General features: G+C 52.0%; 41 protein-coding genes. 17 read left to right on the top strand and 24 right to left on the bottom strand.

What is annotated here, in order from left to right; all coding sequences use genetic code 11:
* Positions 1-504 precede the first annotated feature (504 nt).
* From ACYVIY_RS28170 to ACYVIY_RS28180, 3 genes are read right to left on the bottom strand one after another with little or no spacing between them, the layout of a single operon-like run.
* Positions 505-1,644, bottom strand: coding sequence for an efflux RND transporter periplasmic adaptor subunit (locus tag ACYVIY_RS28170; protein WP_460980001.1), 1,140 nt, complete (start codon positions 1,642-1,644; stop codon positions 505-507).
* Between the two features lie 50 nt (positions 1,645-1,694).
* Positions 1,695-4,958: an efflux RND transporter permease subunit gene (locus tag ACYVIY_RS28175; protein ID WP_460980002.1), complete on the bottom strand. Its 3,264-nt coding sequence runs from the start codon at positions 4,956-4,958 to the stop codon at positions 1,695-1,697.
* A 24-nt stretch (positions 4,959-4,982) separates the two neighbouring features.
* Entirely contained in the window at positions 4,983-6,392 is a 1,410-nt protein-coding gene (locus ACYVIY_RS28180) for a TolC family protein (RefSeq protein WP_460980003.1), read from the bottom strand.
* 249 nt (positions 6,393-6,641) lie between these two features.
* Between ACYVIY_RS28180 and ACYVIY_RS28185 the strand changes: the two genes are divergently transcribed.
* Positions 6,642-7,229 carry a hypothetical protein gene (locus ACYVIY_RS28185; RefSeq protein WP_460980005.1) on the top strand — a complete coding sequence of 196 codons (588 nt, stop codon included), beginning with the start codon at positions 6,642-6,644 and terminating at the stop codon, positions 7,227-7,229.
* Between the two features lie 6 nt (positions 7,230-7,235).
* Here the strand turns inward: ACYVIY_RS28185 and ACYVIY_RS28190 are convergent, their stop codons facing one another.
* Positions 7,236-8,705, bottom strand: coding sequence for a glycosyltransferase family protein (locus ACYVIY_RS28190; RefSeq protein ID WP_460980006.1), 1,470 nt, complete (start codon positions 8,703-8,705; stop codon positions 7,236-7,238).
* Positions 8,706-8,978: 273 nt separating this feature from the next.
* Here ACYVIY_RS28190 and ACYVIY_RS28195 point away from each other — a divergent pair, with 273 nt between their 5' ends.
* The 3 genes from ACYVIY_RS28195 (at position 8,979) to ACYVIY_RS28205 (ending at position 10,600) form a co-directional block, all read left to right on the top strand.
* On the top strand, positions 8,979-9,431 hold the full coding sequence (locus tag ACYVIY_RS28195) for a GNAT family N-acetyltransferase (protein WP_460980007.1): 453 nt from the start codon (positions 8,979-8,981) through the stop codon (positions 9,429-9,431).
* A 23-nt stretch (positions 9,432-9,454) separates the two neighbouring features.
* Complete coding sequence (locus ACYVIY_RS28200) at positions 9,455-10,201, top strand: SDR family oxidoreductase (protein WP_460980008.1); 747 nt, start codon at positions 9,455-9,457, stop codon at positions 10,199-10,201.
* A gap of 90 nt (positions 10,202-10,291) precedes the next feature.
* A complete protein-coding gene (locus ACYVIY_RS28205) occupies positions 10,292-10,600 on the top strand; it encodes a hypothetical protein (RefSeq protein ID WP_460980009.1) in 309 nt (102 codons plus the stop codon).
* 13 nt (positions 10,601-10,613) lie between these two features.
* Here ACYVIY_RS28205 and ACYVIY_RS28210 read toward each other — a convergent pair whose 3' ends face one another.
* Complete coding sequence (locus ACYVIY_RS28210; RefSeq protein WP_460980010.1) at positions 10,614-11,207, bottom strand: Crp/Fnr family transcriptional regulator; 594 nt, start codon at positions 11,205-11,207, stop codon at positions 10,614-10,616.
* Positions 11,208-11,398: 191 nt separating this feature from the next.
* On the opposite strand from ACYVIY_RS28210, the gene ACYVIY_RS28215 reads away from it, so the two are divergent.
* The 4 genes from ACYVIY_RS28215 (at position 11,399) to ACYVIY_RS28230 (ending at position 14,979) form a co-directional block, all read left to right on the top strand.
* Positions 11,399-11,815 (top strand): OsmC family protein, encoded by a 417-nt coding sequence (locus tag ACYVIY_RS28215; protein ID WP_460980011.1) that lies wholly within the window; start codon positions 11,399-11,401, stop codon positions 11,813-11,815.
* Between the two features lie 167 nt (positions 11,816-11,982).
* Positions 11,983-12,936 carry an N-acetylmuramoyl-L-alanine amidase family protein gene (locus ACYVIY_RS28220; RefSeq protein WP_460980012.1) on the top strand — a complete coding sequence of 318 codons (954 nt, stop codon included), beginning with the start codon at positions 11,983-11,985 and terminating at the stop codon, positions 12,934-12,936.
* Positions 12,937-13,015: 79 nt separating this feature from the next.
* Entirely contained in the window at positions 13,016-13,693 is a 678-nt protein-coding gene (locus tag ACYVIY_RS28225; protein WP_460980013.1) for a response regulator transcription factor, read from the top strand.
* Positions 13,690-14,979 (top strand): sensor histidine kinase, encoded by a 1,290-nt coding sequence (locus ACYVIY_RS28230; RefSeq protein ID WP_460980014.1) that lies wholly within the window; start codon positions 13,690-13,692, stop codon positions 14,977-14,979. The genes ACYVIY_RS28225 and ACYVIY_RS28230 overlap by 4 nt, the downstream gene beginning before the upstream one ends.
* Positions 14,980-15,178: 199 nt before the next feature.
* On the opposite strand, the gene ACYVIY_RS28235 is transcribed toward ACYVIY_RS28230, so the two are convergent.
* Both ACYVIY_RS28235 and ACYVIY_RS28240 read right to left on the bottom strand, forming a co-directional pair.
* On the bottom strand, positions 15,179-17,410 hold the full coding sequence (locus ACYVIY_RS28235; protein WP_460980015.1) for a TonB-dependent receptor family protein: 2,232 nt from the start codon (positions 17,408-17,410) through the stop codon (positions 15,179-15,181).
* Between the two features lie 156 nt (positions 17,411-17,566).
* Positions 17,567-18,130, bottom strand: coding sequence for a hypothetical protein (locus tag ACYVIY_RS28240; protein WP_460980016.1), 564 nt, complete (start codon positions 18,128-18,130; stop codon positions 17,567-17,569).
* A 163-nt stretch (positions 18,131-18,293) separates the two neighbouring features.
* Between ACYVIY_RS28240 and ACYVIY_RS28245 the strand changes: the two genes are divergently transcribed.
* Complete coding sequence (locus ACYVIY_RS28245) at positions 18,294-18,776, top strand: hypothetical protein (RefSeq protein ID WP_460980017.1); 483 nt, start codon at positions 18,294-18,296, stop codon at positions 18,774-18,776.
* Positions 18,777-18,782: 6 nt separating this feature from the next.
* On the opposite strand, the gene ACYVIY_RS28250 is transcribed toward ACYVIY_RS28245, so the two are convergent.
* Together ACYVIY_RS28250 and ACYVIY_RS28255 are read right to left on the bottom strand one after the other, a co-directional pair.
* Positions 18,783-20,447 (bottom strand): S8 family serine peptidase, encoded by a 1,665-nt coding sequence (locus ACYVIY_RS28250; protein ID WP_460980018.1) that lies wholly within the window; start codon positions 20,445-20,447, stop codon positions 18,783-18,785.
* Positions 20,401-21,096, bottom strand: coding sequence for a hypothetical protein (locus ACYVIY_RS28255; RefSeq protein WP_460980019.1), 696 nt, complete (start codon positions 21,094-21,096; stop codon positions 20,401-20,403). Before ACYVIY_RS28255 ends, ACYVIY_RS28250 begins: the two co-directional genes overlap by 47 nt.
* Positions 21,097-21,223: 127 nt before the next feature.
* On the opposite strand from ACYVIY_RS28255, the gene ACYVIY_RS28260 reads away from it, so the two are divergent.
* Positions 21,224-21,604: a glyoxalase gene (locus ACYVIY_RS28260; protein WP_460980021.1), complete on the top strand. Its 381-nt coding sequence runs from the start codon at positions 21,224-21,226 to the stop codon at positions 21,602-21,604.
* Between the two features lie 8 nt (positions 21,605-21,612).
* On the opposite strand, the gene ACYVIY_RS28265 is transcribed toward ACYVIY_RS28260, so the two are convergent.
* The 5 genes from ACYVIY_RS28265 to msrA all read right to left on the bottom strand — a co-directional run bounded on the left by ACYVIY_RS28265 (position 21,613) and on the right by msrA (position 26,109).
* Complete coding sequence (locus ACYVIY_RS28265) at positions 21,613-22,116, bottom strand: hypothetical protein (protein WP_460980023.1); 504 nt, start codon at positions 22,114-22,116, stop codon at positions 21,613-21,615.
* Between the two features lie 67 nt (positions 22,117-22,183).
* Entirely contained in the window at positions 22,184-23,245 is a 1,062-nt protein-coding gene (locus ACYVIY_RS28270) for a hypothetical protein (RefSeq protein ID WP_460980024.1), read from the bottom strand.
* Positions 23,246-23,342: 97 nt separating this feature from the next.
* Entirely contained in the window at positions 23,343-24,371 is a 1,029-nt protein-coding gene (locus ACYVIY_RS28275) for a hypothetical protein (RefSeq protein ID WP_460980025.1), read from the bottom strand.
* A gap of 119 nt (positions 24,372-24,490) precedes the next feature.
* Complete coding sequence (locus tag ACYVIY_RS28280) at positions 24,491-25,201, bottom strand: hypothetical protein (RefSeq protein ID WP_460980026.1); 711 nt, start codon at positions 25,199-25,201, stop codon at positions 24,491-24,493.
* A 227-nt stretch (positions 25,202-25,428) separates the two neighbouring features.
* A complete protein-coding gene (gene msrA, locus ACYVIY_RS28285; protein WP_460980027.1) occupies positions 25,429-26,109 on the bottom strand; it encodes a peptide-methionine (S)-S-oxide reductase MsrA in 681 nt (226 codons plus the stop codon).
* A 161-nt stretch (positions 26,110-26,270) separates the two neighbouring features.
* Here msrA and ACYVIY_RS28290 point away from each other — a divergent pair, with 161 nt between their 5' ends.
* Both ACYVIY_RS28290 and ACYVIY_RS28295 read left to right on the top strand, forming a co-directional pair.
* The gene (locus ACYVIY_RS28290; protein ID WP_460980028.1) at positions 26,271-27,365 is read left to right on the top strand and encodes an SMP-30/gluconolactonase/LRE family protein; all 1,095 of its coding nucleotides are present in this window, start codon (positions 26,271-26,273) and stop codon (positions 27,363-27,365) included.
* A 444-nt stretch (positions 27,366-27,809) separates the two neighbouring features.
* Positions 27,810-28,856: a sensor histidine kinase gene (locus ACYVIY_RS28295; protein WP_460980029.1), complete on the top strand. Its 1,047-nt coding sequence runs from the start codon at positions 27,810-27,812 to the stop codon at positions 28,854-28,856.
* 82 nt (positions 28,857-28,938) lie between these two features.
* Here ACYVIY_RS28295 and ACYVIY_RS28300 read toward each other — a convergent pair whose 3' ends face one another.
* Together ACYVIY_RS28300 and ACYVIY_RS28305 are read right to left on the bottom strand one after the other, a co-directional pair.
* Entirely contained in the window at positions 28,939-29,352 is a 414-nt protein-coding gene (locus ACYVIY_RS28300) for a PH domain-containing protein (RefSeq protein ID WP_460980030.1), read from the bottom strand.
* Positions 29,353-29,407: 55 nt separating this feature from the next.
* Complete coding sequence (locus tag ACYVIY_RS28305) at positions 29,408-29,887, bottom strand: GNAT family N-acetyltransferase (RefSeq protein ID WP_460980031.1); 480 nt, start codon at positions 29,885-29,887, stop codon at positions 29,408-29,410.
* 215 nt (positions 29,888-30,102) lie between these two features.
* On the opposite strand from ACYVIY_RS28305, the gene ACYVIY_RS28310 reads away from it, so the two are divergent.
* Complete coding sequence (locus tag ACYVIY_RS28310) at positions 30,103-30,699, top strand: MiaE family protein (protein ID WP_460980032.1); 597 nt, start codon at positions 30,103-30,105, stop codon at positions 30,697-30,699.
* A 98-nt stretch (positions 30,700-30,797) separates the two neighbouring features.
* The gene (locus tag ACYVIY_RS28315) at positions 30,798-33,839 is read left to right on the top strand and encodes a PD-(D/E)XK nuclease family protein (RefSeq protein ID WP_460980033.1); all 3,042 of its coding nucleotides are present in this window, start codon (positions 30,798-30,800) and stop codon (positions 33,837-33,839) included.
* Between the two features lie 294 nt (positions 33,840-34,133).
* Here ACYVIY_RS28315 and ACYVIY_RS28320 read toward each other — a convergent pair whose 3' ends face one another.
* The 8 genes from ACYVIY_RS28320 to ACYVIY_RS28355 all read right to left on the bottom strand — a co-directional run bounded on the left by ACYVIY_RS28320 (position 34,134) and on the right by ACYVIY_RS28355 (position 43,498).
* Positions 34,134-36,818 (bottom strand): TonB-dependent receptor, encoded by a 2,685-nt coding sequence (locus ACYVIY_RS28320; RefSeq protein ID WP_460980034.1) that lies wholly within the window; start codon positions 36,816-36,818, stop codon positions 34,134-34,136.
* Positions 36,819-37,492: 674 nt separating this feature from the next.
* Positions 37,493-37,894 (bottom strand): hypothetical protein, encoded by a 402-nt coding sequence (locus ACYVIY_RS28325; protein WP_460980035.1) that lies wholly within the window; start codon positions 37,892-37,894, stop codon positions 37,493-37,495.
* Positions 37,895-37,937: 43 nt separating this feature from the next.
* Complete coding sequence (locus ACYVIY_RS28330) at positions 37,938-38,957, bottom strand: AI-2E family transporter (protein WP_460980036.1); 1,020 nt, start codon at positions 38,955-38,957, stop codon at positions 37,938-37,940.
* A gap of 26 nt (positions 38,958-38,983) precedes the next feature.
* Positions 38,984-39,535: a DUF421 domain-containing protein gene (locus ACYVIY_RS28335; RefSeq protein ID WP_460980037.1), complete on the bottom strand. Its 552-nt coding sequence runs from the start codon at positions 39,533-39,535 to the stop codon at positions 38,984-38,986.
* Positions 39,532-40,506, bottom strand: a complete 975-nt coding sequence (locus ACYVIY_RS28340) for a mechanosensitive ion channel family protein (RefSeq protein ID WP_460980038.1) — start codon at positions 40,504-40,506, stop codon at positions 39,532-39,534. Before ACYVIY_RS28340 ends, ACYVIY_RS28335 begins: the two co-directional genes overlap by 4 nt.
* 353 nt (positions 40,507-40,859) lie before the next feature.
* Positions 40,860-41,414 carry a hypothetical protein gene (locus tag ACYVIY_RS28345; protein WP_460980039.1) on the bottom strand — a complete coding sequence of 185 codons (555 nt, stop codon included), beginning with the start codon at positions 41,412-41,414 and terminating at the stop codon, positions 40,860-40,862.
* Between the two features lie 151 nt (positions 41,415-41,565).
* Positions 41,566-42,897: a DUF2254 domain-containing protein gene (locus ACYVIY_RS28350; RefSeq protein WP_460980040.1), complete on the bottom strand. Its 1,332-nt coding sequence runs from the start codon at positions 42,895-42,897 to the stop codon at positions 41,566-41,568.
* A gap of 25 nt (positions 42,898-42,922) precedes the next feature.
* The gene (locus ACYVIY_RS28355; protein ID WP_460980042.1) at positions 42,923-43,498 is read right to left on the bottom strand and encodes a fasciclin domain-containing protein; all 576 of its coding nucleotides are present in this window, start codon (positions 43,496-43,498) and stop codon (positions 42,923-42,925) included.
* Positions 43,499-43,730: 232 nt separating this feature from the next.
* Between ACYVIY_RS28355 and ACYVIY_RS28360 the strand changes: the two genes are divergently transcribed.
* The 3 genes from ACYVIY_RS28360 to ACYVIY_RS28370 are packed head-to-tail and all read left to right on the top strand — an operon-like array spanning position 43,731 to position 44,967.
* A complete protein-coding gene (locus tag ACYVIY_RS28360) occupies positions 43,731-44,438 on the top strand; it encodes a universal stress protein (protein WP_460980044.1) in 708 nt (235 codons plus the stop codon).
* Entirely contained in the window at positions 44,420-44,650 is a 231-nt protein-coding gene (locus ACYVIY_RS28365; RefSeq protein ID WP_460980045.1) for an adenine nucleotide alpha hydrolase family protein, read from the top strand. Before ACYVIY_RS28360 ends, ACYVIY_RS28365 begins: the two co-directional genes overlap by 19 nt.
* Before the next feature lie 35 nt (positions 44,651-44,685).
* Entirely contained in the window at positions 44,686-44,967 is a 282-nt protein-coding gene (locus tag ACYVIY_RS28370) for a hypothetical protein (protein WP_460980046.1), read from the top strand.
* The last annotated feature ends 83 nt before the right edge of the window (positions 44,968-45,050 follow it).

Raw genomic sequence — 45,050 nt, forward strand, 5'->3', positions numbered from 1 at the left:
CTAATTTTTAGTTGAGATACTGTAAATGGATAGTAGGACTATAAGCATGAACTAATAAATTCACTTCAAAAATGTAAACTTATTTTAGGACGCTACATTTTCTTGAGATGACTACGTAATGAGACGAAACACGCGAACTACTTAAGATTTCAAAGAAGTGATTAGTACTATAGGCGTAACTAGACTAGTGGATTAACGTGAATCATGGATGTTAGCTACTGTAAATCAAAAAGATAACTAGGAGCTCTTGTCGTCCCGACGCAAGGAGGGATCTTCGGGAGAGGCTGATATTTACTCCAGCGACAGAAGATCCCTCCTTGCGTCGGGATGGCAAAAGTCGTTCATTTGAGGTCAGAGGATAATCCATAATTCACGTTACATTAACAGTATTTTGCTGACGCGTAGCCCCGCCATTTTATCTGTAATTTCAAGAAGGTCAGTTTCCTTATTCCAACCCGACATTTCGATTGGAATAAGGAAAGTCATAAAAGGAACGTGTACGTGTTATTTGCGGCTGGTCACCACCGCCTGTCCGTCGCGAATTTCTTCGGAGGCTGTCCGCACAATGGCTATGCCGGGTTGCAGATCGCCGAATACTTCAACCAGGGTATCGACAACGTTCCCTTTTTGCACGGGTACCCACTGCGCCCGATTGTCGCGAACGCGGATTACAAACATCTTCTCGCTCGAACTGACGACCGAGGTCGTAGGCACAAACAGCGTTTTGGCCGAACGCTCAACGGGTAAGGTTACTTCGGCGTACATCCCCGCTTTCAACTCATGGCCCGCATTATTCACATCGAACTCGGCCATCATGGCTCGATTCGCTTCGATCAGGCTCTCGGCTGAGCGAGCCAGTTGGGCGTTGAAACGACGCTCCGGAATGGCGTTGACCGTAAAGGAAACCGCGCTTTTGGCGGGTAGCTGGTTGGCAAAGCTCTCCGGAATCGCCACCGTCAGGCGTAGCGTTCGGCTGTCTTCGAGTACAAACAGCGGTTTGCCGCTATCGCCTGCGCCGACCAGCGCGCCAGGACTGATGTTCCGCTCAATCACGACACCATCGAAGGGGGCGGTGATGGTGAGGTATTGCCGCAGTTCAGTTTTGGCCTGGTAGTTCGACCGGGCGGCCTGTACGGTTCCCCGCGCTACGGCCACCATCGCGCTATCGGCCTGCATCCGCGCGTGCGCCTGGTCGAGTTCATTAAGCGAAACAGCCCCTTCCATCTTAGCGGTTTGCACGAGTCGCTGGTACGTTAGCCGACTGGCACGGGCGCGGGTTGTTTGCTCAACCAGCGTTGCTTCCTGCGCCTGCATCTGGGCCTGCGCCTGGCTCAGTTCAGCGATTACTTCGGGTGCTTCGAGCCTGGCCAATACTTGCCCTTTGCGAACAGATGTGCCGCGATCCACCGCGATGTCGCGGACGTAACCCTTCACTTTGGCGTAGATGTTTACCCGGTTCCAGGGCTTCAACTCGCCGGGCAGAGTCACCCGTTTGCTGGGTTGCATCGACTGAACCGTGGTCACCGCGACCGACTGCACTTCGGGTTCTTTCTTGGCTGGTTTATCGTCGCTCACGGCCGACGAGCAGGACGCCAGCCCAACAGCAAGGGATGCAGGGCCGAGCAGTTTCAGATATGATTTCATAGAAAATTCAAAGAGTGAAAGAGTGCCACAATAGATTAGGGAAGTGTGAGTTATGGGTGGCCGACTAGTTCAGCTTGCACATCAGGGGTCTCCTTTTTAAAGAACTTGCTTTCCGGATCTTCGGGGTCTAGGGATACGGATTGCAGGGCGGCTTTGGTCTGGAACTGTGTAAATACACACGGCAGAATCAACAGGGCCGCCAGGGTAGAGGCAATCAATCCGCCAATTACGGCCTGGCCAAGTGGGGCAATCTGGTCTCCACCTTCTCCCATTCCGGACGCCATTGGCACCATCCCGGCAATCATGGCAATACTGGTCATCAGAATCGGGCGAATCCGGCTATTGGCCGCCATAACCACCGCCCGGCGCGTATCGCCTAGTTCCAAGCGTAGGTTCTCGGCATTGGTCACCATGAGAATGGCGTTCGCCACCGATACGCCGACCGACATAATCAGCCCCATGTACGATTGCAGATTGAGCGTAGCGCCACAGGCCAGCAGCATCAGCAATGCACCCGCTACCACCGCCGGAATCGCGGCCAAAATCACCAGCGACAGTTTGAAGGATTGGTAGTTAGCCGCCAGTAGCAGGAAGATGATCACAATGGCCACCATCAGACCCGTTTGTAAGCTGCTCAGTGTATCGGTGAGCAGGTTCGTCTGCCCGCCCATTTCCACGAGTACACCACGGGGAGGCTCACCGGCTTCTTTAATGGCCTGTTCCACCGCTTTGCGCGCGGAGCCGAGGTCTTTCTTTTGCAGATTGGCGGTGATCGTTACTAGCCGGTTTGGGCCGGCCCGGTCGTATTCACCGGGGGCTTTGCCCTCCGAAAACGTAGCCACGTCCGATAGTAACGGGCGCGTTTCACCACTTTTGAGTGGAATGTTGCCAATGTCGTTGGCGCTGCTCATCTGGTATTCCGGGATCTGCACCTGCACCTGATACGCCAGGCCTTTCGACTCATCGAGCCAAAGGTTTTTGTCCGTGAACCGACTCGACGACGTAGCGGCTACCAGGGAACGAGCTACCTGAGTAGACGTAACACCGAGTTGCCCGGCCCGTTCACGGTTCATCGTTACGTTGAGAACGGGATACGCCAGCGGTTGGGCGATCTGCACATCGCGCAGGAAATCGATCTTCGTCATCTGGTCCCGAATCTTATTTGCAAATTGCCCGGCTTCGGCTAAATTTTTGGCGGCCACCGTTACCTCAATAGGGGTTGAGGCTCCCTGGCTCATGATTTTTTCGGTCAGCTCAATGGGCTCGAACGAGATGCTGGCAGTCGGTAAGGCTTTAGCAATACGTGTCCGCAGCTCTTCTTTCAGGTCATCCATTTTTACCGGATGTTCTTCGTTCAGCGACACCTGCAACACAGCCTCATGCGGGCCGCTGTTGAACACGAATATGTTGGACGTACCGTAGCTGGACGGTACTGTGCCGACATAGGCCGATGAGATTTCTACATTCTCGGCCCCTACGGACTCCTTGATGATATCCAGCACTTTAAGCGTCGCTAGTTCGGTACGTTCCACCCGTGTGCCGTCGGGGATACGTAGCCGCATCTGGAACTGATGGCTATTGCCATGCGGGAGAATGTCCGTGCCGATGAACATAAAGCACAGCACAATGATCGCCAGGGTACCCACAAGATAACCACCCACAACCAGGCCGCGACGGTTCAGCACCTTTTCGAGCGCTGCCGAGTAACGTTGTTTAAACTTCTCAAATCCTTTTGCGTTTTCGGCCGGATGAGCGGCTTCATCCTCGATTATGTGCCGCTCCCGGCTGTCAAGGGCTAGCGTCGGTGCTTCGTGTTCCGCCCTTTCGTGGGCCGGGTGGCTTTTCAGCAGCCAGTTCGCCAACACCGGCACAAACGTCTGCGAGAGCAGGAACGACGCGATCATGGCAAAGCCCACGGACAACGACAGCGGCAGGAACATCGAACGGGGTACCCCACTCATCACAAAAGCTGGGGCGAATACGGCCAGAATGGCCAGTAGAATCAGAAATTCCGGGAAGACAATCTCTTTACAGGCATCCCAGATCGCTATGGGTTTCGGTTTGCCCATTTCCAGGTGCTGGTGAATGTTTTCGATGGATACCGTCGCCTGGTCGACCAGAATCCCGATTGCCAGCGCCAGCCCCGACAAGGTCATGATGTTGATGGTTTGCCCGAACAGATTGAGCAAAATCACCGCCGACAGAATCGAGATCGGGATGGTCAACACCACAATGATTACACTACGCCAGTCGCGCAGGAAGAGCAAGACCATCAAACCGGTCAGTACGGCACCCAGAATTCCTTCCGTCACCAGGCTTTTCAGCGAGTTGGTTACGTAAACGGACTGGTCGAACTCGTATGAGATCTTTACGTCCTCCGGCACGGCATTTTGCAGCTCCGGCATCGCCTTGCGAATGTTGTTCACGACGTCCAGCGTCGACGCGTCCGACTTCTTGACGACGGGGATATATACCGCCCGGCGACCGTTGACGAGGGCATAACTCACCGTTACGTCGGCGGCATCTTCTACCGTGCCGATGTCACGCACGAAGACCGTCGGTCCGGAACCCACGCGGATGGGTATGTTCAGAAAATCTTCCGGCTTCTTCACCAGCGAGTTCACCGGCGTCATCAGCGTCTTATCGCCAATCCGAATGTTTCCGGCGGGGGAGGGCTGGTTGTTCGTAACAATCGCTTTAATAACTTCCTCGGGCGTGAGCTGGTAGCTGCGCACGAGTTGCGGATTGACGCGAACAACGATCGTGCGCTGGTTACCGCCGAAGGGTGGAGGGCTGGATACGCCTTCGATACGAGAGAACATTGGCCGCACCCGCGACGAAGCGTAATCCTGGATTTCGTTCAGCGAACGGGTCGGGCTTTCGAATACCAACTGCCCAACCGGCACTGAACTGGCATCGAATCGAACGACCTGGGGCGGCACCGTACCTTCGGGCATATACGCCTTCGCCCGCGATACGTTGTTGGCGACTTCGGCGGCTGCCTGTGCCATATCAGTGCCCGGATAGAATTGCAGCTTGATGAGCGACAATCCCTGAATAGTTTTCACGTCAATATCGCGAATGCCCGATACGTACAGAAAGTGGTCCTGGTAGCGCGTAGCGATAAAACCGTCCATCTGATCGGGAGCCATCCCACCATAAGGCTGTACTACGTAGATCGTTGGTAAGTCGAGGTTCGGGAAAATATCGACCGGAATTGTGAACAGCGACATCACCGAAAAAAACAGGATAGCCACTACGCCAACGACAACCGAAATGGGTTTTCGTAAGGCAGAACGAATAATTTGTTGCATGACAAATAAGGAGTCAGGTTGTCATTACTTTATCTGATTCAGGAATAAAGACAAGTCGCCTTCAGCGGCCGCTTTTAGCAGCAGATACCGCCAGACGTTGCTGGTCGCTACGTAGCCGTCTACTTCGGCGCGGTTGAGTGTCACCACGCTTTGTAGCAGGGTCGGCAGGTCGGTCAGGCCATTCTGATAGCGCGTTCGAGCCTGGTTATAGGCCTGCCGGGCTGCTCGTAGCTGAACCGGAGCCTGCCGGGCCTGTTCCAGTGCGACCTGATACTGGGTTTCGGCTTCCTGATATTGCCGGGTGATTTGCAGGCGTTGCGTGTTAAACAACTGCCGCGACCGCTCGACCAGAAACTGATCGGCGTGGTAATCATGACGAGCGCGTAGCAGGTTTGTCAGATTCCAGCGGGCTACTATACCAACGAGGTAGTTGCCTACCTGATAGCCGAAGCCGCTAAGTTGATTGTTCAGGAACATATCCCCCTGATTGGAAAAACCCGATCCCCGAGCATTACCTACACCCACCAGCGAAATGATGGGCATGCCCGATCGCTGCGTCGCCAGGCTGCGAGCCGCCGACAGGGTAATCTGCGATTGGAATAACCGTAATGTTGGGTTATTGGGCGACAGCGAATCGGCCCGAACGTCGCCGTTGGGTAGCGAGGTGTAAAAACCCAGGCTATCAACCTGTATGTTGTTCTGAAGCTGACCCGCCAACTCCGACAGACGCAGGCGCTGAACCTGCTCCCGCTGCTGACTTTCGAGCAGCAGTAGCCGGGCCCGAACCGCTTCGGCCGTAGCCAGCGCACTATCGACGCCCGCCCGCATGCCGGATCGGACGCCCGAGTCAACCACGCGCTTGAAGGTTTCGGCCCGTTCCAGGTTGCTCTGCTGAATCTGAACCAATTTCTGGTTGATGAGCAAAAGCAGGTACGCATCAATCGTGCGAACCTGATGCTGAAACAGCTCATTCTCGTAGTCGACCTGACTACGCTGGAGTTCGGCTTTGGCTATGCCAACGTTGGCTTTTACCCGTCCGAACGTAATGGCCCGCCACTCGATGGAGGCACTGGTAAAGCTGCCGAAACTGGCCTGTGAAACCGCCACGGGTCTCACACCGCCCGAAGTTGAAATATTGATCGCTTCGTTCGGGAAAAACGAGCCGTTCAGGCTATTGCTGGTAGCGTAGTTGTACTGATCCTGCACCTGCACAATAGGCAGTAACTCGGTCTGGCTGGCCTGTAGCCGCCGTTGGGCGCTGCTGATTTCGGCCTGCTTGGCGCGCAGAAAGGGGTACTGCCGAATGCTCTGCTCTACTACCTGATTTAGCGTCAGAGTCTGCGCTGATGCTTCCGTCAGCAAGCCGAGTCCCAGGGCCAGCAAACCAGCGGCCGGTTGCCAGCGTACTCGGTGTACGTATCGTAAGTGCTTCATCCATACAACGTATCCGGACTTGATCTGACTCACGGATACGGCTGCAAAACACTACGTCAATTCTGGAAACATTTGGGAAAAATGTACGCTAGCCGAATAATCTAGGTTTTAATGGGCCGTCAGGTTGGGTAAACGAACAGGATAAACCATTGACGGCTTTGTTTTGGCCACTGGTAAAAGTAAGGTTGACAATAATTGGCCAAATGGGCAGGTTTATATAAGTAAGCTATTCTAAATCAATCTTATATCATGAATCGACTATCGACCCGGCTCATCAAGTCTCTGGATTGGACAGTGTATACCATCGCCTTTTTCAGGAATCATTTTCTGGTCATTTTCGGCCTTGGATTTATCGCTGCTGTTGGCCGGGCGATCCAGCTTAACGCATTCGGACCGATCAGTTCCGAATTGAACATCGGTTTGGAAATAATCGTCGAGTCGGCCCGCATCCTCCTTTTCGTTTATGCATTAGGGTTGACCAATATCAGGGCAGGAATTGCCCGTTTGGTTCGGTTTGTGACCAACCGACAACGCCGTAAGCAGAGCTGGCGTTTAAGCCTGCAAACCATGCGCAAAAACTGGCTGGCGATATTGGTCAATCTCTGCGTGTTCTCGGTCCTTGCTTTCCTGATGAATGCGTTTATTGATCACATTGCGTACGAGACCTGTTTGTACATCACGCTTAAGGCGCGTCAGCTTATCTCCGCTCAGGCTTCTGAATGGGTATTGATTCTGTTCTTCAAAAATCTGTCTGTAATTCCGTTCACCCTACTCTTTAATGCGGTGTTCTGTCTTTGGCTGGTCAATCGATTACCCAAACCAGTAGCCTACAGCTAACACAGGTTACTCTTCTTTTCGGTACAGCACCCAGATTTCGTTGATGGTGTTTATGTTCTGTTTTTGAAGAAATTCATTGAGCTTCCACAACGTAGTGGACGAATATAACTGGGGTTTGAAACCCAGACTATCGAGCAGCGGCAGCTTATCTTTCGCGTCGTTATACGTAGTAGCGAGCCAGGCCTTTTTCAGATAGCGGGCCGAGTCAGCTTCGTGAAATTTAGTGAGCTTGATATTCGGCGCGTTCCGGCGATAGAACGTTAACGGGAGTCCGCTTTCGGTTTCGAAGGGCGTCCGTTTCAGGCAGTAAACCGTCGACGAGGTATCCCTGAACGTGTTCGTCACCTTGCGCGAAAACTCAATGGATTGCGAATACGGATTCAGGGCTAAAAAAGCCAGCGCCAGTACGTTGAGGCCCACGCTAAAGTAAACCACTCCGTTTAACAGACTGCGAATCCGGGCGATTGCCTGTTGATAATACCGGAGGAAAGACGGCAAGCCCCAGCCGGCTAGAATTGGTAGGACGTTCACGATCGGAAACAGGAACCGCTCTTCTTTATGACCAACCAGGCAGTGACCGACAATAAAGACTAATACGGCCAATACCAGCGGCTGGCGATACTCTTTAATGGCTCCTTTTACAGCGTAGTAGAAGAGAAAAATACTGAGCGGGGGGGCACCAATAACCAGCGCGAGCATAAAGACGTAGTTCAGGAAGCTCGATGTGCCAAATTCCGCGGCTTTGCCTTCGGTGATGTTGACCCGGTAATATTCATACGGGGTAAAAACGAATTGGTGATAGAAAAGATAATCTAAGAAAATATTAAGGCCTATTCCCAATCCAAAACCGATGGCCATCGGTAGCAGGCGGGTGTATTTTTTCTCGATCAATAGCATCCATAGCCCAAAACCAACCAGCCCAAACGCGATCTGGAACCGGAAATAAAAGGCAAGGCTGAACAGAAAGCCTGTCAACAGGACGGCCCAAAACGTTTCTTTCCTTAGCTCGTACAGAAAAATGCCGCCGAAAAACACGATAGATGAAGCCAGCTCGGAACTGAACAAGGTACGGACGTAGGGTAGCGACCAGGATACGTTCAACAAGAGCAGGACCAGATACAGCCGCTTTCTGTCAGACTTAAAATAATACAGAGCGAGTGCGTTAAACAGGGTAAAACTGAACAGGCCGGTCAGGATACGTACTATCGTCAACTGCGTGTAGGCATCATATACGTAACAAAAGTGGCAAAGCTTAATAAATCCTGAGAACAGATACACTTGCAGCGTCGGCCGGATGTGGCTGTTCAGTTCCCAGACGCTGGTGGCACCACTGGGCTCGCCCAACTGCCAGGACGAGAACTCGATGAGTTGAAAATGCTGGTCGGGGTGAAGATAACCGACCTGAGTAATGCAGAAAAGAAGTTGAACAAGTAACGAAAACAGAAACAGGTATCGCAATCGCGGACTTATTGCCATCGGTGTGAGCTTGGGTGAGACGTAAGGCAGTGCATGGCAAAAGTAGCTAATTCAGGACGGTTCCCGGCTTTCCTCCGCTTAAGGGCCTGCCACAATGTTTGCTGGCCGAACGGGCTATTCATGCCACAGGGCTTGATTGTAAGTAGATTAAGTGCCTTCTTTAACGTTTCGAGCGAGCGGCTTTCGGTAGAAACGGTTTATTTGATTACTTCATACGTAAGGCCGCCAGTTCGCTAATTAGCTGTTACGTAATTACTTTACTGGCCAATCTGTATGGTTAAACTTATACGTACTACGCCGGACGATAATCGGTTCACGACCTTGATTCAGGAATTAAATGCGGACTTACGGAATCGGTATGGTCAACAGCAGGCGCAATTCGATCCGCACAACATCGTCCCGGCTGATGCCCAGGTTGTGCTGGCGCTCGATGGCGAAACGCCGGTTGGCTGCGGCTGCTATAAAGTGCTGGATGAAGTCGGACGCGTCGAAATAAAGCGCATGTATGTGCGACCCGAAAGCCGGAGGCTGGGCGTTGCCCGGCTTATGCTTACCGAGTTGGAAACCTGGGCCGCCGAAAACGGATATTTGTTCGCCCGGCTGGAACTGGCCGATAAACAACCCGAAGCCATCGCCCTGTATCAACGGCTGGGCTACCAGCGTATCGCCAACTACGGCCCGTACGTTACGATCGCCGAAAGCATCTGTATGGAGAAATCCCTTTGACGAAATGACTTTCACCAACATATATGACCAAAACGATACTGATCACCGGCGCCAGTCGTGGCATTGGCGCAGCTACGTCGTTGCTGGCCGCCCAAAAAGGCTATCAGGTTGCCGTAAACTACCTGCACAATGAAGCAGCCGCCCTACGTATTGTCGATACCATCAATCAACAGGGTGGTAAAGCCGCTGCGTTTGCCGCCGACGTCGCCGTAGAAACCGAAGTCGTTACGTTGTTTGAAGCTGTTGAGCAGGAATTCGGTCTGTTGCAGGCGCTGGTCAACAATGTCGGGGTGCTCGAAACGCAGATGCGTGTGGAGGCCATGAGCGCCGACCGGCTGCTGCGGATACTGACAACCAACGTAGTGAGCTGCTTTCTGTGCTCCCGGGAAGCCATTAAACGCATGTCGACCAGACACGGTGGTACGGGCGGAGCTATTGTGAATGTCTCTTCCATTGCTGCCCGAACCGGCTCGCCGGGCGAGTATGTCGACTATGCCGCTTCCAAAGGCGCAATGGACGCCTTCACGCTGGGTCTTTCCAAAGAGGTAGCCGACGAGGGCATCCGGGTCAACGCCGTTCGGCCGGGCTTTATCTACACCGATATTCACGCCAGCGGTGGCGAACCGGGCCGGGTCGACCGAATCAAAGAAACCGTACCGATGAAACGCGGTGGGTATCCCGACGAAGTGGCCCAGGCCATTCTCTGGCTGCTCTCCGACGAAGCTTCGTTCTCGACGGGCACCTTCATCGACATAACCGGTGGTCGGTGATCGGTTCGGGCAGACACTCTGTATGTTCTGAAATAGACGATCAAAATGGCTCAAAAACGGTTAACTACAGACACGAACCGGTTTTAACTGATGACCATTGAGCTATATGCGGCCCCGGCGACTGCCGCGGAAGGTGCTGTTGATTCCCCAATTTCGAATGTAGTCGGCACACTGCCTGAGCAGGAGCCTGACTTCAACCAGAGCGATCTGCTGGGCAGCTTCGATTCCAAAGAAGAAGCGATCGCCTTTGCCCGGCAGCAACTGGAAGCTGACCAGCAGGTGGTTACAGACTGCCAGGTCGTACCGTTCAACGTATATACGCACGTCGAATGGCTGACCCTCACAACAGCAGATGCCGGGTCTAAAAACTATTACCTCGTTACGGACGAAGGGTATTGATCGGCCCTATTCGTTACCGATGCGCTACCTGGGCTCTGATGCGGCTCAACGATGGCCCTTTTATACCCAGGTAGGACGCGATATGACCCAGCGAAACACGATTCAGTATATCGGGCGACCGCTCCAGCAGATCCACGTATCGTTCTTCGGCGGTTTGTGTCAGTAAACTTTCTGACCGCGTCTGGTTGAAAAGAAAATACTGTTCGGCTAATAGGCGACCGAACCGTTCCCAGCCGTGCGATTGTTCGTACAACTGCTGTAGCCGGTCGTGCTCGATCACCAGCAGTTCGGCATCTTCCAGGGCTTCGATCAGGTACGGGCAGGTGGTACGTGTCAATAAACTTTTTAAAGATGTCAGAAAGGTATGTTCGGTAATAAAATACAGGTTGTGTTCCCGTTCCGTTCGAGGATCTACGTAATACACCCGAAAGATTCCGCTCAGGATAAAACCAACGTGCCGACAGACGGAATTGCTGAAGTTGAACAGGTCGTGTTTAGGAATGGCCCGGGTCTGCCAGAATTCATCGGCTACCTGAAGGTCGTTGTCTGACAGTTGGGCAAACTGCTTCAACTGGTGGTGTAAGATCAGATGGGCGGGCGAACTCATACGCTAAATTGACTCGATAAAAGGGCGACTTGAAACAGGGAACGTTCAGCAGGCGGGTTGATGGTCAGTATCCTATTACATAAAATACCGGTTAAACAGTATACAAACGCTTTTTAACATAGGTGAAAACCAGAAAGCGATGCTCAGCCTATCTTTGACCCGTTCTTAAAAACAAATCTAAAATAAACGTCATGAAAATTACACGCACTGCCTCGGCCCATTGGGCTGGAACCGGTAAAGATGGTAAAGGAACGGTATCGACCGCCAGCACGGTCCTCAACGAAACGCAATACTCCTTTAACACCCGCTTTGCCGATGGCGTTGGAACAAACCCCGAAGAGCTGGTAGCGGCTGCCCACGCGGGTTGTTTTGCCATGCAATTGGCGTTCAATATTCAGCAGGCCGGTTTTGCCGCCGATACGCTGGACGTTAAATGTGCCATTACGCTGGAAGACAGCGGTATTACCAGTTCTAAACTGACGCTCAATGCCAGCGTACCGGGCCTCGATAAAGCGAAGTTTGACGAACTGGTTGATCATGCGGAACACAACTGTCCCATCTCGAAGCTGTTCAACACGACCATCAGCGTGGAGGCTACGTTAGCGTAACGTAGATGCACTCCTGCAAGGACGAGCCAATCGGTGTTTGCTGCATCGGCTGGCTCGTTTGCTTTAGCGAATGGAGCATAAGCTTAGGCATCGGCTTGATGGCTTTTGCATTCACCCGTACTTTTGCGGGCTGTTAACGTTCGTTTTTTGTACCAAAAGGCCAGCCTTTGCAAACGCTTCTTTTTTCGTTTATCTGCCTGATTCTGTATGCAAATACAGCCCGTGCACTCGTGGAAACTGGTTCGCTGCCGAATCGACCTCTCCATTTTTCCCGCCCTTCATCGCTAAAATCTGCGGTCAAGACCCCCGATAAACGGCGCAAGAAAGGTAAGAAACCGGTAAAGGCGTCAGCCCGAAAGGCAGCGGCAAAGCGGACGAATAAAGCAGAGAAAAAAAGTCGACCCGCAAAAGCTGGTGCGGCCGTAGCCCGGTCATCCCGCAAAGCGCTGAGCGGTACCGTTTTTTACCTTGCATCGGGGCATGGTGGTCCCGATCCTGGAGCACTTGGGCGGTATGGACGCCACATCTTGCCCGAAGACGAATACGCGTATGACGTAACGATCCGACTGGCTGAACTCCTGAAACAGCAGGGAGCGAGCGTCTACATGATTGTGCAGGATCGGAACGACGGTATCCGGAACGAGGCCGTACTGAAGTTAGACCGTGACGAGGTCGCTTACCCCCGACAGCCCATTCCGCTTGATCAGAACGCCCGCCTGAAACAGACAACTACAGCGGTTAATCAGCTCAACGCCCGCCATAAAGCGGCTTATCGTCGGTTCGTGACGATTCACGTCGATAGCCGGACAAAAGGGGAGAAGATCGACGTTTTCTTCTACCACCACAGTGGCAGTAAAGTAGGCAAACGACTGGCAAAACACATTCACCAGCGGTTTAAATCGAACTACAAACGTTTCCGGCCCGATCGGCCCTACTCGGGGAACGTCAAAACCCGCAACTCGCTGTACGTGGTCAAAAACAGCCACCCGCCCACGGTTTTTATCGAGTTGGGCAACATCCAGAATAGTCTGGATCAACGCCGGTTTCTGATCGCATCGAACCGACAGGCGCTGGCTAACTGGCTCATGCAGGGTATTATTGACGATTACCGGTCTCGTTAAGCGCCTGATAACTCAGGGGTAAACCTCCCAAATATTTCCAAGATTAGGCGCTACTTTCGTGTTCATTTGACCGTACGTTATGAAGATATTGGTCGTAGAAGATGAACTCGGACTGGCCGAAAGCATTACTGAATACCTGAGTAAAGAAGGGTACGTCTGCGAAACCGCCCTAACCTTTCGGGAAGCCGACGAGCGCATTTACCTGTACACGTATGACTGCGTGATTGTCGATCTGACCTTGCCCGATGGCGACGGGCTGCACCTGATTCAGAATCTGAAACAACTGATCGCGACCACGGGGGTCATCATTATTTCAGCTCGCAACGCCCTGGAAGATAAGCTGAAAGGTTTGGAGATTGGCTCTGACGACTACCTCACGAAACCGTTTCATCTCTCGGAGCTAAACGCGCGGGTGAAGTCGCTGTTACGTCGTCGGCAGTTCGGTGGCCATACCGAGATTAACTTTCGCGAAATCACCGTGGCCCCCCACGCCCGCAAGGTTTTCGTAAACGGCGAACTGACCACGCTCTCGCGGAAGGAATACGACCTGCTGCTTTATTTTCTGTCGAATGTAGACGTAGCGTTAACGAAAGCGTCTATTGCTGAGCACCTGTGGGGCGACAACATCGACTCGGCCGATTCGTTCGATATGGTGTATTCGCACATCAAAAACCTGCGCCGGAAGCTGATCGAAAAAGGAGCGGCCGATTACGTGCAATCAATTTATGGCATCGGGTATAAATTCGGTCCGCTTTGAAACTGCTCAATAAAACCAATCGAATCTATCTGGCCTTCTCGCTGGTCGTTTACGTGCTGACGGCAATGGCCTTTTATCAGATCAGTCGATTGCTGATCTACGACGAGGTGGAAACCCGCCTGCGCATCGAAAAGCGCGATTTTGAAGCCTACGTACGGGTCCATAATACGTGGTCGAGCAGTCCGTATTTCGTTGAAAATAAGATAGAGGTGGTACCGGTGGGCAAGCGGGCTTCGACGGGAGAGACCTTTACCGATACGCTTATTCGCAATCGCTACGACGACAATGTAATTCCGTTTCGGCAACTGACGTTTTACGTACCTATCCAGGGCACGATGCACCGGGTCGCCATTCGTAAGTCGCTGATTCAGACGTATCGGCTGATTGAGGTAATTACCATTACCATGATTTTCTTTCTGGGTCTGCTGCTGCTGGGCACGTTCTGGTTCCAGAGCCGCCTGTCGGGACGTATCTGGCAACCTTTCTACGGTACGCTGACCCGCATCAAAGGGTTCGACCTGCGCGAGAGCAGACCGTTGCAGCTGGAAAACTCGGAAATCACCGAGTTCAGCGAGTTGAACGAAGTGCTGCAAAAGATGGCCGATAAAATGCAGCAGGATTACCGGAGCCTGAAAGAGTTCACCGAAAATGCTTCCCACGAAATGCAGACGCCCCTGGCCTTAATCAACGCCAAAGTCGAGCAACTCATTCAGTCTGAGCAGTTAAGTACGGCGCAAATGCACTGGATTGATGGGATCTACCAAGCGTCGCGCCGGATGGCCCGCCTGAACCAGGGGTTGTTGTTACTGGCCAAAATCGAGAATCGCCAGTTTGTCGACACGCAACGGGTTGATCTGCGGGCAGAGTTGATTCAGCGACTGGCCGATATGGATGAGGTCCTGCTCCATAAGCAGATTACTGTTACGGTCATGCCCGGAGAAGCGTTTCTGGTCCAGTTACCGCCGTTCCTGGCGGAGAGCCTGCTGACGAATCTGGTTAGTAACGCGATTCGTCATAATCGGCCGGAGGGGGCCATTAAACTTGAGTCGTCGGCCGATCAGCTACGGCTGAGCAACACCGGCCCCGAACTCGCCACCGACCCGATGAATCTGTTCCAGCGATTCCGGAAAGAAGCGAACGGGAATGAGTCGGTTGGCTTAGGGCTGGCCATTGTCAAACAGATTTGTGATACGTATCAACTGGCTGTTTCGTATCACTACGCCGATGGCTGGCATACGTTGTCATTAACAACCGGATCAATAAAATCTCCCGTACAACCTGGCTAAGTCTGCCAGATTATACGGGAGATTTATACTAAAGCAGATACTGGGACTTTCTCTGCCCTTTTCTCAAACGCTACCTCTTGTACCCCTCCCAACCTCCCCTCGAAGGGGAGGAGCAGAACTTGCCGGCCAAAACTCCTCTCCTTCGAGGAGAGGTTGGGTGAGGTAATTAAGCGTAATAGAAATCAATTTTTAACATTGATCAGATGGTTAACCCAACCGTTAGCACGGCACTACGTCCGTCGGAAGGCCATACGCCGGGACCGGGGTAAAACGTGGGCCGTTTGGTGAAGTATTGCTCGTTGAGCAGGTTGTTAATACTGCCGCGCAGGGTCAGGCCACGCCGGATGCGCCAGGTGCCATTCAAATCCCACAAGCCGTACGCAGGCACCGGACCGACCGCCCCGTTCGCTGAGGGAACCGGCGTATTCAGAGCATCGGAGAACGTTTGCGCTACGTAGCTGTATTGCAGCGTCAGGCTCGCCGTTCGGTAGCGGGCCGTCAGGCCATTGCGGGTGGTCCAGCGCGGAGCCGACTCGACCTGATTCCCTGTTACCGTTCGGTTTTCGGAGCCGGCCGAGACGCGACCGTTCAGGTAGCGGGCATCGTTGAAGGCCGTCGATGTAAAGCCGCTGAGCAGAAACTGCTGCGTACGAACGAGTTGTCCTTCTATAAGCGCTTCCACACCCCGGCTTCGGGTATCTCCGATATTGGTTCGGAAGATGTAATTGCTGCCATCCGCATTACTCAGCAGCAACGTACCTAACCGGTTTCTGTACAGCAGATCGAAGGCCGTAATGTTCAGGTGCAACGTTGCCCAGTGCGCATCCAGGCCAATTTCGGCGTTATAGCCAAACGCATCTTTTAGGTTTTTGTCGATCCGCTCGTACAGGGAAGTCGGGATGATGTCCTTGAAAACCACCGGGCGGTACGCCTGCGACCAGCCCCCGTAGATTTTTACGGCATCGTTGAGTCGGTACTGGGCGTTAATCCCCAACAAGGCAAACTGATGGCTGATGTCTGTGGGTAAATTCAGCGGATCGTAATAGCTGATGGTGCCGCGCATTTCGGTTTTTCCGCTTTCGATACGTATCCCCGGCGCAATCATCAGGCGATTTGTCAGATTGAACTGGTTTTCGGCGAAAACCGCCAGATTTTTGGTTCGAAAGTGCAAATCCCGTTTAAAGGGGTCAGTCAGTGTAAGGTCAAAATCACTGGCGGTGGTGCCTACGCCCAACTGACGCCGATGCAAATCCGTACTCATCAACTGCACGCCCCCGGCCAGATTGGACCGTACAGAGCCCAACTGGTACGTATGCAGCATACGCAGTTCGGTCGTGTAGCTGTTGAAGTTGTCGATGTCGACTTGCCGGGGCCGGTACTGGCCGGTTATCCGGCTGATGGTATCGGGTACCGTGGCTAAAGCATCTAGCTGAACGCTGTTGCGGGCACCGAGCACCGCCGACGTCGTCCACAACAGCCGGGTGCGGTCGGAAAGCTGCCAGTTCAATTTAAACGACGGAACGTAGATGTCGGGGTTGAAGTAGTTACGGCTGCGCGTCGATTGGCGCGGATTCTGCGCAAACAAGGCATCCGTCAACGGCCCCGGAATCTGGTAGGTATACGTAGAGCGGCCCAGTTCGGCGGTGAGACCCAGACGGGGTGTGGCCTGGTAGTGCAGCGTACCGAATTGCGCTTCGGCGTTCGAGCGGCTATTCTGGCGGTATCCTTCTGAGTGGCGCCGGTAATAATACGCGTAGTACGTCCATTTACCGACTCGTCCGCCGATTGCATTGTAGCTGCTCAAAAGCCCGTAGGAGCCAATGGAGTTGACCGTCTCGAAACCAAACCGGCGGGTCGTGTCGGCTCGTTTTGTTACGTAGTTGAGCATGCCGCCGAACTGAGCCCCGTATTGCAGCGAAGCCGTTCCGCGGACCAGCTCAATCCGGTCGATACTTTCCATTGGGGGCGAGTAATGACTGGCGGGATACCCGTACATATCGGAGTTCGTGATCACGCCATTCTGCCGGATGTTATTTTCCCAGGAACGGTGCGGATCGAGTCCGCGGGTGGCAATGTTGATCTGGTTGCCCGTGCCATCCATGTCATAGACAAACACGCCGGGAATACGGGCAAACACCTGACGGGGTGTTTTCTCCGCTACGTTCGCGTCGATGTTCGACAACGGAATGACTTCGCTCCGTTTACCGCCCATCAGGTACGTGCCATGAACGGTGGGGAGTGATTCAACAACGGTTGCCCGCTCGCCTTTCACCGTAACGGGGGCCAACAGCCGGGCCCGGAGCGAATCGGTGGCCGGGTTGCTTTGCCCGCTGGCAATTGTCGGAATCAACGTAATGAACAAGCCCGCTGACCAGCCGCAGAGCCGTCGGCCAATGGGATACACTATATAAACAAGACTTATTTTTTTCATTCCAAAATCGAAATAACTGCCAATGAATCTGAACGTTACGCGTTGAACGTAGGGAATGCATCCATACCGGAAAGCATAGATAAAAGACAGGCCCGCACACAGCTCAACTGACCTGAGCAGACAGACGTATCAACTACCCAAAAAAGGATGGGACGATTACCCCGCGCAGTTTGATTGCAGTTGCGATTGAGGAGGGGGGGAGGGAACCTGCTGGGTGAAAGCAAGCGAAACAACTGGTCGCTCCGGAATGCAAACCGTTTCGTGCCAGATTGAGAAGGCAAACCGAAAGACGAGCTGCGGATTAGGTGAATACTCTTTCTGGAGGAGTTTCAGAAATTGAAGCGCCTTGTGCTGGGTGTCCGTAGCGCCTGACAGGTGATCGTTGAGAAACGACAGCAGATCGCTTTGCCAGAACGCATGACTTTTCATCTCTAAACCGGCAATGTGAACCGTATCGCCCCGCACCTCAAAATTCACGACGCTGTAAAAGCGGCCGTGGTACGCGAATCCGTCGTTCGGGCTGTCAATCAGCGTGTAGGTTTGACCAGTAGCCTTCAGGGGGAGTTTGAATTCAACCAGACTGTCTACCGTCCGGTACACCAGCAAGCGTTCGGAAAGGTCGATTTCAGCCTGCCACCACGAGCTGAGACATACCAGAACGTGAAGTAACGCATGGTACAGAATCAGCGAGAATAGGCCAACTGAAACGACTTTTTTCATTTAGAATTTGTATAAATAAGCCCAAAGGTAGGACTTTTGCTGATACAATACAGCCTAAACAGGGGAAATACGTACAGAAAACGCACTGGCATCAAAGTTGCCGGGGGCTAAACTGATTCAAGACATCAAGTTTTACTCCGTCCCATACTCCTCTTCAAAAACCATGCGTAAATTATTTTTGATCGCTGGGCTGTACGTAGTTACGTTTCCCGTTTTTGCCCAACAGGTTAAATTGGCCGATCTGCTGCACTACCTGCAATCGCCGGTCGATGAGTTCGAATTGCGGATGCTGCAAAAAGGCTTCGTGTGTTATCAGAACAAAGGAAACGTATGGGGATGGACGTGTTTGTTTGCTTACCAGCCTATTCCGCTGTTTACCCCGCCCGATCGGGCCTTAGCAATTATTCAATACGACCGGAATAACGGGTCCGACATTATCGTCTATCAGGTACAGTCGAGCGAGCAGTACAGGCAGTTGCGAAACGACTTGCTTCGATCAGGGTACCGAACGGAGCCGTCGCCCAGTGATCGCTGCGTATTCAGTCGAAAGAATATCGTGATTACCTGTCAGCAGACGAATCAATACACGGGCATATCGGGGAATTATACCGGCCATAGCGTTACGTTGGTCCGCCGTCGTTCGTAAAAAGCGCTATTGCTTAATAACCTTCAGGCTGCGCTTTTTGTCGCCCGCCACCAGCGTCATGATATACATACCCGCCGACAGATTCAGGTTGGGCAACACGAAGGCTGCCAGGCTTGACGACGTTAACCGATTTTGCCAGATGATCCGTCCAGCCAGGTCGGTTAACATAGCATCCAGCGGGACATTTGGCGCGACCTCACCCCATTGTACAGAAAGCGGCTGGGCGTCGCTGAACGGATTCGGAAAAACCAGCAGTTGATTGTACGAATCGGCCAGCACCGATGCCCGCTCGAAATGAGGAATGCCGTAGCCCAACTGATCGTCGGGGGCACCATACTGACTGCCCGACCGGCGTAAACTTTCGATTACCTGCGCGGCAGTCAGGCGCGGGTGCGCCTGCCAGAATCCCGCGGCCAGACCTGCCACCAAGGGTGTCGCAAATGAGGTCCCATTGCCCATCTGGATCTGACCATTGGGGAGACCAATACTTGTTCCCTGTCCACGAGCGGCTACATCCGGTTTTACGCGCCCATCGGCCGAAGGGCCGAATGAACTGAATGATGCGCGCTGGCCGGTTTGCGTTACGGCCCCAATCGCCAGCACGGACGCTGCATCGGACGGGGCTGACAGATATCGCCAGGCATTATTGCCATCATTGCCAGCCGCTACCACAACCACCATACCGGTTTCGGCGGCAATCTGGGCCGCGCGGGTCGAGAGGGCTGTTTTGCCATCCATCTGCTGATACGTATAGCTGGATGCGGGGTCGTCGAACTGGGTGTAGCCCAGCGACGAACTGAGCACATCGACTCCCGCGCTGTCGGCGTATTCGGCCCCGAATAGCCAGTTGGCTTCTTCAACGCGGCTCTCGCTGGCAGCATCTTCGGTACGTAACAGCACAAACGAGGCTTTGTAGGCCGTGCCATACAGTTGATTGTCGGCGGTGGCGGCAATGACCGATAAGCAGGATAAGCCGTGCGAATCGTCTTCGTATACACTGGTTTCTTTTCGGACGAAATCGTACGTAGCAACTACGCGTTTTTCGTCGAAAAGGGGTTTTAAGAACCCGGCCTGGTTCGCATTCAGAAAACCGGAATCCAGAACGCCGATCAGAATACCTTCCCCGTGGTAACCGCGCTGGTGCATAACGTCGGCCCCGATCTGGGTCACCTGTGCCTGTGAGGTGCCATAGGTCAACGGTTCCACGTCGCCGAATTTTGTGTATACGCGCTCGGTACTGCCAACCCGCGCTCCCTGGCGGGCATTCGATAACGTTCGGCCGAATTCCAACCCCTTCACAAAGGGAAGCCCCTGAACGGCGGTGAGGGTCGCGTCGGTGGCTTCGATCAGAACGGCGTTGAGCCAGCGCGACGTAAACCAGATTTTAGCACCCGCCTGGCTGAGCTGCGTTACGTAAGCGGGATTAACGGGCAGGTCGCGTTCCAGAATCGCGATGTTTTGTTTCTGCCGTCTTTGAATCGACCGCTGCGACAGAAACTGCTCGGGTCGGCTAACACTGTAGGGTGTGTTGGCTTTGTCGCGCAGGAGTACCAGATACTTGCGCGAAGGCTGGCCGTACGTACTGAACTGAACAAGGGCCAGGAAGACGAACAACCAGCTTTTTTTAATCCCGCCCGTAGGCGTTGATGCGGTAAACTTGTCGAATCCCATAATCAATCTGGTAAGTACCAATGCAAGCGGGTGTTGACGAACAGAACTGGAGTTGGGTGCGCTCTTTATAGATCAGACCTACGGTTTTGGCGTACACCGCCAGCCGTTTATCCTGCGAAACCAATGTTGAATCGTTCTGTTCAAGTACAGTCGCTGTTTGGTCAAATTGTTTATCGGAAACGCGGTAAGGCTGGTTGCTATTGCGAATGATGTAATCATCCGGTTCACGGGTCGTATGTCGATTCCCGTTCCAGCTGAGCTGGTCACTTACCGGAAACACGAGCTTAACCAAATCCTGACCATTTTCGGTACGTATCGCTTCGTTATTGACCAAACGGGCCGACCAGATCGAATCAGCCTGCCAGGGCTCTGATGCCGACGAACGGCGGTAGCGCGTCAGTTGAAAGGCCGTCTGGCCGGTCACATCCGAATAGGCCGGGCCGGTCACTTCTTTAAGCTGGTAAGATCGCTGGATGGGAGCGGAGTTTAAGGCGTAGTACTGTTCCTGAACATCATAAACAACGTATCGACCGGCGTCGAGCGGGAAATACTCAAACCCCGGTGAGCGGGCTGGGGAAGTCGGTTCACAACCCGTCAGCAGAACAAGAAAGGCAACCGAAGTACAGAGCGTGTAAAGCCGACGGGACATAAACGGGGCATAAAGAACCGTCGAAGATAAGCGGTTGTGCGTTAGAAACGTAACAAAAGAAAGGCCTGGCTTGTCTTGACTCGTACGGTGCCAGTAACGTACCGATCAGCTAAAAACACGAGTCGAAATGACGGATCGAACTATGCCTTTGCGGCCCACGATAGAAACCGAGTCCACCGCCGTAAGCCCGGCCGAACAGTTTCAGAATCAAACGCTACGTCCCATCCTGAAGCTGTTGGATAGCAGCCTCCAGACGATGTGGCTGCATCACGTACCGAAGCGAAAAACGCCGTACGAGCGATTTAACCAAAAAGAGAAGCTGGCTCACATTGAGCAGGCCGTGCGGCAGGATACTAAGCTGCGCTTAACCTTGATTGGGATGGTGCTGGGGCAGTTCACCGCCGACGAATGGCAGGAATTTATAGCGGAGGAAGCCGAACTGACGCGTCGCCTGATTGCCTTACTTATTCAGCGACTGCAAAGCCATGTTGTTTCGGGCCATGCCTGACCGGGCGGCTAAAAAATGCGTTTCCAGGCGAAGCGTATGACGAGCAGGAGAATAACAAAGCCAATTACTACGTACACAAACGGAATATAGGTGATGGCTATAATGCGCGTCCGATCTACAATCCACAGCAGCCCCATCAGGGCGGCAATCAGGAGTAGTGAATTTGATAGTTTGCCGAAACCGGGAATGTACTCGAAGGGAAGTTTGCGCCGGATGAGCAGCAACGTAACGACCATGGTCAAGATAGGAAATACCTGCGCGGCCAGGTTCGCGTCCCAGATGCTTTGTCGCTCGAACAGAAACAGATACGTATTTAACGTAAGGGCGAAGATGCCCGGAATACAGGCCAGATACGCTAAAACGGCGTAGACGTACCGCCATTTCCAGATCTCTTCCGCCGTTTCGCCCGACCACAAATTCACCAGAAACGCAGCGGTTGGTATCGCCGATAACAGCAGAAATAGCAGGGCGGGCTGGCTCGAAATAGCCTCAAAAACGTCGCGGAGGGTCATGGGAGAGGAGAAAGAGTGAATGAGCGAATGACCGGGCCGCTGGCCCGGTCATTCGCTCATTCACTCTTTATTTTAACGTCAGCAGATAACCGATGGTAAAGTTGGCGTCCCAGTCGAAGACGAACTGGTCGCAGCCGGTAGCCTCGGCGATGGCTTTGTAAACGGTCAGCCCCGCTTTCGATTTCGCATTTTCGAGCTTGTAGGCCGATGGAGCGTTCAGTACGGTATAGCGTTCTTTTCCGTTGCGAACCTCTTTGGCCAGTTCAAAGGGTACACCACCGATGATGAAACAGGTTTTGCGGTGATTCGACGGCACCTGCTTGGCTTTAGCCGTTACCTCCGAAATAACCGTTTCGTCGCTCGTGCCATTCTGGTAATATTTAGCCCCGTAAGTTTCCAGCGCTTTGGTCGAGCCGCCTTCTTTCCACGAGATCTTTGTGTTGCCCGAACCAATGTCGACCACAAATGAATTGTCGGCATAGTCGGCGGGCAGCACCGAACGTAGCGCCAGCGAACCTTCCTGCTCGGCCGTAACGGTGTTCACAAAATAATTCAGCGATTTCAGGGCTTTGATGATCTTCTGCGTGCCTTCGGCCTTTACCGCTCCCGAACTCACCACGAAGTGAATATCGCGACCGCTGACCCCGAAATCGAGCATTTTGCCAATGTAGCTCTTCAACCCGGACCGGACGTCTTCATCGGTGGCCATGTTTTCCAGCACCAGGCTATTGCCAAATTCCGCTTTTTCGAGTTTCCAGTTTTTCTGATCGTCGATCCGGATGATGAACGAGTTGAAGCCGCTGGCTCCTAACTCGACAACTCCTTTCAGCTTGCCGTTCTGCGGAGCGGGGGGCGTGTAGGTAAATGAACGCCGGGCACCACCGCTGGTTGCTTCGTCAGACGAACCCGATTTGCTGTCGGAGGCTGTCGACTCGTCCACGGCACCTTCGGCCGTTTCGTCGTCGGCGCGGGGCATCGTTTGCGATTCGCTGTACTCGGTTTCCTTGTCGTTCTTGGGCGCTAGTTTACGGAGCGCGTCGTTGCCGCCGAAATACCGGAATCCGAAAAAAATAGCGGCCAGAATGAGTGCCGTGATGAGCAGCCTACCGGCTACGGTTAGTCGTTGCATCGTTTTGAAGTTGTATAGTTAAAGAGTTGTAAGGTTGTAAAGTTGAACAGCTATAGAAGGTAAACTTTACAACTCTATAACTGTACAACTCTAGAACTTAATCCAGAAGGTTACGATAACCTGCGTCTTTGGATGGGTTGATCTGGCCGGGAATGGGAGCCGAAATCGGATTGGCACTGGGCGCGTCGAGCTGTACCATCTTGAACTCCCCTTTGTTATAGGCCTCCAGCAGAGCCTCCCCTTTATCGGACAGGATACCGTTCTGAATATCGACGCCGTTAATAAAATCCATTGACAGGTCCATGGCCCGCTTCATTTCGCCTAATTTCTGGCTCATGTCGTCCTGAATGTATTCCATCGACTGATCGAAATAGAAGCGCTTGTCGGGGTCGCCTTTGAAGATGCTGACGGCGGTTTTTAGGGCATTCGAGCTTTCTTTAACGATCTTATATTCTGTTTCCTTCAGGCGAACCTTGATTTCGGTTTCCTTGATGATGTAATCGGCGCTTTGGTTGACCTTTTCCATGAACGCCAGCACCGTTTTCATGTTCCGCTGCAGGGGGAAGAGTTTTTCGTTCATCTCCTGCAAACCCGCGCCCTCGATGGTTGCCAGTTGCGCCGATTCGCGCATGCCGGGTCGGTCGCTGAGGGAGTTCGCTTTGTTGGCTTCGGCGAATTTTTGCTTAATAAGCTCGTTGTTTTCATTAATCTTTTTATTCAACTTCACCAGTTGCCCCGCCAGCGTGTCAATCTGCCCCTGCATCTTCTGCCGCTTCTCCTTCAGATCATCCACGTAGATCTTCATGATCGCGATCGGATTCAACTGGATTACCGTACCCGTAATGCTGCGCATCAGCGATTTGAACAGGAAGAACACGGCCGTGCGCACGTCGCGGCTGGTGATCAGGAAGATGATAACGCCCAGTACGCCGAGGAGCAGTGCCAGTTCGAGCACGTTGGACGTAGCCCGAATCAGAAATTCAATAATCCGGTTGAAGTATACCAGGCCCAGACCAGCCACACCGGCCAGCACAATCATGCCCAGAATACCTTCGGGACGGTTCCAGAACGAACGCTTCTCTACGTCGGTCTTACCGCCAATTTGTGAAAAATCAGGTGTTGCCATTGATAAGAAGTTATATAGTTTAGGGTTGTAGCGTTGTAAAGTTGGTTGCATATAGAGTCTGACTGGGCTCACCCACGCGGAACAAACTAGACAACTCGAAAACGCTACAACGTTGTAACTTACTTTAGGTACTGGGTTAGTTTGGCGATATCGCCTTTAATCTGATCCGTAAAGTGCGCAAACGTTACGTCGTAATTCTGCCGGTTTTGCTGGATTTTGGCACTTTGCTCCGTTACCTCACCTCCAATTGCGGACAGCCGGTCGTTGTTGGCGTCGATCTTCTGCTGAATCTCAACCAACTGTTTGGCTAAGGCCTGATTTTCGGTTTCCAGCCGCTTCTGCTCATTTTGGAGGCCACCAACCCGTTCGGCCAGGGCGGCTTCCACACTTCTGGTAAAGCCATCCCGATCTTTGTTCAGAGCCGCAATGTACTGATTCGCCGTGTTCGTCAGTACCGATACGTCGGCCGGTCCACCCAGCGCCTTGAAGCTGGCCCAGGCCGCCTGAAACTGCTTGTCTTCCGATAAGCCAAGGCTGCTCAAACTACGTAACGTTTCGCGGAACTCGAAATAATCAGGCCCGGGCGGATTGTTCTGAGCCAGTACGTTCGCGAAATGTTCGGCGAATTTCTGGTCCAGAGCCCCCGATGTCGGTACCGCTGGTGCTGCCGGTCGCGATTCGGTAGGCGCAGGCGGAACAACGGGCGGACGCGGACCGGTGGGGGCAGGAGCCCCCGCGGGCGGGCTGCCAGCGGCAACCGTTCCGGCTTCCTCATCTTTGATGAAAAAGCCCAGGATTTTACGGCCAATCGATTTGTCAGGTTCGGGCATGTGTGTCAGTCGTTAGTGAAAGACTGAGCAATGTTACAAGGTTCGTCGCAAATGGTCAACAGCCATTTAAGCCGAACGGTTACCGGACTTGACAAATTGCTCTAGAACGGGCCGAATGAATACCCAAACGTATTAATAAACGGTCAGTATACCCGCAGCAAAAGAAACCGAAGCAGGCAATCGGTTTACCCAGTCTGGCCTGGATACGGGCGCTGTTTCTGAGGCTTCTACTCGTTTCCTTCTTTCAGGAAATCGCTCATTCGCTCCTGAAACTTCTCGACTTTAGGCTTCGAGACCACGCGCACGTACAGCTCATTGGGGTGCTGGCGGTAATAGTTCTGATGATACACTTCGGCCGGATAAAACGCCTGAAAAGGAGCCACCTCAGTTACGATCGGGTCCTGATGGTGGCCCGATGCTCGCTCACGTCGAACGGCCGCTTCAATCCGGGCTTTTTCCTGAGGGGTGCGGTAAAATGCCATGGATCGGTAGTGTCGGCCGACATCCGGCCCCTGCCGATTGAGCGTAGTAGCATCGTGAGCCGCGAAAAAAGCGTCGAGCAACGTATCAAACGAAATCAGCTTAGGATCGTAATACACCTGTACGGACTCGGCGTGCCCCGTCTGGTCGGTGCCGACCTGCTCATAAGTTGGGTTTTCCAGATCGCCACCCGCGTAGCCTGACACCACAATACGAACCCCTTTCAGCGATTCAAGGGCTTCGTCGAGGCTCCAGAAACAGCCTCCGGCAAACGTAGCGACTGCTTCGCCGGGTTTGGAAAGCGGAAGTTGAGCCGGGCGAATGTCTTGCGGAGCACTCGTTGAAGCAGGTGCAGTTTGATTACAGCTCGTGAAGAGGAACGTACCTACCAGCAAGCCAGCAAGGGACAGAAAACAGTTCGAACGCATAACAAAGAGAGTTGCTGGTTTATGAACAGATAAACTAGCACTTGAATTCCGGTAATGTCCGCTCAGTCATTTTTCGGGATATATCAACCAGCTATTGGCTCCATTGTAAACAAAATACCTGCTAAAGTCTATTAGTTGAGTAGATATAAAACTCAGCGACGATGAAAACAACATACGGGCCCGGGTTGGCCCTGATACTGGGGCTATTCAGCCTGACGGGTTGTAAAGATGATAATGCGGATGCTACGGTTCCGGGCGTTGCGCTTACAGAGGTAGCTACCTCAAGGGTGCAGTGGACCGGCGTCGCGATTGCCAGAGACGGGCGTGTGTTTGCCAACTTCCCGCGTATGGAGACCGACACCATTCCCTATTCGGTGGCTTATGTAACGGGCGATCAGGCGACTCCCTTTCCGAATGCCGACTGGAATACGTGGAACCCGTCGTTATCGCCACAGGATCATTTCATCTGCGTGCAGAGCGTTTACATGGACGATCAAAACAATTTATGGGTACTGGATGCGGCATCGCCCCAGATGCGCGGAGTGGTAAAGGGAGGTTCCAAACTAATCAAGTTTAATCCGGCAACGGGCCAACTGCTTCAGCGGATTGTGTTTGACGACGAGATGGTGGTTTATCCGGGCAGCTACCTGAATGATGTCCGGGTGGATACGCAAAAAAACGTTGCCTACATCACCGACTCCAATCAGGGTGCCATTATCGTCGTTAATCTGGCATCCGGGAAAGCCCGGCGTGTGCTGAGTCAGAGCCCCACCACAAAGTCGGAGGGCGTAGTGATTCAGGCCGAAGGGCGCGTCTGGCGAAATCAGGCCGGTAAAGTGCCCTCCGTCGATGCCGATGGCATTGGTCTGACGCCCCAGCGGGATTACGTCTATTTCCACGCGACAACCGGCCGGACCTTGTACCGGATTGCTACGGCTGCCTTGCAGGACGAAAGTTTAACCCCCAGCCAACTGAATCAGCGCGTTGAGACGGTTAAGGAAACGGACCCTACGGACGGGATGCTGTTCGACCCAAATGGGAATCTGTATCTCACCTACATTCAGCAGAATGCCGTTGCGCGACTGACGCCCAGCGGGGAGTTGCAGCGCTTAGTGCAGGACAGCCAGCTAAAATGGCCGGATAGCTACGCCTACGGTCCGGATGGTGCGCTGTACGTAACGACCTCCCAACTCCACATTCCACGACTGGAACGCACGGAGCCGTATCGAATCTTTAAGTTTACCGTACCGCAATAAAGCCACAAAGGGTTTATGAGTAAAGCCCCTGTTAATACGTATTGGTTTACGTATTAACAGGGGCTTTTGACGCTAGGCGTACGTACCGTTCTCGAAAAGATATATCGGTTCATGGCCAAAAAATACCGTTTCATCCTTTATTTTTCTCAATTGATGTAGGCTGGCCCCTGTCGAACGAAAAGGCGGGTGTAGCTTGTGAGAGCAAGACCCCGCCTGGTCAGTAAACAACAGCTCAACGGAACATACGGACGGGTACAAAAGTCATCTATAGCCGGTTGATCCGATGGATCACACCTGCCCGCGGTTACAGGAAACGGCTAATTTCCGTACTTTTACCCTACAGCCGCGGACACACGACAAGGGAATCGCCTGACGATTAATCCAACGTCCGCCTAAACCCGTTATAAGGATGACGGAGTAAGCCTCGAATGAAACGGTGATAAAATGCAGCGGTTGAACGACAAATGGATGCGCATTTTAGGAGTGCCCGTACTGTCGCTACTGGGTCAGTGGATGATGTATGGCTACACCAACGTACCGTATCCCGACGACTGGCGCATTCCGATTTTCTTCGTGCTGGGCACGGTGGCCGTCTGGGAAACAAACCGCTGGGGAATCATCTTATCCCGCCGGAAGTATCCCGAACTCACCCAAACCCGCCAGCGCGTTCTGTTCCAGCTCATCTGGTTTGTGGCCTGTTCCAGCGCTATTCGAATTACCCAAACCTTCATTTATCATCAAATCGGTCTTTGGCCCTCAGAAGACTACCTCTTATTCAAACCTTATTTTTTCAATACGCTCGTGTCGGTAGTTGGCACGGTTCAGATTGCCGCGTATTATGAAGGCGTTTATCTCTACCAGCGTTGGAAGGTTTCGTTTACCGAAGCCCAGGATCTGAAAAAAACGAACCTGCAAAGTCAGCTCGAATCCCTGAAAACGCAGATCAATCCGCATTTTCTGTTTAATAATCTCAACTCGCTCTCGTCGCTAATTACGAGTGATGCTGAGCAGGCCGAACGGTTTCTGGATGAATTATCGTCGGTGTATAGGTACCTGCTTCAGCAGAACAACCGCGATCTTTGCCCGCTTACCGACGAATTGAACTTCATTCAGGCGTATTTCCACCTGATCAAAACGCGCTACGGTAGTGGGATCTTCATGGAGACCGACATCGATCCCAAGTACATGGCCTACATGATTGCCCCGCTTACGCTCCAAATCCTGTTCGAGAACGCCATTAAGCACAATATTATCTCGGCTAAGCGCCCACTGGTGATCAAACTGTACACGCGGGAGGGAAATCTGTACGTGGAGAACAACCTTCAGGTAAAGAAGCAGTCGGTACCTTCTAATCAGATCGGTTTGCAGAACATCATGATGAAGTACAAGCTGCTCAACCACTCCTCCATTGACGTCATCCACGGCGAGGACAACTTTCTGGTACGTATCCCCCTGATTTCGCCTACCGTAGAGGTGCTTTACGTAATCTAGTACCGCCCAACGATCGCATTGTTGTTCCACAAGAAAGAGCGTGAGTCCTGGTATTGTAATGGAGTAGCTTGCCTAGCTTTCGTTACTTATCTTTTAGTTGAAGTTCAATAGTGGGGTTTACTTTTTTCAACTCATTAATGAATTCGATTTTGTCCTGCGGTGAAAGTAGTACACTGTCGAATCGGTTATAAATTACTTCGATTCGGTCAAGAGAAAGGGCTGGCGAACTGATCGGGTTACAGGTTTCGATAATTTTCCTGATTGAGCCGATCTCCACGGATTTATTGAAAAGTAAACCAGACGTTATGCGTAAGGTGTGGCTATCAATCGTATAGCGGGTCGTTGCAAACAGGTGTATTATGAAGAACATAATGAGCCCAATAATACCTACACCTGGCCAGATTCCTTTATACAGCATAAAACCGCCTACGCCAATTAACAGGATAGACAATGGAATCGTTAGCTCAAGCCCTATCTTCGATTTATATGACGTCATCTTTGATTTACCATGAAGTTGTTGCGTGAAATACTGATTCGTTTCCGCGTAGGGATTATAGTTTTTTAAAGTATCTGGCAACTGGAAGTAGTTTGAAGCCAAGCTTCTCGTATGTGTTACGTGCCGGAGCATGACCAGGATCAGCGCCCGTTTCAACCATCGCTATCAACACGCCTGCTGTTTTCATCCAGTCCAGCGTGTTTTCCATCAAAGACTTACCAATACCTCGGAGTTGGTAAGCTGGGTCAACCGCAATCATATAGATTTCGCCCATGTTGCTATCTGCGTGAATTTTTACCGCTACGAAGCTCACAACCTCTTCGGCGTCAGTGGCTACCCACACCTTCACATCCGCAGCCTTACAGGTTGCCTCAACCGCTTCCTGCTGACTCACTTGCCAATCGTTGGGATAAAATTGCTGGTAGAGTTCGGGGTCGATTACCTTCTCGAGCGAATCAAAGACCGGCTCCCAGGCTCTAAGCGAAAGGTCAATAATCGCGTTTAGGTGGGAAGATTTATAGGGTTCAATGTGCATACGGGCTCTTTTATAAGGGAATAGGATAGGCTTAAAGATAAAGATAATCGTACAACCCAACGTATTGATGAAAGAACAAGGCAGTTGTCGATTGCTTAGTTCTAAGAAGGGAGGCTAAAAGAGACAGGCACTGGGCAACAATCACCGTGTCGCGATACGTATCGTGGCTGACAAATGGTAAATTTGTTGCTTCGTATACCTGAAATTCACAGACTATGTCGCTTACTACATTAGGTCTTGAACTACCCACCGACCCACGCTGGGTTAACATCGCCGAAATGAATATTGGTGATATTCTGATTGATCATGCTTACTGCGAACAAAAGGCGGCTTCGTCCTGCATTTCGCTGATTGTGAGTTATTCGGATAAAGAAGAGTTGGTGGAGGTTCTTACGCCCGTTGTTGCCGAGGAATGGGGGCATTTTCAGCGCGTACTTAAAGAGCTTCGCAAACGGAACATTCCGCTGGGACGACAACGTAAAGACGAATACGTCAATCAGTTACGGAGCCGGTTACGGCGGTCGATCGGCGATTCGAACGAGCAGCTGATGGATAACCTGCTCATTAATGCCTTGATCGAAGCCCGGAGCTGCGAACGCTTTAAGCTGCTCTCGGAGTCGATTGCCGACGAAAGCCTGCGCAAATTTTACCGCGAACTGATGATCTCGGAAGCGGGGCACTACCGCAATTTCATCGAGCTGGCCGAAACGTACCTGCCAGCCGACCGCGTGCGCGAGCGGTGGAAAGAGTTTCTGGCCGTAGAAGCCGACATTATGGCGAATCTGGCCGTTCGTGGTGATCGGATGCACTGAACTAGTTCGCCCAGGAACCGGTTCAGTGGGTCACAATACGTATCTTTACGGACAGGCGCGTCGCTAACAGACTAACGCGATTGCCTTCCCCGCACTCAATGACTTTTCTTCGGCAAACTGCTCAGCATATATTCGACACCCACGGCCCCAGTCTCCACGATGTTTGGGTGATTCTGCCCACGCGCCGGGCGGTGTCGGTATTCCTCGATGAGTTGGCCGCTCTGTCGGATCGCCCGTTTCTGGCCCCGCACGCGCTGGCCGTCGACGATTTTATCACCCGTGCTGCCGGAGTACAGCTTATTGACTCGGTCAGTCTGCTCTTTGAACTGTACGAGATCTTCAAAGAAATTGATCCGCTCGTCGAATTCGAACAGTTTGTAGGCTGGGCGTCGGTTCTCCTGGCTGACTTCGACCGCATTGATCAATACCTCGTTAATCCGCACGAACTGTTCAGCTACCTGACGGCCGCCAAAGCCCTCGAACGCTGGCAGGTCGATCAGCCTGCTTCGGCCCGGCCGATTGCCGAAACGCCCGGTACGTCCCGGTATTTTAAGCTGTTCGAGAACCTGCATACGGCTTATCATGCCCTGCACCAACGCCTGAACGAACAGGGGCTGGCGTACCGGGGCATGGCCTACAGACTGCTGGCGCAACAGGTAGAGTCGCTGATTCGCGACAATCTGGCCTACGAGCGGGTTTATTTTGTGGGCTTCAACGCCCTGAGCCGTGCCGAGGAGCACGTCATCCGCGTGTTGGTAGAAGCCCAGAAAGCCGAGCTGATCTGGGATGCCGACCACTATTATTTGAACGATTACCGCCAGGAAGCCGGTGATTTTCTACGTCGGTACCGCGACAACGGCTGGTTTCTCTCCAAACAGAACCGCCAGGACGTAACGAATGACCTGATCGGCACCGAAAAAAACATCCGCATTGTGGGCGTACCCAACGCCAGTATGCAGGCCAAAGTAGCCGGGAAGATCTATCAGGAGTGGGGTATTACCCCCCCAGCTCCCCCTACGAGGGGGGGAGTTGGTGACGCAGAGCCCACGGAGCTTTCGACTCCCCCCCTCGTAGGGGGGGCAAGGGGGGGTAAAACCGCCATCGTGCTAGCTGACGAAACGCTACTGGTGCCGGTGTTGTATGCGCTGGATGAGAGCGTAACGAACCTGAACGTTACTATGGGTTTGTCGCTGCGCAGTTCGCTGCTGTTTACACTGGTCGATACGTTGTTTGAGATGCAGCGAACGGTGCACGAGTTTCGTACCAAAGACGGTCGGAATGTGCGGATTCCTAAGTTTCACCATCGCCACGTCGTTAAGGTACTTAATCACCCGTTCATTAAGCAATACGAGCGGATTCGGGAGCTGAAGTGGCCCGGTCAGCAGCTCGATACGGGCGAGATACTACCGCCCGAACCGCTCTTCCAGTGGATTGCCAAAGTAATTGTAAAAGAGCAGCGTGTCTACCTGACCGAATCGGATCTGCGTGAATTGGGGCAGGACGATCCGCTGGTTCGGGTACTGTTTTCCCGCTGGCCCAACGAAGACCCGATGCGGGCTATCCGGGCGTTCTACGACATGATCGAGCTCCTGCGCGACGTCTATCGAAGCAGTCAGGACGCCATCGAGATCGAATATCTATACCTGTTTTTTACTCTGCTGAAGCAGCTCGAATCGACGCTGGAGCGGCAGGCTGCCTCGGTAAACAGTACGCCTGTAACGGTGAAAAGTTTCCGGCAGTTTCTCTACGAACTGATCCGGCAAACGAGTATTCCGTTCACCAGCGAAGGAAAAAGCCAGTTACAGGTCATGGGGATGCTCGAAACGCGGGCGCTTGATTTCGACCGGGTGATCATTCTATCGGTAAACGAAGGGATTCTGCCGCAGTCGCGTCGGCTGAACTCGCTGATTCCCTTTGATATTGCTTCGGAATTAAACCTGCCGACGTATCGGGAGCAGGAGGCCGTCATGGCGTATCACTTCTACCGACTGCTCCAGCGCGCCAGCGACATCGTGCTGCTGTATACGACGTCTACCGATGCATACGGAAACAGTAAAGGCGAACCCAGCCGCTTCATTCGCCAGCTTGAACATGAACTGGCTCCACACTCGAACGGCTTAATCCGGATCAGTTACCCGACCGTACGCTTTGGTAAATCGGAAACCCAGAAGGTAGCCGATGTAACGGATTTACAGGTGCCCAAAACTGAGTCGATTCGTGATGCACTGGTGCGTTTACTGACCACAAGGGGCTTATACCCGTCGTATCTGAATCAGTACGTCAGTTGTTCGATGCGGTTTTACTTCAGCCGGATTGTGAACATCAGCGAGGAGGAAGACATCGAAGAAAAAATGGGCGTGGCCGACTTCGGGAACTGGATGCACAAAGTCCTCGAACGACTCGACATCGACTACCGGCTACAGGGGCTTCCCGTCGACGAATCCATTATCAAGCAACTGCTGGAGGAGGAATTCGCTCTGACCATGAAAGGGCGGGTGATCGAGTCCGGTATGAACCTGCTGCTGTACGAACTGGCCCAGAAGCTGATGCTCGATTTTCAGCGGCAGCAGAGCCAGCTAAACGGACTTACGGTGATTGGGACCGAACAAACGCTGGAAACATACCTGCCGATACCACTCGAAGGACGTGAACCGTTACGTGTTCGGATTGCCGGAAAAATCGATAGGATTGAACGATACGGCGACAAAATCCGCATTGTCGATTATAAAACGGGTCGGGTTGATCTGCCCGACAAAACCCCTAAAGACCTGCGCGATAAGCTGCTGCTCGACGGCAAAGAAGATAAGATGCGACAGCTCTGGCTGTATCGCTACCTGGCGCTCAAGAACATCAGCGAGTACGGCGGACTGCCCCGCAACAAAGCCAAGACCGACGTTTATCCGGCCGCTGGCTTGCCCGTAGAAGCTGGATTCTACTCCTTCCGCGATTTAAACGGTGGATTTAAGACGAACCCGGTTTCGTTTGGGGCCGACGACAGTATGACCCAATACATCACCGATTCGGAAGATTTGTTGCGGGAAATTATTCAGAACATGCTGGATATCGAAAAACCCTTCAAGAAGACCGATCAACTCGAAACCTGCCAGTACTGCGATTACAAGGGTATTTGTGGGCGATAAGGCGCGGGTCAGTAAGCATACCCTTGTCGTGGCGGGATCCACTTACTGGTTCTGAGAAAAGCGGATTGGACTGCCGTTTCGAATGTGTCAACCCTTTTCTAACAGAGCTACTAATTTGCAGATAACGCTCTGGATTTTGGCTACTGGCCCGTAAGAGAGCCTTGTCAGCTAATACACTCAATGTATAAGGTAAACGTTCTTCATCTTCGTGGATAAGATGAGGTCATCATGAGCCGCCTTTACTTTGCCCGCTTTCATTATCAGCTCACCTGGCTACTTCTTTAGGGCGAATGCCTAATACTCAATGTCACCCGGTGAATTGTCGTTCTCCTGTTCTTCCTTCTGCCGGGTGGTTTCCTTCACGATCTTCCGATTCAGACGATAGGTGAACCCGATAAAACCAATCCGACTTTCGCGTTTCCCCAAGGTACTGGCGAGAAAGTTTGGCCCGAAACTATCGTTTTGAAACTGTAGTGTATTGAATATATCGCTGACCCGAAAATTAAGGGTTCCCCGCCCTTTGAGAATATCCTGTTTGATGCCAGCATCCACGTTGAAAAAGCTGTTGATCGTGCCCTGGGCCACAATGAAGGGCGATCGATAGTTGACCGCTACCTGGATGGCCGTTCCTCGTTTGGGGCGAAGGTCGGTCGTGATATGCCCTGTCCAGCTTCGATTGGTTCGGGTAAGTACGCCCGGCACATTGGCGCTGGCCTGAATGGAGCGTTGAAAAAACGTAAACGTACCATTTACTTTCCACCAGTCGGTAATGTCCTGATTGGCCACTACTTCCAGCCCGTAGTTCTGCGAACGATTTAAGTTCAGCGACGTTTGCTCAGTAATGCCGTCATTGCGCAGGGTCCGGTAACTGGTTATTTCGTTATTGGTCTGCCGAAAGAACAGCGAGGTATTAAGCGAGGTCGATTTTCCATTCCAGAGATAACTCATCTCAAATGAATTAATCAGTTCGGGGCTGAGCAGCGGATTCCCAAACCGGATATTCAGCGGGTCCGAGAGGTCAACAAACGGGTTGAGCGATCGAACGGAGGGGCGATTGATCCGTCGGGTATAATTGAGTTGTAGCTTCTGTTCCTGACTCAGGCTATAGTTAATGAATGCGCTGGGAAACAGATAGATGTAATCGCGCTGGTTTTGCTGTCCGGTTGTTCGCTGATCCGTCAGGATGGTTGTGTATTCGGTTCGCAGCCCCGCCTGGTAACTAAACTTTTTGAGTTCATTGCCAAAGTTGACGTAAGCCGCGCTGGTCTGTTCGTTGTAAATAAAATTATTACTGATGTTGGGATTCACTACCCAGCCATCGTCTAGCAGGTTCTCGAAAACGTAATCAGCACCCAGCCGACGATACGTATATTTCAAGCCTGTCTCCAGGCGTTGCTTCCGTTTCAGCGGCTCTATAAAGTCGGTCTGTAAGACGCCCACCCGGTTGTTCTGAAAATTACTGGCTCGTTGCCGGCCAATCAGAAAATTAGGAGTCAGCAAATTTTCGGGCAGGGTTGTCGAGTTGGTAAACAGTTGATTTTCCGTTCCCCGGTTGGTCGACAGGGTAGCGTCGAACGTTAACTCGCGTCCTTTTTTGGCAAAGTTCCGCCGGTAGCCAAAGGTGTAGTCCAGGCCGCGTTCAGGTTCCCGTTCCTCGGTCGAACGGCGGGTTATTCCCAGCGATTCCCGACGGGCATCCTGCGTATTGAAGACCTCAAACTCGGAGTCGTAACTGTATCGGGGTCGGTACAGGGTCGATAGGGTGATGTTATCGCGGTCGGATAAGGCATAATCAAAACCCAGGCGCAGGTTATTGCTGGCGTTCCGACGAATGGCATCATTCCGCTGGGATAAATAGCTTGTCGAGTCGACAAACAGGTTTTTTCGATCCGAAATGCGGTACTGGAACCGCCGGTAATCCCGAAAATTATAACTACCGAACAGATTAAGTTTTTTGAAACGGGCATTCAGGTTGACCGACGCGTTGTATTTGTCGCGGGTGCCTACATTAAGCTGTACGTTTCCGTTGACACCAGACGCCTGTTCTTTTTTAAGAATGATGTTAATAATTCCCGCAGCGCCGTCGGCATCGTAACGTGAAGACGGATTGGTGATGATTTCTACGCGTTCGATGTTACTGGCCGGAATCTGGTCCAGAATGGCCTGCCGGTCGAGGCCCGTCAAACCCGATGGCTTACCGTCGACCAGCACAATCACGTTGCTACTGCCCCGCAGGCTAAGCGTTCCGTCAACATCGACCGTTACCGAGGGTACGTTCTGCAAAATATCGATGGCTGACCCGCCTTGGGCAATCGGTAGCTGATCCGCATTAACAATTTTTCGGTCGAGCGAATATTCATAAGCCTGGCGCTGGCCCTGGACCACCACCTCCTGAAGCTGCGTTGAGGTTTCGGTAAGCAGGATGTCACCCAGGTTCACCGTTGCGCTGGACGTGCCGATTGTAATACGGGGTATGCGTTTGGGGGCATAGCCAAGACTTTGAACCAGCGCATAATAAGTACCGGGTGCCAGATTGCTGATGATAAAAAAGCCTTTCTCGTCAGTAAGACTACCGGTAACCGAACTGGAGTCACTGGTCCGGAACAGACCAATACTGGCAAAGGCAACGGCCTGGTTTTTGGTCGCCTGCTTAGCCATTAACCGGCCTTTCAGGGTCCCGATGGCTTCGCTGGCCTGTGTTGTATTGGCTCCACCCGGAGCCGTCTGCGTACTTTCTGATAAGGTGTTGGCGGTACCCGAAGGCAGGCTGAGCGATGAACGACCTGCCGCGTTGGGTTGGTCGGTGCTATCAGGTTGCAGTGTGGCTGACGGCGCTGTTGCGACAGGACGTGTTGTGTCCGGCTGCATGCCTAAGCCACGAAGTACAGATTCCGCGGCAGGGGCTGGTTGCTGTGCACTTACTTTACCGGGAAGAAGATTAGCAACGATAAGTATTAAGAATAAACGTATGGATTTCATTCGAAAAGAGTTGGATAAGATTCCAGGCCGATCCATCAGAGCGGGAACGAAATCCGTCTGAATGAAGCCTGCTGAATTTCTGATTTAGGTAAGAGTTGATCATAGCTTACTTACGAATAATAAAATGAAAGTTCAAAAAACTGTGTAGTTATTGGTTGATTAATAGGTATTTATCAAAGTTGCGATATTCATTTTAGAATCGGCTTAAGCTAATCTTAGAATCCCCTTAGAAGCAAGCAACACGTTGATGCTGTATTGATCCGGAACTTCTGATTGGTTAAAATCAGGACAGTTTGGGGGATGAAAAAAGCGGTGGTTCACCTGATTTGGGTGAACCACCGCTTTGCTTGTAGTTAACGCTCTGTTCGAACGCACTACGTTCAGTTATAGGCAGGCTTGTCGATATCCGGTTTGTCGTTCGGATTTCGATTCGGATTCATTACCCGAACGTTTTCTCCGGGCTCGTCCGGCCCATCCATGTATTTATCTTCCAAGTCATCCTTTGGTAGAGTCGGTACATCCTCCTTCGGTACTTCGCTGCCTACGCCACTGTGCCCTTCGGCCGACTGATTTTCCAGTCCATCGGGCGAAATGGCTTTCTTCGCCGGATAATGTCTTCCCGGTCTTCGCTTTCCATAATGATCTAAAGGTTAAATCTGATTGTGTTGCTTTCGTTATTTTTCGGTTGTCAGGATTGTTTGACCCGCTGGGTAAAGGATATTCGCATTGTCTTCAGCCGTGATAAAAACCTCTACGGGTTTGGCAACGGATGTCGCGTTTAAGCTGGCCGCCAGCGATTTACCGGATGGACTTAGCTGGCCTAGTTTTTTAACCGAATTATCGTTCTGCTTCATCCAGACCAGGTATGTGGCTTTCGCAGGCGTCAGACTTTTGGATTCGGCCAGATTCCGAACCTGTACTTCCAGCGCATAATTCTCATTCTTATCTTTCTTTACGTTTATGCTTCCACTCGCTGCCGGAACCACAGATGAGTTGGTAAAGGACAATTTGGGCGTACACGCATTCAGCGCTACTGCGATGCATAAGCCTGTGGCTATTCGTTTGATTGTTTTCATTTCGTTGAGTTTTTTGTGATACATAAGTTAAGTTAAAAAGGAATCAGAGTTCCTGTTCCAGTCGGTCTTTTACGTAAAGTTCCTCGACAACAACCAGCAGTATGGCAATCAGCGGGGACGCAAATAAGACACCAATCAGGCCGACCAGAATCCCCAGCAGTACCTGCCCAAAGAGCAGAAGCGCGGGCGGTACAGAAACAAATCGCTTATCGAGCAAAGGCGTCAGAACGTACCCTTCCAGCGACTGCATCCCCATATACAGTGCGAAAACATAGATGACGTAATCGACACCCTGCGGTAAAGCGACCAGCAGGGCTGGTGCCATGGCGATGTAAGGGCCAAGATTTGGGATAAAGTTCAGTATCCCGGCCATGATGCCCAGCATGGCCAGCCCTGCTCCAGTCGCTACGCCCACCACCGTCATGGTGATGGAACGACTGATAAACCAGTTCTTGAGCGTCGTATAACATTGATCCATTACCCCCAGCAGCCGGTCCCGGTATTCAGGATTAAACAGCCGGACAAACCCCTTGCGATAACTGCTGGGGCTGAAAGCCAGGTAAATGCCCGTAATTATGACAATCAGAACGTTCACCAGTCCGCCGAGCGTTCCGGAAACGACACCCGTTACCTGCGACAGTACGCCCTTCCCCGAACCACCCGCTGATAGAAGCTGGCCAGGCTGCTCCGGAATTCCTTCCAGCATTTTTTTGCCCCATTCAGTTTGTGACAATTTCTGTTTAAGTCGATCGACCGACCGGGGCAAAGACTCCGTTAGCTGGTCGGCCTGTTCACTTACAGTGGGTGCTAACAGCCAGATACCCCCACCGATCAGGATGACGAACAGTACCAGAACCACCCCAACCGACCAACCATAGGGCAGGGATGTTTTGCGGTTAACGAAATGGCCTAGGCCACTAAGAACCACGGCAAACGTAATGCCGCCGAAGACCAGAAAGAAAAAACTGGCTGCATAGCCAATTAGCCAAAACAAAGCAGCAATCAGTAAACTGATAAAGGCGGCTGTAGCGACCCGACGAGAAAACGTAAACCTTCCTTCCATACTAAGTCTGGATTCTATGCGATGCATTACTCGCCAGCATCTGACCGCTGCACGTTTTGTAGACTGGTCGTCGGCTTTCCGCTGTTATCTTCAATCACCGTAAACGAACCATCAGTTTCCAGGACGACAGCCGTTACGTTGTCGGGACGAGAAGCGCCAGATCCGCGTATGGCGGCCAGAATTTCCTCTTCGTTGACGCGCTGTTGACGCATGGCCTGCTTCAGATATTGTCCCTGATGAAACAATAGGGTCGGTTCGTCTTTAATAAACCGTTTGAACCGGGGCCAGCGTACCGACAGCCACGCCACAACGTACTGTAAGCCAACCAGCAACGCCAGGGCGGTCAACCCATCCGCTACGCCGGTTTGCCGGGAAACGATAATGGTTGACAGCGTCGAGCCGAGCGCCACCGTCACGACCAGGTCAAACGCATTCATCTTTGAAAGCGTCCGTTTTCCTGAGATTTTCAGGATGGTCAGAAGCCCGGCGTAGGCCAGTACGCCCACTACTATAATCCGGCCGATGCTCTGCCAGCCCTTAAACAGCCAGTCGGTTAGTGTTGTCAGTTCATCTGTCATGCTTTCTGACCATCTGCGTTGGTAACGGTTTCACGTTTAGCGGGGGGGCGGGATAAAATGGCGGGGCCATCCGGCTGTTTTTCCAGTAGCACCACCGTATGCGGGAACGGCATATCAATACCGGCTTCATCGAGGGCCAGCTTGATACCGGTTACAACCTGGTCGCTGACTTTCAATGCGTTCGCCTGCTGGGACTCGACCCAGAAATAAACCGTCAGATTGACCGAAGAGCCCGCCAGCTCGGTAACGTATACCCAGGGAGCCGGCTCGTTCAATACGCCGTCGATTCCATCCAGTACGCCGTGAATTACGCTGCGCGCTTTTTCAATCGAATCCGGGTAACCAATGCCCACCACAAATTTTATTCGTCGCTTGTTGTAAGCCGTTCGGACCAGCACCGAACTGGTGTACACGTCGCCGTTGGGCAGAATGGCCCGTTCGCCATCATAAGTTTTCAGCCGGGTCGAGCGCATGTTAATTTCCTCAACGGTTCCCTCAAAATTATTGACCCTGATCTGATCGCCTACTTTGAAGGGCCGACGCCACAAAATCAGGATACCCGCAAAGAAATTCTGGAGAATATCTTTGAAGGCAAACCCAATGGCAACCGACGTAATGCCCAGACCCGCAATAATATCACCCGGCTTGAAAGAAGGAAATACAACGACGCAGGTGGCCAGGAAACCGATAATTGTAATCAGTGTACTAACAATCCGGCTGACAAGATTGGCCAGCGTATCGTCGATGGAATGGCTCTGAACTGCTACTTTGTTAATGACATTTTTGACACCTTTCCCCAGCATCCAGAACAGCAGAAATACGAACGCGCCAACAATAAGATACGGGAGCCGTTCAACAATTCCTTTTATGAAATCACGAACCGTATGCCAGAATAAAATTAAGGCATCATTGACGGTAAATGGAGGTTCGTTCACCTGTTGGGGCTGGAAAAAACTCCAGAGTAGCAGCATAACGTTAAGTGTAAATAAACTGTCCTGCTGATAGATCGATAAAGCAGACAGGACGAAATAAGCATGTAAATGCCAGCTCGAATCGGTATTCAGGTGGTCGTGATTTGCCAGCAACTATCCATCGCTGCTCTTTTACTAAACCTACATAAGTATCGTTGGTACATACACATGCGCAGTAGATACCCGGCTGATATTCTGCCGTTGGATAGAACCGAAAATGGATCGACTGATTTATTACGTCAAACGTAACGGTCTGTCTGGCGTCAACAGGGATCATCCGTTTACGCGACGGCAGCGTTACCGTAGCCAGTGTTAGGGGCTCGCTGGTGCGCTGCCCGAAACGGATTACTAGACTAGTCTGTTAGAATGGGCATCGGTCTGTAAAACATCACCAGCGTACCTAGCCGTTTGTTGGGGCCCGTAACTGGTGCCGACAGTTCATACGGTTTTTTATTGTTGAAATACACGTCCTCCTGCTGAAGCAGATAACCCGGAAAGCGGCTGGCAAATGCGATGCCCTGATTTTTCTTATTGGTTGAGATTGTGACCTTCCCGGCCGGATCAATCAGTAATACTTCCTGAACCCCCCGGTCTTTAACCAGTGTGTTGAAATACTCATTAATCTCACCTGGTTTGTTCTGTAGCATCGCGTTACGTACAGCCCAGACAAAGGTTTTCATTCCAAACATCAGTTGCTGGCGGTCGGTAATGAGTTGGTTTTCCTGTACAGTAGTCCGTAATTGACTACGCTGTTGCTCGGCTTCATTGGTCAACCGGATATTTCGGTAGAGCAGGTAGCCGATGCCCACTACTAGTAGCCCAATTACCCCGTACAGGATAAGCGTGAGTCGGGACGTAGTAGGCGAAGGCGTTATTGAACTGTGATTGGCATGTGTGTCGGCGGCCATGATTCAAGTAGTATAGTTAAGTATTTGCAGTCAGACGAGGCTGATAAATACTTAAACTCTCGAAAGATTAGGTAGAGCTTAAATAGTGCTTAGAATCTGGTTAGAAAGCAGGCGGGGGACAGATATACGTATTGATTTCAGACAACATCCCCTAAAACCAGGTCTTCATTAATTTGGAATATAATCCATACACCTGTTGCTTCTCGTAATCAGTGTCCAACGTCTGTTCAGCGTACTGGATGAGCATGTCGGCCTGTTCGCGCAGAATTGGCTTGCGGTCTTTGGCGCAAACAGCTTCGTTGACCAAAGCCAGCGCCCGCAGTAGCCGTCTCAGCACGGCATGATTTCCGTTTGCATTCAGACGTGGCAAGTCAAACGCCAGCCGGATATAATCATCAAAGTCGGCACTCCGCACCAGCACCCGTAAATGCTCACCATCTGAACGCAGCCGGGCCGGAAACTCGCGCTGGGCCAGTTGCTCACAGATCGCTCCAATATAGTCTACCGCCATGATCGCCGTCGTGGTGTCGTTGATGCCGGGCGAGAGGGCTTTCAGGGTTATATCCACAAGTTGCTGGATACCGAACGCTACGTCCTGCTCGACGTTCCGGTGCCGCCCAATGCTTACATAGTCCATCAGACTTTCTGGCCAGTCGGCCTGTTCGGGGTCAGCGCGTTCCATGCCGCTACGTACCGAAAACAGGACGGTACCTTGGCCCACAAAAGCGCCCATTTCTTTCTCAATACGTAACACAACTCGATTCCTGGTAGCCCACTTCAGCAGCCTTTCGGTATCAATGAGCTGTAGATAGCCTGATTGGTTCGTCTTAACCGGATACCAGCCGGTTTGCTCATCAGCGTAGCGGAGTGCTGCTTCCGCTTTCGTTGGATCGTCGATGGGTTCGCCGAACTGATCAGGAAATAAATCGACAATGGCCTTGCCGGTTTCGTGAAAAATATGTTGGACAATCGTACCCGTCTGGAGTGATTCGGCAATGTGGTGAATGAAATAGATCAGAGCTGAAACGCCACCCAGAGCCAGCACCAGCCCTGTCAATACAGCCGTGGAAGGAACAAACTTGACTTCATCGGTACCGCGAATGGTGCCCAGTACGATCAGGCAGTAAGCGAATACGCCCACAAAATAGCCCATCACCACCTGGTTGACCCGGTCGCGCATGAAGTTGCGTAACACGCGGGGCGAATACTGGCTGCTGACCTGCGAAATTGTGGACAGGGTCAGCGAAAAGGCTAGTGTTGCCACCGTCAGCATCGAACCGGCAATCGCGGACAGCATACCTCTTGCGCCGTCAGCACCGGTACCGAACAGTAGGGGAAAGCGCTTAGCCCCATTCCAGCTCGTGTGTGCGTCGAACTCCACTAAGCCATAAGCCAGCGCAAACGAAGCCAGCACCAGCAAGCCCGGCACAAACCAGAGAGATTCTTGAAGCTGCTGCCAGTATTGACGAATTTGAGTCGGCATGGAAAAACAAGCTTGACGTCTATCGTTAACGCACAATCGGCCCTTTGTTGACAACCCGCTGCAACACCCGGTTGATGGAGTAAACAACTCCATTTGTGGCACGGATGTCTGCCTGAACGACATCGGCTACCGTACCCCGCCCGTCTTTGATGGTTATGTCATTGCCCTGTTTGTGAACCACTAAGATTTGCCCGGCCAGGTTGGTGAGTGTCTGTCCATCTTTCAACTGATCCGAGGTGATTCTTCCTTTCACTACGTGATAAGCCAGAAACTGAACAAGTCGTTTTTTACTTGACGGCAACAGCAGTTCGTTTAGATCGCCATCCGGGAGTGTTAGGAATGCAGCGTTAGTTGGGGCAAATACGGTGTATGGCCCTTTGCCGTAAGCCTGTTTAAGCAAGCCTGACGCTTTGAGCAACTGAAGCAATGTGGTGTGGTTAGTTGATTGAGCCGCGCTGAGCCCCAGACTAGTGCCGGTTTTCACGCCACTGGCTTTTACATCAGTGGTCGCCGGACTACTGTGTTGAGCGGCTGCGGGATATGCCGGTAACAGTAATGCCAAACTGAAAAGGCTGACAATGAGTTGAAAATTGACTTTCATAACGAAGCGATGAGAACATTGTATTACAAGAAAACCGTAATTAACATCAGGTGTTCAGGAGTCGCCATCCACGCAGGTTCGCGCAAATTCACAAAGAGCACCGTTCACATCGCCGGGACAAAGAACTCTAAGCAAATTCTAAGGCGGGCTTAATCGCCCCTTAAGTTTAAATACCGTTTTTGTGATACTCAGGCTGCAATGCTTGGCAGGAGAAGGATAAAAATTAAGTCGTATGAATAGTCTGCTAATAGAGCGGGTACTTGTTTTCATTGATTTTACTGAAACATCGCTTAATGCCCTGGCCGTTGCCATTTCATTTTGCCGCCAGCACCAAACCGCGCTTCATTTATTAGGTGTATTACCGCCCGAAACAGTTGGTTTAGACCCAGCCACTAATTCAGGTTCGGCGTTGATGGACCATCACCTTATTCGGGAAGGAGAAACGATGATTCAGATGCTGGCTCAGGTAACAGCTCAGGAGCAGGGGATTTTGTGTTCAGGTAGTTACCAGACGGGTCTGGTTCATGAAGAAGTAAGCCGGATAGCTCGTGGGCTCAACGCTGAATTGATTATTATGGGTACGCGCGTCGGCTCAGGCTTTCAGGCTTACCGTACAAACAACGACGCGTATCAGGTTATTAAATCGGCACCCTGCCCGGTGCTGACGGTGCCCGACAATTACCAAGGGGCCACGTTCCATCGTATTCTTTTTCCGGTGCGTCCCATCCCCAATGCTATCGACAAATATGATTTTGCTCGAAAAATTATCCGTCGGGACAGCGTCGAATTGACCGTGTTGGCGCTTACCGTGCCTGACGAGGTCGTTAGTATAAACCAGTTGGAGGATGCACTTACCGATCTGGACAAAAGACTTACTCAGGATAAAGTTAAGAGCCAGATCGTATTCTGCCAACGGATACGATGGCTGAAACGGTCCTGAAGAAATCTGATGAATTGCAATCTGATTTGCTCGTTGTTACCGCCCGGCTTGCCACGACAAGTGATAACTTTTTCATCGGACCTTTCACCCAGCAGATCATTCACAATGCACTTATTCCCGTACTGGCAATACGACCTGAATCGTGCGTTGAACCGGAAAAACCCGTTTCACCAGAGAGACAGCCCGACGGACTGAAAGCTAACGATGACTGACTGTATAAAATCGCCGTTTTCAGCTGTACAATTTCATGAACCGAAGCCATACCGTAGCGGGCTACAATATGGGTCAGCCGACTGGCTTCTATAACTTAAATGCCTTGATTATGAACAAAAAAGCCTATATCCAGTGTATAGCCGACTGGGCCAGAAGCCACGGTTTTGTTGAGATAAAAGCCAACGCCGACGGCTATGAAAAACCGATTACGTACGACAGGCAACAAGATGGTCTATCGTTCACGCCGGATGTAACAGGCAAACAGTTCAACCAAAAGTCCTACTTTGAACTAGTTATTAAAACTGTCATGTCCTAGAATAGGTTTACAGCCCGCAACTGAGCTGTAACATGAACAAACGACAAAGAGCCGTACGAGAATACTTACTGGGTGGGTGCACC

The sequence above is a fragment of the Spirosoma knui genome (assembly GCF_054780635.1).

Excerpts from the sequence above, each read along its gene's own strand:
- ACYVIY_RS28315 (WP_460980033.1), top strand. The coding sequence starts at position 30,798 with ATGACTTTTCTTCGGCAAACTGCTCAGCATATATTCGACACCCACGGC.
- ACYVIY_RS28350 (WP_460980040.1), bottom strand. The coding sequence starts at position 42,897 with ATGCCGACTCAAATTCGTCAATACTGGCAGCAGCTTCAAGAATCTCTC.
- ACYVIY_RS28260 (WP_460980021.1), top strand. The coding sequence starts at position 21,224 with ATGACGGATCGAACTATGCCTTTGCGGCCCACGATAGAAACCGAGTCC.
- ACYVIY_RS28360 (WP_460980044.1), top strand. The coding sequence starts at position 43,731 with ATGAATAGTCTGCTAATAGAGCGGGTACTTGTTTTCATTGATTTTACT.
- ACYVIY_RS28215 (WP_460980011.1), top strand. The coding sequence starts at position 11,399 with ATGAAAATTACACGCACTGCCTCGGCCCATTGGGCTGGAACCGGTAAA.
- ACYVIY_RS28310 (WP_460980032.1), top strand. The coding sequence starts at position 30,103 with ATGTCGCTTACTACATTAGGTCTTGAACTACCCACCGACCCACGCTGG.
- ACYVIY_RS28335 (WP_460980037.1), bottom strand. The coding sequence starts at position 39,535 with ATGACAGATGAACTGACAACACTAACCGACTGGCTGTTTAAGGGCTGG.
- ACYVIY_RS28365 (WP_460980045.1), top strand. The coding sequence starts at position 44,420 with ATGGCTGAAACGGTCCTGAAGAAATCTGATGAATTGCAATCTGATTTG.
- ACYVIY_RS28205 (WP_460980009.1), top strand. The coding sequence starts at position 10,292 with ATGACCATTGAGCTATATGCGGCCCCGGCGACTGCCGCGGAAGGTGCT.
- ACYVIY_RS28370 (WP_460980046.1), top strand. The coding sequence starts at position 44,686 with ATGAACCGAAGCCATACCGTAGCGGGCTACAATATGGGTCAGCCGACT.
- ACYVIY_RS28180 (WP_460980003.1), bottom strand. The coding sequence starts at position 6,392 with ATGAAGCACTTACGATACGTACACCGAGTACGCTGGCAACCGGCCGCT.
- ACYVIY_RS28190 (WP_460980006.1), bottom strand. The coding sequence starts at position 8,705 with ATGGCAATAAGTCCGCGATTGCGATACCTGTTTCTGTTTTCGTTACTT.
- ACYVIY_RS28355 (WP_460980042.1), bottom strand. The coding sequence starts at position 43,498 with ATGAAAGTCAATTTTCAACTCATTGTCAGCCTTTTCAGTTTGGCATTA.
- ACYVIY_RS28225 (WP_460980013.1), top strand. The coding sequence starts at position 13,016 with ATGAAGATATTGGTCGTAGAAGATGAACTCGGACTGGCCGAAAGCATT.
- ACYVIY_RS28195 (WP_460980007.1), top strand. The coding sequence starts at position 8,979 with ATGGTTAAACTTATACGTACTACGCCGGACGATAATCGGTTCACGACC.
- ACYVIY_RS28235 (WP_460980015.1), bottom strand. The coding sequence starts at position 17,410 with ATGAAAAAAATAAGTCTTGTTTATATAGTGTATCCCATTGGCCGACGG.
- ACYVIY_RS28265 (WP_460980023.1), bottom strand. The coding sequence starts at position 22,116 with ATGACCCTCCGCGACGTTTTTGAGGCTATTTCGAGCCAGCCCGCCCTG.
- ACYVIY_RS28295 (WP_460980029.1), top strand. The coding sequence starts at position 27,810 with ATGCAGCGGTTGAACGACAAATGGATGCGCATTTTAGGAGTGCCCGTA.
- ACYVIY_RS28185 (WP_460980005.1), top strand. The coding sequence starts at position 6,642 with ATGAATCGACTATCGACCCGGCTCATCAAGTCTCTGGATTGGACAGTG.
- ACYVIY_RS28175 (WP_460980002.1), bottom strand. The coding sequence starts at position 4,958 with ATGCAACAAATTATTCGTTCTGCCTTACGAAAACCCATTTCGGTTGTC.
- ACYVIY_RS28325 (WP_460980035.1), bottom strand. The coding sequence starts at position 37,894 with ATGAAAACAATCAAACGAATAGCCACAGGCTTATGCATCGCAGTAGCG.
- ACYVIY_RS28240 (WP_460980016.1), bottom strand. The coding sequence starts at position 18,130 with ATGAAAAAAGTCGTTTCAGTTGGCCTATTCTCGCTGATTCTGTACCAT.
- ACYVIY_RS28275 (WP_460980025.1), bottom strand. The coding sequence starts at position 24,371 with ATGGCAACACCTGATTTTTCACAAATTGGCGGTAAGACCGACGTAGAG.
- msrA (WP_460980027.1), bottom strand. The coding sequence starts at position 26,109 with ATGCGTTCGAACTGTTTTCTGTCCCTTGCTGGCTTGCTGGTAGGTACG.
- ACYVIY_RS28245 (WP_460980017.1), top strand. The coding sequence starts at position 18,294 with ATGCGTAAATTATTTTTGATCGCTGGGCTGTACGTAGTTACGTTTCCC.
- ACYVIY_RS28330 (WP_460980036.1), bottom strand. The coding sequence starts at position 38,957 with ATGGAAGGAAGGTTTACGTTTTCTCGTCGGGTCGCTACAGCCGCCTTT.
- ACYVIY_RS28345 (WP_460980039.1), bottom strand. The coding sequence starts at position 41,414 with ATGGCCGCCGACACACATGCCAATCACAGTTCAATAACGCCTTCGCCT.
- ACYVIY_RS28270 (WP_460980024.1), bottom strand. The coding sequence starts at position 23,245 with ATGCAACGACTAACCGTAGCCGGTAGGCTGCTCATCACGGCACTCATT.
- ACYVIY_RS28340 (WP_460980038.1), bottom strand. The coding sequence starts at position 40,506 with ATGCTGCTACTCTGGAGTTTTTTCCAGCCCCAACAGGTGAACGAACCT.
- ACYVIY_RS28255 (WP_460980019.1), bottom strand. The coding sequence starts at position 21,096 with ATGTCCCGTCGGCTTTACACGCTCTGTACTTCGGTTGCCTTTCTTGTT.
- ACYVIY_RS28300 (WP_460980030.1), bottom strand. The coding sequence starts at position 29,352 with ATGACGTCATATAAATCGAAGATAGGGCTTGAGCTAACGATTCCATTG.
- ACYVIY_RS28305 (WP_460980031.1), bottom strand. The coding sequence starts at position 29,887 with ATGCACATTGAACCCTATAAATCTTCCCACCTAAACGCGATTATTGAC.
- ACYVIY_RS28170 (WP_460980001.1), bottom strand. The coding sequence starts at position 1,644 with ATGAAATCATATCTGAAACTGCTCGGCCCTGCATCCCTTGCTGTTGGG.
- ACYVIY_RS28320 (WP_460980034.1), bottom strand. The coding sequence starts at position 36,818 with ATGAAATCCATACGTTTATTCTTAATACTTATCGTTGCTAATCTTCTT.
- ACYVIY_RS28290 (WP_460980028.1), top strand. The coding sequence starts at position 26,271 with ATGAAAACAACATACGGGCCCGGGTTGGCCCTGATACTGGGGCTATTC.
- ACYVIY_RS28200 (WP_460980008.1), top strand. The coding sequence starts at position 9,455 with ATGACCAAAACGATACTGATCACCGGCGCCAGTCGTGGCATTGGCGCA.
- ACYVIY_RS28280 (WP_460980026.1), bottom strand. The coding sequence starts at position 25,201 with ATGCCCGAACCTGACAAATCGATTGGCCGTAAAATCCTGGGCTTTTTC.
- ACYVIY_RS28210 (WP_460980010.1), bottom strand. The coding sequence starts at position 11,207 with ATGAGTTCGCCCGCCCATCTGATCTTACACCACCAGTTGAAGCAGTTT.
- ACYVIY_RS28250 (WP_460980018.1), bottom strand. The coding sequence starts at position 20,447 with ATGGGATTCGACAAGTTTACCGCATCAACGCCTACGGGCGGGATTAAA.